At 65.8% G+C, this 57,151-nt stretch carries 48 protein-coding genes and 1 pseudogene (2 of these 49 only partly in view); 26 read left to right on the top strand and 23 right to left on the bottom strand.

Annotated features, from left to right (window positions below):
• The 4 genes from ACTJI4_RS12270 to ACTJI4_RS12255 form a co-directional block, all read right to left on the bottom strand.
• Window positions 1–2,158, bottom strand: the 5' portion of a protein-coding gene (locus ACTJI4_RS12270) for a catecholate siderophore receptor Fiu (protein ID WP_440869570.1). The gene continues 173 nt to the left of window position 1, outside the view; 2,158 of the gene's 2,331 nt are visible here — the first part of the coding sequence; the start codon lies at window positions 2,156–2,158; the stop codon falls past the left edge of the window.
• Window positions 2,159–2,300: 142 nt separating this feature from the next.
• Window positions 2,301–2,699, bottom strand: coding sequence for a hypothetical protein (locus ACTJI4_RS12265; RefSeq protein WP_440869578.1), 399 nt, complete (start codon window positions 2,697–2,699; stop codon window positions 2,301–2,303).
• 139 nt (window positions 2,700–2,838) lie between these two features.
• Window positions 2,839–3,171: a non-heme iron oxygenase ferredoxin subunit gene (locus ACTJI4_RS12260; RefSeq protein WP_068849893.1), complete on the bottom strand. Its 333-nt coding sequence runs from the start codon at window positions 3,169–3,171 to the stop codon at window positions 2,839–2,841.
• On the bottom strand, window positions 3,168–3,704 hold the full coding sequence (locus ACTJI4_RS12255; protein WP_440869502.1) for a GNAT family N-acetyltransferase: 537 nt from the start codon (window positions 3,702–3,704) through the stop codon (window positions 3,168–3,170). Before ACTJI4_RS12255 ends, ACTJI4_RS12260 begins: the two co-directional genes overlap by 4 nt.
• Window positions 3,705–3,825: 121 nt before the next feature.
• On the opposite strand from ACTJI4_RS12255, the gene ACTJI4_RS12250 reads away from it, so the two are divergent.
• Complete coding sequence (locus ACTJI4_RS12250; protein ID WP_440869501.1) at window positions 3,826–4,251, top strand: hypothetical protein; 426 nt, start codon at window positions 3,826–3,828, stop codon at window positions 4,249–4,251.
• A gap of 17 nt (window positions 4,252–4,268) precedes the next feature.
• Here the strand turns inward: ACTJI4_RS12250 and ACTJI4_RS12245 are convergent, their stop codons facing one another.
• Complete coding sequence (locus ACTJI4_RS12245) at window positions 4,269–5,063, bottom strand: energy transducer TonB (RefSeq protein ID WP_440869500.1); 795 nt, start codon at window positions 5,061–5,063, stop codon at window positions 4,269–4,271.
• 312 nt (window positions 5,064–5,375) lie between these two features.
• Between ACTJI4_RS12245 and ACTJI4_RS12240 the strand changes: the two genes are divergently transcribed.
• From ACTJI4_RS12240 to ACTJI4_RS12220, 5 genes are all read left to right on the top strand, one after another.
• Window positions 5,376–6,029: a hypothetical protein gene (locus ACTJI4_RS12240; protein WP_440869499.1), complete on the top strand. Its 654-nt coding sequence runs from the start codon at window positions 5,376–5,378 to the stop codon at window positions 6,027–6,029.
• Window positions 6,030–6,099: 70 nt separating this feature from the next.
• Window positions 6,100–8,052, top strand: a complete 1,953-nt coding sequence (locus tag ACTJI4_RS12235; RefSeq protein ID WP_440869498.1) for an RHS repeat domain-containing protein — start codon at window positions 6,100–6,102, stop codon at window positions 8,050–8,052.
• Window positions 7,982–10,705 (top strand): hypothetical protein, encoded by a 2,724-nt coding sequence (locus ACTJI4_RS12230; protein ID WP_440869497.1) that lies wholly within the window; start codon window positions 7,982–7,984, stop codon window positions 10,703–10,705. The genes ACTJI4_RS12235 and ACTJI4_RS12230 overlap by 71 nt, the downstream gene beginning before the upstream one ends.
• Window positions 10,702–11,655, top strand: coding sequence for an RHS repeat domain-containing protein (locus ACTJI4_RS12225; RefSeq protein ID WP_440869496.1), 954 nt, complete (start codon window positions 10,702–10,704; stop codon window positions 11,653–11,655). The genes ACTJI4_RS12230 and ACTJI4_RS12225 overlap by 4 nt, the downstream gene beginning before the upstream one ends.
• On the top strand, window positions 11,655–12,002 hold the full coding sequence (locus tag ACTJI4_RS12220; protein ID WP_440869495.1) for a hypothetical protein: 348 nt from the start codon (window positions 11,655–11,657) through the stop codon (window positions 12,000–12,002). Before ACTJI4_RS12225 ends, ACTJI4_RS12220 begins: the two co-directional genes overlap by 1 nt.
• Window positions 12,003–12,598: 596 nt before the next feature.
• Here the strand turns inward: ACTJI4_RS12220 and ACTJI4_RS12215 are convergent.
• The 6 genes and pseudogenes from ACTJI4_RS12215 to ACTJI4_RS12190 all read right to left on the bottom strand — a co-directional run.
• Window positions 12,599–12,766, bottom strand: a pseudogene (locus ACTJI4_RS12215) (aminotransferase class V-fold PLP-dependent enzyme); the annotation flags it as partial.
• A gap of 184 nt (window positions 12,767–12,950) precedes the next feature.
• Complete coding sequence (locus ACTJI4_RS12210; protein ID WP_440869494.1) at window positions 12,951–14,207, bottom strand: cysteine desulfurase; 1,257 nt, start codon at window positions 14,205–14,207, stop codon at window positions 12,951–12,953.
• Complete coding sequence (sufD, locus tag ACTJI4_RS12205; RefSeq protein WP_440869493.1) at window positions 14,204–15,466, bottom strand: Fe-S cluster assembly protein SufD; 1,263 nt, start codon at window positions 15,464–15,466, stop codon at window positions 14,204–14,206. The genes ACTJI4_RS12210 and sufD overlap by 4 nt, the downstream gene beginning before the upstream one ends.
• Window positions 15,466–16,230 (bottom strand): Fe-S cluster assembly ATPase SufC, encoded by a 765-nt coding sequence (sufC, locus tag ACTJI4_RS12200; protein WP_440869492.1) that lies wholly within the window; start codon window positions 16,228–16,230, stop codon window positions 15,466–15,468. Before sufC ends, sufD begins: the two co-directional genes overlap by 1 nt.
• 61 nt (window positions 16,231–16,291) lie before the next feature.
• Window positions 16,292–17,767, bottom strand: a complete 1,476-nt coding sequence (sufB, locus tag ACTJI4_RS12195) for a Fe-S cluster assembly protein SufB (RefSeq protein ID WP_440869491.1) — start codon at window positions 17,765–17,767, stop codon at window positions 16,292–16,294.
• Between the two features lie 16 nt (window positions 17,768–17,783).
• Window positions 17,784–18,236, bottom strand: a complete 453-nt coding sequence (locus tag ACTJI4_RS12190) for an SUF system Fe-S cluster assembly regulator (protein ID WP_282246891.1) — start codon at window positions 18,234–18,236, stop codon at window positions 17,784–17,786.
• Window positions 18,237–18,409: 173 nt separating this feature from the next.
• Here ACTJI4_RS12190 and ACTJI4_RS12185 point away from each other — a divergent pair, with 173 nt between their 5' ends.
• Together ACTJI4_RS12185 and ACTJI4_RS12180 are read left to right on the top strand one after the other, a co-directional pair.
• Window positions 18,410–18,877, top strand: coding sequence for an SET domain-containing protein (locus tag ACTJI4_RS12185; protein WP_440869490.1), 468 nt, complete (start codon window positions 18,410–18,412; stop codon window positions 18,875–18,877).
• Window positions 18,878–18,965: 88 nt separating this feature from the next.
• Window positions 18,966–19,508 carry a type 1 glutamine amidotransferase domain-containing protein gene (locus ACTJI4_RS12180; RefSeq protein WP_440869489.1) on the top strand — a complete coding sequence of 181 codons (543 nt, stop codon included), beginning with the start codon at window positions 18,966–18,968 and terminating at the stop codon, window positions 19,506–19,508.
• Between the two features lie 43 nt (window positions 19,509–19,551).
• Here the strand turns inward: ACTJI4_RS12180 and ACTJI4_RS12175 are convergent, their stop codons facing one another.
• From ACTJI4_RS12175 to ACTJI4_RS12160, 4 genes are all read right to left on the bottom strand, one after another.
• Entirely contained in the window at window positions 19,552–20,148 is a 597-nt protein-coding gene (locus ACTJI4_RS12175) for a DUF1439 domain-containing protein (RefSeq protein ID WP_440869488.1), read from the bottom strand.
• Window positions 20,149–20,294: 146 nt separating this feature from the next.
• Complete coding sequence (locus tag ACTJI4_RS12170) at window positions 20,295–20,828, bottom strand: hypothetical protein (protein ID WP_440869487.1); 534 nt, start codon at window positions 20,826–20,828, stop codon at window positions 20,295–20,297.
• A 40-nt stretch (window positions 20,829–20,868) separates the two neighbouring features.
• Window positions 20,869–21,177, bottom strand: a complete 309-nt coding sequence (locus ACTJI4_RS12165) for a DUF3861 family protein (protein WP_392915488.1) — start codon at window positions 21,175–21,177, stop codon at window positions 20,869–20,871.
• Between the two features lie 260 nt (window positions 21,178–21,437).
• Window positions 21,438–21,836 carry an HU family DNA-binding protein gene (locus ACTJI4_RS12160; RefSeq protein WP_392915491.1) on the bottom strand — a complete coding sequence of 133 codons (399 nt, stop codon included), beginning with the start codon at window positions 21,834–21,836 and terminating at the stop codon, window positions 21,438–21,440.
• A 382-nt stretch (window positions 21,837–22,218) separates the two neighbouring features.
• Between ACTJI4_RS12160 and ACTJI4_RS12155 the strand changes: the two genes are divergently transcribed.
• Window positions 22,219–22,656: an OsmC family protein gene (locus ACTJI4_RS12155; protein ID WP_392915494.1), complete on the top strand. Its 438-nt coding sequence runs from the start codon at window positions 22,219–22,221 to the stop codon at window positions 22,654–22,656.
• 108 nt (window positions 22,657–22,764) lie between these two features.
• Here ACTJI4_RS12155 and ACTJI4_RS12150 read toward each other — a convergent pair whose 3' ends face one another.
• Window positions 22,765–23,640 (bottom strand): PhzF family phenazine biosynthesis protein, encoded by an 876-nt coding sequence (locus tag ACTJI4_RS12150; protein ID WP_392915496.1) that lies wholly within the window; start codon window positions 23,638–23,640, stop codon window positions 22,765–22,767.
• Window positions 23,641–23,768: 128 nt separating this feature from the next.
• Here ACTJI4_RS12150 and ACTJI4_RS12145 point away from each other — a divergent pair, with 128 nt between their 5' ends.
• From ACTJI4_RS12145 to ACTJI4_RS12130, 4 genes are all read left to right on the top strand, one after another.
• A complete protein-coding gene (locus ACTJI4_RS12145; RefSeq protein WP_440869486.1) occupies window positions 23,769–26,372 on the top strand; it encodes a bifunctional aspartate kinase/diaminopimelate decarboxylase in 2,604 nt (867 codons plus the stop codon).
• Between the two features lie 42 nt (window positions 26,373–26,414).
• Entirely contained in the window at window positions 26,415–27,767 is a 1,353-nt protein-coding gene (gene murL, locus ACTJI4_RS12140) for a UDP-N-acetyl-alpha-D-muramoyl-L-alanyl-L-glutamate epimerase (RefSeq protein WP_392915502.1), read from the top strand.
• A complete protein-coding gene (gene murD / locus ACTJI4_RS12135) occupies window positions 27,748–29,157 on the top strand; it encodes a UDP-N-acetylmuramoyl-L-alanine--D-glutamate ligase (RefSeq protein WP_392915504.1) in 1,410 nt (469 codons plus the stop codon). The genes murL and murD overlap by 20 nt, the downstream gene beginning before the upstream one ends.
• A 125-nt stretch (window positions 29,158–29,282) precedes the next feature.
• Entirely contained in the window at window positions 29,283–30,077 is a 795-nt protein-coding gene (locus ACTJI4_RS12130; RefSeq protein ID WP_392915507.1) for a dienelactone hydrolase family protein, read from the top strand.
• 163 nt (window positions 30,078–30,240) lie between these two features.
• Here ACTJI4_RS12130 and ACTJI4_RS12125 read toward each other — a convergent pair whose 3' ends face one another.
• Window positions 30,241–31,239 carry a polyprenyl synthetase family protein gene (locus ACTJI4_RS12125; RefSeq protein ID WP_440869485.1) on the bottom strand — a complete coding sequence of 333 codons (999 nt, stop codon included), beginning with the start codon at window positions 31,237–31,239 and terminating at the stop codon, window positions 30,241–30,243.
• Window positions 31,240–31,432: 193 nt separating this feature from the next.
• Here ACTJI4_RS12125 and ACTJI4_RS12120 point away from each other — a divergent pair, with 193 nt between their 5' ends.
• Entirely contained in the window at window positions 31,433–33,046 is a 1,614-nt protein-coding gene (locus ACTJI4_RS12120) for an alpha-amylase family glycosyl hydrolase (RefSeq protein ID WP_440869484.1), read from the top strand.
• A gap of 382 nt (window positions 33,047–33,428) precedes the next feature.
• On the opposite strand, the gene ACTJI4_RS12115 is transcribed toward ACTJI4_RS12120, so the two are convergent.
• Complete coding sequence (locus ACTJI4_RS12115) at window positions 33,429–36,182, bottom strand: TonB-dependent receptor (protein ID WP_392915516.1); 2,754 nt, start codon at window positions 36,180–36,182, stop codon at window positions 33,429–33,431.
• 251 nt (window positions 36,183–36,433) lie between these two features.
• Entirely contained in the window at window positions 36,434–38,500 is a 2,067-nt protein-coding gene (locus tag ACTJI4_RS12110) for a glycoside hydrolase family 97 protein (RefSeq protein ID WP_440869483.1), read from the bottom strand.
• Between the two features lie 256 nt (window positions 38,501–38,756).
• Here ACTJI4_RS12110 and ACTJI4_RS12105 point away from each other — a divergent pair, with 256 nt between their 5' ends.
• The 7 genes from ACTJI4_RS12105 (at window position 38,757) to ACTJI4_RS12075 (ending at window position 49,461) form a co-directional block, all read left to right on the top strand.
• Window positions 38,757–40,958: a Six-hairpin glycosidase-like protein gene (locus ACTJI4_RS12105; RefSeq protein WP_440869482.1), complete on the top strand. Its 2,202-nt coding sequence runs from the start codon at window positions 38,757–38,759 to the stop codon at window positions 40,956–40,958.
• Window positions 40,955–42,442, top strand: a complete 1,488-nt coding sequence (locus tag ACTJI4_RS12100; RefSeq protein ID WP_440869481.1) for an MFS transporter — start codon at window positions 40,955–40,957, stop codon at window positions 42,440–42,442. The genes ACTJI4_RS12105 and ACTJI4_RS12100 overlap by 4 nt, the downstream gene beginning before the upstream one ends.
• Window positions 42,442–44,163, top strand: coding sequence for an alpha-amylase family glycosyl hydrolase (locus ACTJI4_RS12095; protein WP_440869480.1), 1,722 nt, complete (start codon window positions 42,442–42,444; stop codon window positions 44,161–44,163). The genes ACTJI4_RS12100 and ACTJI4_RS12095 overlap by 1 nt, the downstream gene beginning before the upstream one ends.
• 73 nt (window positions 44,164–44,236) lie before the next feature.
• The gene (locus ACTJI4_RS12090) at window positions 44,237–44,617 is read left to right on the top strand and encodes an SseB family protein (RefSeq protein WP_392915529.1); all 381 of its coding nucleotides are present in this window, start codon (window positions 44,237–44,239) and stop codon (window positions 44,615–44,617) included.
• Between the two features lie 140 nt (window positions 44,618–44,757).
• A complete protein-coding gene (locus tag ACTJI4_RS12085; RefSeq protein ID WP_392915531.1) occupies window positions 44,758–46,257 on the top strand; it encodes an ATPase domain-containing protein in 1,500 nt (499 codons plus the stop codon).
• Entirely contained in the window at window positions 46,247–48,316 is a 2,070-nt protein-coding gene (locus tag ACTJI4_RS12080) for a PAS domain-containing protein (protein WP_440869479.1), read from the top strand. Before ACTJI4_RS12085 ends, ACTJI4_RS12080 begins: the two co-directional genes overlap by 11 nt.
• A 92-nt stretch (window positions 48,317–48,408) precedes the next feature.
• Window positions 48,409–49,461, top strand: a complete 1,053-nt coding sequence (locus ACTJI4_RS12075) for a DUF5694 domain-containing protein (protein ID WP_440869478.1) — start codon at window positions 48,409–48,411, stop codon at window positions 49,459–49,461.
• Between the two features lie 96 nt (window positions 49,462–49,557).
• Here the strand turns inward: ACTJI4_RS12075 and ACTJI4_RS12070 are convergent, their stop codons facing one another.
• Both ACTJI4_RS12070 and ACTJI4_RS12065 read right to left on the bottom strand, forming a co-directional pair.
• Entirely contained in the window at window positions 49,558–50,592 is a 1,035-nt protein-coding gene (locus ACTJI4_RS12070) for a LacI family DNA-binding transcriptional regulator (protein WP_392915540.1), read from the bottom strand.
• A gap of 57 nt (window positions 50,593–50,649) precedes the next feature.
• A complete protein-coding gene (locus ACTJI4_RS12065) occupies window positions 50,650–51,207 on the bottom strand; it encodes a hypothetical protein (RefSeq protein ID WP_440869477.1) in 558 nt (185 codons plus the stop codon).
• Between the two features lie 240 nt (window positions 51,208–51,447).
• Between ACTJI4_RS12065 and ACTJI4_RS12060 the strand changes: the two genes are divergently transcribed.
• The 5 genes from ACTJI4_RS12060 to ACTJI4_RS12040 all read left to right on the top strand — a co-directional run bounded on the left by ACTJI4_RS12060 (window position 51,448) and on the right by ACTJI4_RS12040 (window position 56,295).
• On the top strand, window positions 51,448–52,002 hold the full coding sequence (locus tag ACTJI4_RS12060; protein ID WP_440869476.1) for a single-stranded DNA-binding protein: 555 nt from the start codon (window positions 51,448–51,450) through the stop codon (window positions 52,000–52,002).
• Between the two features lie 352 nt (window positions 52,003–52,354).
• The gene (locus tag ACTJI4_RS12055; RefSeq protein WP_440869475.1) at window positions 52,355–53,251 is read left to right on the top strand and encodes a hydroxypyruvate isomerase family protein; all 897 of its coding nucleotides are present in this window, start codon (window positions 52,355–52,357) and stop codon (window positions 53,249–53,251) included.
• Between the two features lie 31 nt (window positions 53,252–53,282).
• Window positions 53,283–54,968, top strand: coding sequence for a GMC oxidoreductase (locus ACTJI4_RS12050; RefSeq protein ID WP_440869474.1), 1,686 nt, complete (start codon window positions 53,283–53,285; stop codon window positions 54,966–54,968).
• Window positions 54,968–55,543 carry a gluconate 2-dehydrogenase subunit 3 family protein gene (locus ACTJI4_RS12045; protein WP_440869473.1) on the top strand — a complete coding sequence of 192 codons (576 nt, stop codon included), beginning with the start codon at window positions 54,968–54,970 and terminating at the stop codon, window positions 55,541–55,543. The genes ACTJI4_RS12050 and ACTJI4_RS12045 overlap by 1 nt, the downstream gene beginning before the upstream one ends.
• A gap of 11 nt (window positions 55,544–55,554) precedes the next feature.
• Entirely contained in the window at window positions 55,555–56,295 is a 741-nt protein-coding gene (locus ACTJI4_RS12040) for a 3-keto-disaccharide hydrolase (RefSeq protein WP_440869472.1), read from the top strand.
• A 7-nt stretch (window positions 56,296–56,302) separates the two neighbouring features.
• Here ACTJI4_RS12040 and ACTJI4_RS12035 read toward each other — a convergent pair whose 3' ends face one another.
• The gene (locus ACTJI4_RS12035; protein ID WP_440869471.1) at window positions 56,303–56,599 is read right to left on the bottom strand and encodes a c-type cytochrome; all 297 of its coding nucleotides are present in this window, start codon (window positions 56,597–56,599) and stop codon (window positions 56,303–56,305) included.
• An 18-nt stretch (window positions 56,600–56,617) separates the two neighbouring features.
• Window positions 56,618–57,151: the 3' portion of a sugar phosphate isomerase/epimerase family protein gene (locus ACTJI4_RS12030; RefSeq protein ID WP_392915563.1), read on the bottom strand. It continues 321 nt past the right edge of the window; only the last 534 of its 855 coding nucleotides appear in the window; its start codon lies off the right edge, out of view — the gene reads right to left on this strand; its stop codon occupies window positions 56,618–56,620.

The raw sequence follows: 57,151 nt of genomic DNA, 5'->3' as shown, positions 1-57,151 counted from the left end.
ACGACTTGGTGAACGCCGGCGTGCCCACCGCGCCATCGGTACCGCGGTGCATGCGGCCGGCGTAACGCACGCCACCGCCCACGGTCAGGCCGAACGGGAAGGTGTAGCTGGTCCAGCTGGTGAAGGTCGCGCCCGGGGTGTAGGTCAGGTTGCGGGTGCCGTCGGCGGCCACGTTGGCGCCTTCCTCGACTTCGGTATCCAGGTGGCTGTAGCCGGCCGACACCGACCAGTTGTCGGTGATGCGGCCCACCGTGGACACCTCGATGCCCTGCACCGACTTCTTGCCGGTCTGGGTCGGGTTGCCGGCATCGTCGAGCACCTGGGTGTTGATCTCGTTGCTGACTTCGGTCTTGAACAGCGCGACGTTGAAGGCCAGTGCATCGTCGAGGAAGGCCCACTTGGTGCCCACTTCAAGCGTCTTGGCCTTCTGCGGGTCCAGGCTGGGGTTGTCGGCGCTGCTGGCCGAGCTGCTCAGCTGGAAGTTGCTGCCGCCCGGGGGCTGCTGGGACAGCGCGTAGTTGCCGTACAGGCTGACGATGTCGCCGACCTTGTACACCGCGCCCAGTTTCCAGTTGAGCAGGGTGTCGGAATGCTCCAGCGACGGGTTGGGAATCACCGTGCCCACCGGGTTGCTGCCGCACGCCGGGCCGCGCCCGCCGCACACCACCGCGCTCTGGTACTCGGTCTTGTAATGGTCCGCACGCAGGCCGGCGGTGACCAGGAAGCTGTCGGTGAAGTTCAGCGTATCGAACAGGTACACCGACGAGGTGGTGGTCTTGCCACGGCTGTCGGCACCGTTGTGTGCCCAGGTCAGGCCGGTGGCGTTCCAGTCCGGGTTGTACAGGTTGGCCGGCGACCAGGTGGTGCCGTTGGTGGCGGCCTGGCCGAAGCTCTTGAGTTCTTCGCGGGTGAACTCCACGCCGGTGCTCAGGTTGTGCACGATGGCACCGGTGCTGACGTCCGCGCGCAGGTTGAGCTGGTCGGTGAGGATGGTGTTCTGCTGGTCCTTGAAGGTCGGCAGGCTGCGCGCGATGGTGTAGGTGTCCAGGTTGTTGCGGTCGGTGTAGCGGATGTTGCCGGTCGGCGCACCGTTGGCGCCGCGCGTGCCGGTGCCCATGAAGGCGGTGAGCATGTAGTCCTGGTCGGTACGGCCCCAGCGGGCCGTGTTGGTCAGGCGCACGCCGTCGCTGAAGTCATGTTCGATGCGGAAGGTGGCCATCTTCGCGGTGACGTCGTCATGGTCGGCGCGGGTGCCGTAGAAGTTCTCCGGGTTCACCGGATGGCCAGCCAGCGGTTCCAGCGTGGGCTGCGGCGCCCAGCCGGGCAGGCCCAGGGTCGGCACGCCGCCGTCGGGCACGTTCTGCTGGTCCACATAGAGCAGGTTGAGGATGTAGCGGGTGTTGGTGCCCAGACCAAACGCCAGCGACGGCGCGATGCCCCAGCGCGAGTTGTTCACGTGGTCGCGGCCGGGCTGGTCGCTGTCCTGCCACATGGCATTCAGGCGAAGTGCGCTGGTGGCGCCGAGGGACTGGTTCCAGTCGGCCGACGCGCGCTGCTGGCTGTCGCTGCCGACCGACACGGTGCCGCTCACCGCGTCATGCAGGTTGGCCTGCTTGCTCACCATGTTGATCGAACCGGTGGGCGCGGAGCGGCCGTTGTCGGTGCCGGCCGGGCCCTTGGACACCTCCACCTGCTCGGTATTGAACACATCGCGCGAGATCGAGCCGACATCGCGCACGCCGTCCACGAAGATGCTGCTGGAGGTATCGAACCCGCGCATGAAGATGCTGTCGCCGGTGTTGGTGTTGCCGTTCTCGCCGACATAGAACGTACCCACGCCCGGGCTGTTGCGCAGCGCATCGGTCAGCGTGGTCGCGCCCTGCTGGGTGAACAGGTCGCGGCTGATGATCTGGATGGTCTGCGGGGTGTCCTGCAGGGACTGGGTGAACTTGGGCGAGGCGACCTTGTCGACTTTGAAGCCGCGGGCGGCCTGCACCTGCACCTGGTCCAGCGTGCGCGGGGAGTCACTGGCCGACTCGGCCTGGGCGGCCACCGGCAGCATGGCCAGGCTGAGGCCGGTGACGAGGCTGGCGGTGGCCAGGCTGGCGGCACTGCGGGCGGGGGAGGAATGCTTGCGGCTCTTGATCATGGTGGTGATGGACCTGGAAACGGGAAGAGGAATGCCATCGAGCGCGCACGGGTGGGGCGCGCACGCAGGGGCATGGACGGTCGAGCGAAAGAGATGCGATGTGCAGGGGGCGTTGGGCGCCCTGCGTGGCGAGGTGCCTGGGCAGCAGCGGTCAGGCGCGCGCGGGCGGCGCCTGCGACAGATGCGAACGCAGTGGGCGCGATCGGATGGCCGGCATGGCCCATGCGGCGGGTGACGCTGCGGTGCGCGTGCCTGCCATGCACGACGGAAGCGACGTGGAACGTTCGGCAGGGTCGGGGCGGCCGTTCTCGGCTTCCTTTTCCGCTGCGGCGCAGGCGTGGACGGCGACCGGGGCGCGGTCTGGTGCAGGTATGCCGGACACCTGCAGCGATTCGCCAGCGGCCATCGCGGCCACCGTGCCCGCACGATCCATCGAACCCGGCGAAGTGCCCAGTCCAGCCACGACGGCCAGCAGGCAGAACAGCACCGCCGCGATCAGCAGCAATGGGGTCGAGCAGCGGTTGGCGGTAGCATCACTGGCGGCAGCCATGAGGCGGTAGTCGGTCAGGCCTAGAAGGCGAATACCGATAAATTAACAGAAACGATAATGATTCGCATCCACCGCCCTGCGGCGGGCATCACAGAACCGGCCAGGCGCCGATTCAAGTTTTCTATCAACTCGCTGAGACTCAGTCGCGGTCGTCGCGGGTCCAGACCCCGTCGAACTCGCGCTTTACCGGAAACTTCGGCACCGCCGTATAGGCCGGGGCACACAGGGCACGGCCATCGCGCACGTCAAAACGCGCACTGTGCAGCACGCACTCGATGCTGCCTTCCTCGGTATCGAACGTGCCCGAGGACAGCTCGAATTCCTCGTGGGTGCACTGGTCTTCCAGGGCGAACAGCTCCCCGTCCAGGTTGAACACCACGATCGGCGTGCCGGTGACCTCGTCGAAGGTGCTCTTCATCTCGCCCGGCAGCAGTTCGGCCGTGGCGCAGACGAAGGTCCAGGTCTCGCTCATGCGTGGGCCGCCAGCGGCTTTTCCAGGATCTCGAAGCGCAGGTCGTCGCGCTTGGGGATGCCGAAGCGCTCGTCCCCGTACGGGAACGGCTTCTTGATGCCGGTGCGCTGGTAGCCACGGCGCTCGTAGAAGGCGATCAGCTCATCGCGTATGTCGATCACCGTCATCTGCATCACCTGCACGCCCCATTCGCGCGCGGCGTGGGCTTCGGCCGCGTCCATCACCTGCTTGCCGATGCCGCCGCCCTGCTGGGCCGGGTCCACCGAAAACATGCCGAAGTAACCCTTGCCGTGCTCATCGGCCACATGCGCGCAGGCCAGCAGTTGGCCGTCGCGTTCGGCCAGCAGGACGGTGCTGCGCGGGCGCTCGATATCGGCTTGCAGGCCGGTTGCGTCAATGCGCGCGCCGTCCAGCATGTCCGCTTCGGTGGTCCAGCCGGCGCGGCTGGCGTCGCCACGGTAGGCCGAGGTGACCAGGGTGATGAGGGCGGGAATGTCGGCCAGCGTGGCCGCACGGAAGGTCAGGGTGCTCATGCCGTCATTCTAGAGCGGGGCGCCGGTGGCGGGTAGCAGTGACGTTGCCTATGTAATGCCGCTTTTTGATAGGAACGGTGCGTTGGCCGTGCGGATCGGGCACTGGCAGGATCGTGCGGCTATGAAGTCCACTTTCCTGTCCTGCGTGTTTCTGTTGGCGCTGCCCGGCTGCGGCGAAGGGCCCCCGACGGACGACCGTTACCTGTCGCCCCGCCAGTTGGCCGTGGTGACCGCCGCCGCCAAGGATGACGACCTCGTGGCGATCAAGCGGCTGATCGCGCACTACGAAGCCACCCCCGGCAATGACGTGTCGGCCGCGCGCTGGCGGCAGCGCGCGCGCGACCTGGGCGATGTCCAGGAGCTCTACTACCAGGCGGCGTCGCGTTTCGCTTCCGCGCGGGTGGCGGAGAGTGCCGAGGTGCGCTTCCGTCTGCTGGCCGAAGCCCAGGACGCGGCCAAGCGCGCCTACGAGCGCGCGCCGGAGCATGGCAACCTGCTGCTGGTCGAACAGATCGAGCGCGAGATGCGCACGGCGTTGACCGAATAGCACGCCTGCGCGGGCGCTCAGCGGATGAAGAACTCCACCGGGAACGACAGTTCCACCGGTGCCGGCCGTTCGTCGGGCACGGCCGGCAACGGCGCGGCCCGGCGGAAGGTATCCAGCGCGGCCTGGTCCAGCATCGCGTAGCCCGAACTCTGCTCCACCGCCAGCGCAAGCAGCTGGCCATCGCGGGCCAGGCTCACCCGCACCTGCACGACGCCCTCATGGCGGCGCGCCCGCGCGGCGTGGGGGTAACGACGGAAGCGTTCCAGCCGCGCGATGACCCGGCCTTCCCAGCTGTCGCGGCCGGGCGTGGTCTCGCTGGGGCCGGGTGGCAGCGGTGGGCTGGGCGGCGAGGCGGCAACCGAGGCCTGCTGCTGCAGCGGCGCCGGCGAATCCGGCTTGGGCTGCGGCGGGGTCGGTGGCGGAATCACCCAGTGGGCCGTCTCGCGGGGCGGCGTCCTGGGCAGGTCGCGCGGTGGTTCCGGTTTTTGCTGTTGGTGCGTGGCGGCCGTGCTGGGGGTGGGCGCGACGATGTCTTCCAGCGGTACTTCCGGCGCGCGCGGCGGCAGCAGTACCAGCTGGGTGCGGTCGGCTTGCGGGGGCGGCAGCACCGGCGTGCTGGCAACGTGGGTCCAGAGCAGCAGCGTGATGACGGCGCCGTGGGCCAGCACGGTCAGGCTGCCAGCGAGCGTGCGCGCATGGCGTTCGGTGAACGAGGCGCGTACCCGCGCACGGCCCGGGGCACCCTGGTGAGGGCCCTGCAGGTAAACGTGCAGCGGTGGGGTGCTCGCGGCACTCGTGGCGACCGACGACATCCAGTGGCATTAATGAGAAGGGTTCTCATTATGGCACAGGTAAGGAAAATCCTCTTTGTGATCGACATCAACGTTTGTGCCGTTCCCTCTGCCAGACACTCGATACTGATGCCAAAACCCTATTGACCTCCGGTTGACGCTGCCTCATAACGGATGCCTGCAAGACGTGTCGGCGCTTCGGGGGATTCGAAGGCGCGATGCTCCGGAATCCATAACGCTTTCCTGCACATGCGGCAGGCCGGAGTTGCGCGCTCGCGTCAGCCATTTGTATCTGCGTTGCGCGTCAGCGTATCGACAACAGGGAACCTGGGGATGCAATTGACTGCGAGCGATCGTTCTTGTCTGCGTGGGTCCATGCGGCGTCTGGCGCATCTGATAGTGATGACAAGCGTGCTGATGCCGCTGGCCGGACACGCACAGATTGTTCCTACATGGCGCGAGGAGTACGGGAAGCGCCTGAAGTACGGCGATCTGGTTGAGCCGATGAAGGGAGAGATCTTCGGCGAGAAGGTCAACCTGTACGACGGGTCCATGAGCCTCAGCGCCACTGACATTTCCGTGCCCGGTAACAACAGCCTGGAGGTGTCGATCAGTCGCAGCTACGGCGATATGTCCGGCGCATCCAGCGACAACGAGTTCGGCAACTGGTCACTCGATCTGCCTTCGCTATCGGGTACCTACGGTGATCAGCCTGAGACTGAAGCGGAAGGATACTGGAGTCCAGCCGCGCGCTGTTCGACGGTGACGGCACCGCCGACGCTGGAGGTCTGGAACTACCTGCACACACAGAAGATCAATTTCGACGCTCATACCTATTGGGATGGCGTGCGCCTCACCCTGCCCGGTGGCCGGGGCGAAACAGTGCTCGCTGGTAGCGGCGACTCGCGCCAGCCGGTGCCGCAGGTGGGACAGCCAACACCTTGGAATACCAAAAGCGGCTGGTTCTTCTCATGCCTCCGCACTTAAGAGTGGGCAGCCAGGGCAGGGCTTCCTCGGACATTCGCCGGATGGCACAAAGTACTACTTCGACTGGATGGTGGCGCGTGTCAATGAGTCTGCCACGCTTCAGCCATACGACACCGTAACCCACGCCACGCTCAAGCGTAAGAAGGTCTTTCTCTATCCGTCGCAGGTGGTCGACCGATTCGGAAACTGGGTGCGCTACGAATGGAGTGGCGCGCGGCTGGATCGAATCATCGCCAGCGATGGCCGCAGCATCACACTCTCGTATGATGCGCAGGGGCGGGTATCGACCGCCGCAACCTCGGGGAGGACGTGGACATACACTTACTCGCCGGCAGGACCTCTTCAGTCCGTGACGCTGCCGGACGGAACCAGTTGGGGTTACAACCTTCCTTCGGTGTCCGTGACCAAGAAGTATCCGGACTACACCGGGCAGGCACCCGCCGAGTACATGGACAACCCAGCGGTGTGTGCCAAGACGAACAAGATCGTCCAGACCGAAGTGGTTGCGACTATCTCCCATCCTTCCGGTGCGGTCGGCAACTTCGCATTTCGTCCGTTCCGTCATGGACGCAAGAACGTTCCCTTCAACTGCCAGACCTCGGGCGATGAGCAGCTGATCGCGGATGGCTGGAATCTGACGCCCATCTACCGCGACGCGATGTCGCTAGTGACCAAAACCATCAGCGGTCCTGGAATGCCAACCGCGCAGTGGACCTATCAATACACCAACCTGGCAGGGCAGTACGACAGGAATGTAAACGCGGCGGGCTCACCGATGTACCCGGTAGGCCAGTCCGAACCCAAGATCACAATCGAGACCATGCCGGACGGCGTGATCAGGACGTACGAATTCGGCAAGGAAGTAGCCTATAACGACGGTCTGTTGCTGGGCACCTCCACGAGCATTGGCGGCACAGTTGTGAGGACCGATCGAAACAACTACTACCCGGACGCGCTGCTGGCGTCGGCGCCCTTCCCGCGCGAGGCGGGGCAAAACCTGAAATACGGCGCTACCGAGCTGGGTGAGCACCTCAACCGGCCGGTGCAGAACATTGTCATCTATCAGGATGGGGTGCAGTTCACCCGCCAAGTGCAGAACTTCGATGCATCGGTGCGCGAGGTCGATGTGGTTGAGTCCAACTCGGCCGGGCAGAGCCGAAGCACCACCCAGGAGTACTACGACAATCCCCAGCTGTGGGTGCGAGGGCAGGCTGCCCGAAACGTGCTTAATGGGATCGAGCAGTCCCGAACGGAGTTCGACGGCACCACCGCGCTGCCGCTGCGCGCGTATGCCTTTGGGCGGCTGGCCCAGCAGGTCACCTATGCCGCCGATGGCACCGTGGCAACGGCAACGGACGGCCGCGGAAACACCAGCCACTTGTCCAGCTGGAAGCGTGGCGTGCCACAACTGCTGCGCTCACCGCCCACCCAGGAAGCGCCGAATGGTGCCACACGGCAGGTAGAGGTGGATGACAACGGCTGGATCACCGCACTGACCGACGAGGCAGGAGCTACTACCCGCTATGGCTATGACAGCATGGGGCGGCTTCTGTCACAGCAGTTCCCCACAGGCGACAACGTGGCATGGAACTCGGTGGCCCTGAGCCTGGAGCGAATGGGCGCGGCTCAGTTTGGCATCCCCGCTGGTGCCTGGAAGCACTCGCGCACGATAGGGGGGGCAACGCACCGATACCTATCTGGACGCCATGTTCCGGCCCGTCCTGGTCACCCAGAACCTCAATGGCGTGCTCAACAGTGCTGTGGTGACGCGGTACGACAGTTCGGGTCGTGCGGTCTTTGCCTCTTACCCAACGCGGCAGGTGTCGGACGTTGCGCAATCGCTTGGGGGTACGAGCACGCAGTACGATGCGCTCAGTCGGCCGCAGATTGTGCGTCAAACCTCAGAGCTTGGGGACCTGGCAAGTTCGACCGACTACATCGGCAACCTTTCGGTGCGCACTACCAATCCGCGCGGCCTTGCAACAGTGACCCGGCATCTCGCGTACGACCAACCGACCTATGAGATTCCGCTCACCATCCAGCATCCCGAAGGCGTGGTCACGGAGATTCAGCGCGATGCGCTCGGCAAACCGCTTGCGATCACCCGGCGCAACGCTGATGGAAGCCAGACGCTGACCCGGCGGTACGTGTACGACGCGTTCCAGCAGTTGTGCAAGACCATTGAGCCGGAAACTGGCGCCAGCGTTCAGGACTACGACGCGGCAGGGAATCTCGCATGGTCTGCCGCCGGAACGGGGCTGACCAGCGCTGCAGACTGCAATCGCGCAGAAGCGCTGGCGAGCGGCCGGGTGGTCTCCCGTGGTTATGACGCAGCCAACCGTCTGTCTGCCCTGACCTTCCCCGACGGACGCGGCAACCAGAACTGGTACTACGCGCCTGACGGCCTCCCTGTGGAGATATACACCAGGAATGACCCCAACGAGTTGCCTGTGATCAATCGCTACTACTATAACCAGCGACGCTTGCTGGTTGCAGAGAGCATGCAGCATTCCAGCCTTGGAGCGCTCACCCTTCACCACGGGTACGATGCAAACGGAAACATGGCATGGCAGATCTACCCGAGCGGCCGTAGCATTGACTACGCTCCCGATGCCCTCGGCCGAACCACCCAGGTTGGCAGCTACGCGCAACAGGCCAGCTATTACGCCAATGGTGCGCTGGCCGGATTCGTGTACGGAAATGGCATTGTCCACGCCATGGTACAGAACGCTCGTGGGCTCCCCGAACGTAGCCGTGACGCCAATGCGTCGGTCGTCGTCCACGATGACAGCTACGATTACGATGCCGCGGGCAATGTGTTGGCCATCTCCGACGGGCTGCCCGGCGCGCCTGGCAACCGTGACATGGCATACGACGGCTTGGACAGGCTCCGTACCGTAACCGCACCGAGCTTTGGCAATGCGTTATACGAATACGACGCATTGGACAACCTGCGCAGGGCCAAGGTCGGCAGCCGCGATAGAACCCATTACTTCGATCCGGCCAACCGTCTCGTCAACGTGATGGAAACAGCAACCGGCGCAACCGTCACTGGCCTGAGCTATGACTTGCAGGGCAATCTTTCCTTACGCAACGGGCAAGCCTTCGCGTTCGACTACGGCAACCGCCTGCGCAGTGTGAGCGGGGCCGAGAGCTACGAGTACGACGCACACGGCCGTCGGGTCAGATCTCTTTCGGCTGCAAGTGGCGCCATTTACTCGTTCTACGACAACGGTGGAGTGCTTCGCTTCCAGCGCAACGAGCGTACGGGCAAGCAGACCGATTACCTGTACCTTTCCGGGAGCCTGGTCGCCCAGGTGAGCGGCGCGGCAGCGCCGAGTGTTCCCGCGCTCAGCGCCCCCGGTTACATCACGCAGGGCGGCGTGACGTTGACCTGGACCCAAGCGGGTGGCGCGAACCGCTACGAGCTGCAACAGTCAGTGGGTGGCAACTGGTCCGCGCTGTATGGCGGCGCGGCGCTCACGTACGCCGCCAGCGGGTTGCAGACCGGCACCTATCAGTACCGGGTCCGCGGGTGTAGGGATGTGTGTGGCGACTGGAGCAACGTCGCTAATGTGGCGGTGGAGCTACCGCCCGCAGCCGTGCCCGCGCTGAGCCTGCCAGCAGTCGCCTACAACGGCAGCTATTCGGTGAGCTGGTCCGGCTCGGCCGGTGCCACTGCATACCAGCTGGAAGAAACCGCCAATGGTGGGTCCTGGACGTTGATCCATAACGCGGCCCCATTGTCTCTCGGCATTGGCGGCAAGCCTGCGGGCCAGTACACCTACCGCGTGCGCGCCTGCAATCCCATCGGTTGCACGGGCTACAGCGGCAACGCCTCGGTCACGGTGGTGTATCCACCGGGCGCAGCACCTGGCCTGAACGCGCCTTCCCGTAGCGGCCCAGGAAGTATTGGCATTGGCTGGAGTGGGGTTGGTGGGGCCGATCGCTACACGCTTCAGGAAAGCGCCAACGGTGCGGGCTGGGTCACGCTGCTGGACGCCAACGCGACATCCTACGCGACCCCATGGCGCGGGCCTGGCAACTATGCCTACCGGGTCGCCGCCTGCAACGGCGCGGGGTGCTCTGGTTGGTCCGGCACCGCGAGCGTTTCGGTCATTGCGCCGCCCAGCCTGGAGCCGGTGATCAGCGCGCCCGGGCTGGTGAACGTTACCGACTACGCCTTCAGCTGGAGCACGCCGGCCAACACCGAGTACTTCGTCTTGCAGGAAAGTGCCAATGGTGGTGGGTGGACTACGTTGCTGGCGGATGCCCGCACGTCCGTGGGCGTCAGTCGAGGCAACGGCAGCTATGGCTACCGGGTGCAGGCCTGCAACTTTGTTGGTTGCGGGCCCTGGTCTGGCATCGCCACGGTCACGGTCTCGCTGCCACCCCCGATGCCCACTATAACCATGGCCAATTGGCTCTCCACGACGACGGCTCCCTACCGCATCTGGTGCGATGCCGACTGGACCCCGGTGGCGACTGCCACCGAATACCAGTTGGAAACCAGTATCGGTGGCAAACACCTGTACACCGGGCCGAAGACCTACGTGAGCGCAGCAGGCAATGCGTATTGCGGGTCACCGATCCGGGTGCGGGCCTGCAACGCGGGCGGGTGTTCCGCGTGGTCGCCGTTGTTCACCCCCGCGCGCGGCGTGTACGAGACTGAATGATGAACACGATCATGATGACGAACGTGGTGTTGCGCGGATTGGTCACGCTGTTGCTTGCGACTGCGATGCTAGGTGCCGCCAGCGCCCAGGAGGCGGTGGAATACATCCATACCGACGCCTTGGGTTCGCCAGTGGCGATCTCGGATGCCAGTGGTCATACGATCAAACGAACCGTATACGAGCCTTACGGGGCGGTGATGGGCGGAGAGGTCGACGGCGAGCCGGGCTATACGGGGCATGTGTCTGACTCGGCCACCGGGTTGATTTATATGCAGCAGCGGTACTATGACCCTTCAGTCGGAAGATTCCTTAGTAGCGATCCGGTTCTTGCCGTAGGCGGTGGGAGTGAGCTATTCAACCGCTATCGATATGCGATGAACAATCCGTACAGGTATTTGGATCCAGATGGCAGGGTGGATTGGGGAATGGTAGGGGACTCTTTCAAGATCGAGGCAGGGTTCTCGCTTGGGATCAGTGCAAAGTTCAAGCTCGGTCCAGTGAAGTTATCCATTGGATTGGGCGAAGCCACGTGGGGTGGCGGAGGCACACTCGCGGCAGATGGGTACGCGTTTCAGGAGGTGGCTGGACCTAGTTTCGCTGTCGAAGCTGGAAGCTATGGCTTTGGGTTCAAGGGCGAAGCGGAGCGCTCGTACCAAGGGCGCCATGATCTTCTGTACAGTGAAGAATATTCAAAGGGCGGATTCATCTTCGGAAGGAAGAGCGCTGAAATGAGTGTAGATGGCGACGGATCTAATGCCGAGTTATCTGGAAACGCGAGCATCTTCCCAGCAAAGCTTGCTGTCTCAGCAGATTTGGGCAAAGCATTGGAGGGTCTACAGAGTCCCTCCAAGTCGGCGCTGACCGGGGCGCAGGGTTTCAAAGGTACCTTCAGGGTTGAGGGAAGGCTTGATACGAAAGCGTTGACGCGCACACTTAAGGGTGGCAAGTAATGGAGAAGACTGTCGATGTTTTAATGGCGGAATACCGGTGGTCTGCACGGCTGTCCGCCGCGTCTCTGATTTCCTTTTGTGCCAGCCTTGCAGTTATTGCGCTAGTGGGGGGCGATACTGGGAGGGACGGGCTGGAGTTCCTGATAGGCTGCTTGTTGGGCTTGACGCTCATAAGCTCTTTCCTTGCGATGCTACTTTCAACTTTTGGGGTGGTTCGAAACAGGGGGAGACTGGCGGACTGGGGCATGTTTTTGATTTTCATATGGTTCATTCCGTACTTGGGTATCGCGCTCTATCTCGGCACTTCATACTTGCTGCAAGTGCTACGGACCAATCGAGAAGAATGATCTGCTGATTGATCGCTCCCGTCGGCGCCAGTGTCCTGTGCTTGGATGTTTGTCCTCTGCTAGCCATCTAAGCTTCGATCGGTTTGATGAAGAAGCTTCACTGGGACTCTGAGGTGGGACGAACGCGGCCGTCGATCAAGTGAAGGAAGGACTCTGCGAGCTGCTTGGAATTTACTCGCGTTAATCGGAGCTCTCAGAGGGATGGATCGCGCAATGCTCGGATACACCTTCCCGGCGTTCGAGCTCGAGCTTGAGCCGATTGATGAAAAATCCGAGGCTTATGTTGGAAGCGCTTGTGTCTGCGGCGTTGCGCGGCGCTATCGACCTTGCGAGATTGGAACTGGCGCTGGTGGAGCGCTTTGTTGGCTGTGACTTTTCCAGTCAGCGGGCTTAAGCAGCAGGACGTATTTTTCGGCAAGGCGATGCTGGTTGCTCATTCGGCCGACCAGCAGGCCAATGGGTGTGGAGCATCCAGATCCAGGAAAAGGCTTCATCCCGACTTCAAGCGCGCCTTTCGCTTGCTGGAGGCGGGGCCGGCCGTCCAAGCGCTGACGCTTGCAGAGGAGCTGTTCAGATCCGAGGAGAACATGGGCCCAGCCGAGGAGTTTGCGCACTTTAGTGGGCGCTGCGCTGAAGCACTCGATTTCGGCGTGGGTGTTGTAGAACGCCAGGGAGGCGCGGCAGGTTGCCGCTAGGCCGGAGTGCGGAAGCAGCGGGTGTGCGCAGTGCTGGCCGAAGCGGATGGCCACGCCTTCGAGGTTCAGCCGATGCTGAGGCCCGGCGGTTGAAGCGGGAGAGTACTTGGTAGATCTTGGCTGGACAATTGCCGGCTGGGCAGGCGTCTGGAGGGCCGGCCAACGGCCGGCGCTACCCCGCGTCGGTTGGTGATGGTGTCGGGCTTGCGGTTAGTTTGCACACGACCAACGGTCGTGCGCTACCGCGCGGTGCTCAGCCGAGGAGCTTGCGAACCTTGTTCAGCGCTGCGACGAACCGCTCGATCTCCGCATGCGTGTTGTAGAACGCCATCGATGCCCGGCACGTTGCCGCGACGCCGTAGTACTGCAGCAGCGGGTGCGCGCAGTGCTGGCCGGAGCGGATGGCGACGCCTTCCAGATCCAGCAGGGTGGCCAGGTCGTGCGCATGCGCGCCTTCGATCAGGAAAGAAACCACTGCCGCCTTGTCCGGGGTGGTGCCGAAGATACGCAGGCCGTCGATCTTGTTCAGTTCTTCGGTGAAGTGCGCCAGCAGCTCGCTTTCACGCGCTTCCACGTGTTCCAGACCGAGTGATTCGAGGTAGTCCACCGCCACGCCGAGGCCGATGAAGCCAGCGATGTTGGGGGTGCCGGCCTCGAACTTGTGCGGGGCGTCGTTGAACACGGTGCCTTCGAAGCTCACTTCCTTGATCATCTCGCCGCCACCGAGGAACGGCGGCATGGCATCGAGATGCTCGCGCTTCGCCCACAGTGCGCCGGTGCCGGTAGGACCGCACATCTTGTGGCCGGTGATGGCGTAGAAGTCGCAGCCAATGGTTGCGATGTCGACCTTGCGGTGCGGCACGGCCTGCGAGCCATCCACCACGGTGATGATGCCGCGCTTGCGTGCTTCACGGCAGATTTCGCGCACCGGGTTGACCGTGCCCAGCACGTTGGAGACGTGGGCCACGGCAAGCAGCTTGACCTCGGGGGTCATGGCCTTGCGCAGGGCATCCAGGTCGAGTGCGCCGTCCGGGGTGATTTCGGCCACGCGGATGGTCGCACCGGTGCGCTGGGCCACCAGCTGCCACGGCACAATGTTGGCGTGGTGCTCCATGCGCGAGACCAGGATGACATCGCCGGCCTTCAGCCGCGGCAGGGCCCACGAATAGGCCACCAGGTTGATGGCGAAGGTGGTGCCGCTGCACAGGATGAGTTCGTTGGCGCGTACGTTGAGGAAGCGCGCCAGCTTGCTGCGCGCGCCCTCGTAGGCGTCGGTGGCCTCGGTGCCCAGCGCGTGCACGGCACGGCTGACGTTGGCGTTGTAGCGGCGGTAGAACTCATCCACCGCGCCAATCACCTGCACCGGCTTCTGGCCGGTGTTGGCGTTGTCGAAGTACACCAGCGGCTTGCCGTGCACTTCCCGCATCAGCAGCGGGAAGTCCAGGCGCACGCGGTCCCAGTCGGGGGCATCGACGGTGTCGGCCACCGGGCGCGGGGTGGACAGGTTCATGCCACGCCCGCCTTGGCCAGGGCGAGGTCCAGCTGGCGGCGCAGCTGCTCGGTCAGGCGGGCGTCGAGCACGTTCAGCGGTTCGTGGCAGAACGCGGCGCTGAGCAGCTGCTGCGCCTGCTGGGCCGGCAGGCCGCGCGAACGCAGGTAGAACAGCGCGTTGGCGTCGAGCTGGCCGACGGTGGCGCCGTGTGCGGCCTTCACTTCGTCTGCGTCGATCACCAGCGTGGGCTGGGTATCGATTTCGGCGTCGGCGGAAAGGAGCAGGTTCTTGTTGGAGAGGTTGGCGTCGGTGCCATCGGCGCCGGCCCGGATGTGGATGCCGCCGTGGAAGACCACGCGGCTGCGGTTGGCGGCCACGCCGCGCCACACCATTTCCGAAGCAGTATCGCGCGCGATGTGCTCGATGCCCAGGCGGGTATCCACATGCCGGCGGCCATTGCCGAGCAGTACGCCGTTGGCGGTCAGCTGGGCGTTGTCGCCTTCCAGGCGCACGTTGAGTTCGTGGCGGCTGAGCGCGGCGCCCAGTTCCAGGTCCACGCGGCGGTACTGCGCGTTGCGGGCCAGCACGGCGTCGGTGCGCAGCAGTGCGGTGGCGCGGCTGCCATCGGCCTGCACGCGGGCGTGCGAGAGCACCGCATCCTGCGCCAGGTGCACGTGCACCAGGGTGTTGCCCAGGTGTGCGGCATCGCCCAGGTCCAAGTGATGTTCGACCACGCCCAGCGCAGCGCCGCTGCGCAGTTCGATCAGGTGGCGGTGGTGCCAGGCCAGGTCGGTGCCGCCGGCGGCGCTGATGAAGACCAGGTGCAGCGGGGTTTCAACCTGCACGGCGTCGTCCACGCGCACCAGCACGCCTTCATCGGCGAGGGCGGCGTTGAGGCGGGCGAAGACTTCTTCGCTGCGCTCGAAGCGGCGGCCGAGGAAGCGCAGGGCTTCTTCACCGGCGGCCAGTGCCGAGGACAGGGTCTGCACCTGCACGCCGGCCGGCAGCGCCGACACATCGCTGTGCGCGGCGGACGGGCGGCCGTTGACGAACACCAGCCGCGGCGATGGAATGTCGGCCAGCAGGGCAGGGTCGATCTCGGGCGCGGCCAGTGGCGCGGGCTGGAAGGTGCGGCGCTCGAGCTGGCGCAGCGAGGTGTACTTCCAGGCTTCGCTGCGCGGGCCGGGCAGGCCGGCCTGCAAAGCGGCATCGAGCTCGGCGCGGCGGGCGTCGCTGCCGCAGAAGCCGGCGGCCAGGGAATCGAGCAGGGCGCTCATCAGACCGCTGCCTCCGGCACTACGCGGTCCTTCAGGAAGTGGTAGCCGTGGGCTTCCAGTTCCAGGGCCAGTTCGGGGCCGCCGCTCTGTACGATCTTGCCGTCAGCCAGCACGTGAACCACGTCCGGCTTGATGTAATCGAGCAGGCGCTGGTAGTGGGTGATGACCAGGAACGAACGGTCCGGCGAGCGCAGCGCGTTCACGCCGTCGGCCACGCTCTTGAGCGCGTCGATGTCCAGGCCGCTGTCGGTCTCGTCCAGGATCGCCAGCTTCGGCTCGAGCACGGCCAGCTGGAAGATCTCGTTGCGCTTCTTCTCGCCACCGGAGAAGCCTTCGTTGACGCCACGGTGCAGCAGCTCATCCTTCAGGTGCAGCACGGCCAGCTTCTGGCGCACCAGCTTGAGGAACTGCATGGAATCGAGTTCTTCCTCGCCACGCGCCTTGCGCTGGGCGTTGAGCGCGGCGCGCAGGAAGTAGGTGTTGTTCACGCCGGGGATTTCCACCGGGTACTGGAAGGCCAGGAACAGGCCGGCGGCGGCGCGTTCTTCCGGCGCCAGCTCCAGCAGGTCGCGGCCTTCGAACTGCACGCCGCCTTCGCTGACCTCATAGCCGTCGCGGCCGGCCAGCACGTTGCCCAGCGTGGACTTGCCCGCGCCGTTGGGGCCCATGATGGCGTGAACCTGGCCCGGCTTCACGTCCAGCGACAGGCCCTTGAGGATTTCCTTGTCGCCGATGCGGGCGTGGAGGTTGTCAATCTTCAGCATGATACGAATCCAGTAGTGCCACGCCCTGCGTGGCAAAAAAATCAAACGAAGGCGCGATCGCTCAGCCCACGGAACCTTCAAGGGAGACTTCCAGCAGCTTCTTGGCTTCCACCGCAAACTCCATCGGCAGCTCGCGGAACACCTGCTTGCAGAAGCCATCCACGATCATCGAAACCGCGTTTTCCTGGTCAATGCCGCGCGCGCGGCAATAGAACAGCTGGTCATCGGAAATCTTCGACGTGGTGGCTTCGTGCTCCACCGTAGCGCTCGGGTTCTTCACCTCGATGTACGGGAAGGTGTGCGCGCCGGAGGTCTTGCCGATCAGCAGCGAATCGCACTGGGTGTAGTTGCGCGCGCCATCGGCATTGCGGTCCACCTTGACCAGGCCGCGGTAGGTGTTCTGGCCACGACCGGCGCTGATGCCCTTGCTGACGATCTTGCTCTTGGTGCGCTTGCCGATGTGGATCATCTTGGTGCCGGTGTCGGCCTGCTGGCGGTGGTGGGTCAGCGCCACGGAGTGGAACTCGCCCACCGAGTCGTCGCCCAGCAGCACGCAGGACGGGTACTTCCAGGTGATCGCCGAACCGGTTTCAACCTGGGTCCAGGTGACCTTGCTGCGCGCGCCACGGCATTCGGCACGCTTGGTGACGAAGTTGTAGATGCCGCCCACGCCGTTCTCGTCACCGGGGTACCAGTTCTGCACCGTGGAATACTTGATCTCGGCATCTTCCAGCGCCACCAGCTCGACCACCGCGGCGTGCAGCTGGTTCTCATCGCGCATCGGCGCGGTGCAGCCTTCCAGGTAGGACACGTACGCCTTGTCCTCGCAGATGATCAGGGTGCGCTCGAACTGGCCGGTGTGGCCGGCGTTGATGCGGAAGTAGGTGCTCAGTTCCATCGGGCAGCGCACGCCCTTGGGGATGAACACGAAGCTGCCGTCGGAGAACACCGCCGAATTCAGCGCGGCGAAGTAGTTGTCGCCCACCGGCACCACGCTGCCCAGGTACTGCCTGACCAGTTCGGGGTGTTCCTTGATGGCTTCGGACATGGAGCAGAAGATCACGCCCTTTTCGGCCAGTTCCTTGCGGAAGGTGGTACCGACCGAGACCGAATCGAACACCGCGTCCACCGCCACGCCGGCCAGCTTGGCGCGCTCGTGCAGCGGCACGCCCAGCTTGTCGTAGGTATCCAGCAGTTCCTTGGGGACATCATCCAGCGAAGCGTACTTCGGGCCCTTGGGCGCGGAGTAGTAGCTGAGTGCCTGCAGGTCGATCGCGGCGATCTGCAGCTTGGCCCACTTCGGCATCGGCATGGTCAGGAAGTGGCGGTAGGCGTCCAGGCGCCACTGCGTCATCCATTCCGGCTCGTCCTTCTTGGCCGACAGGGCACGGATGGTGTCCTCGTCCAGGCCGGGCGGCAGCGAATCCGATTCGATGTCCGTGATGAAGCCGGCCGAATACTTGCGGCCGAGCTGCTCGTGGATCTCGCGGTTGGGGGTGTCGCCGGGGGCGACGGTGTCGAGGGTATCGGTGGCCATGGGGGCTGCCTGTGGATCAGGAGACGACATCCGCCGCGATCACGCGGCGGGGAGCGTCAACAAGGGGAAGAGGGGGCAGGATCTGCGCCAGGGTGACCTTGCGCAGTGCGTCGGACACCACGTCGTTGATCATCCGCCAGCTGCTGCGCGCGCCGCACTGCAGCTCGCGTCCGCACTGGCTGTGGTCGTGCGCGCACTCGGTCAGGCCCAGCGGGCCCTCCATGGCTTCGACGATCTCGAACAGGCTGATCTGGTCCGGGCGGCGGGTCAGCCGGTAGCCGCCGCGCACGCCGCGCAGCCCTTCCACCAGCCCGGCCTGGGCCAGCGGCTTGAGCAGCTTGCTCACGGTGGGCGGCTCGAGGCTGGCAAATTCGGCCAGTTCGGTCGCGCTGAGCACCTCGCCCGGTCGGGCGGCAAGGACGGTCAGGACGACGGTAGCGTAGTCGGTAAGCTTGGTGACGCGGAGCATGGGGAGGGCAGAGCCATAAAGCGGACTGAAATTGTACGCTTTTATGCCCGGGCATCCAACCCGTCCCGTTCAGCTGCTTCAGGCGCAGGTCCCGGCAAGCCGGCTTGCCGCCGTGGTTGGGCAATCACAAAGATTAAGCGAGAATCGACCATCCCACTGCAATGGTCACTCAGATGCCCAAGAAGATCCAAGCCCGCAAGTCGACCATCCACGGCAACGGTGTGTTCGCGCTGGCGCCCCTAAAGAAGGGTGAGCGGGTGATCCAGTACAAGGGCCTGCTGCGCAGCCATGCCGACGTGGATGCTGATGATACCGGGGACGTCGAAAGCGGTCACACCTTCCTGTTCACCCTGAACGACGATTACGTCATTGATGCCAATTACAAAGGCAACGATGCGCGCTGGCTGAATCACAGCTGTGACCCCAACTGCGAGGCTGTCATCGAGGAAGCAGAGGGCGACAACCGCCGTGAGGACAAGGTGTTCATCGAGGCGATCAAGGACATCAAGCCGGGTGAAGAGCTGACGTACAACTACGGCATCACCCTCGCCGAGCGCCATACCCCCCGATTGAAGAAGATCTGGGAATGCCGTTGCGGCTCGAAAAAGTGCACCGGGACGATGTTGCAGCCGAAGCGGTAACGCCGATTACGCTGCCTGCACATTGTGGTCACCCTGCGCCAATGGGCGCATCTGCATGGTGGCGGTTCCCCCATTGAAGGAGCCGCCCATGGCACATGATCTCAACGGCAAACGCGTCGCCATCCTCGCCAGCGATGGTTTTGAGCAATCCGAACTGCAGGAGCCAAAACGGCTGCTGGAATCCTGGGGTGCCACGGTGACCGTGGTCGCGCCGGGCGACGCGGGCAAGATCCGCGGCTGGAAGGAGAAGGACTGGGGTGACAGCGTAACTGTGGACCAGCCGCTTTCCGGTGCCAGCGCCGACAACTATGACGCGCTGGTGTTGCCCGGCGGCGTGATCAACCCCGACACGCTTCGCACCCAGGCCCCCGCGCTGGCCTTCATCACCGCGTTCGCCTCGGCCGGCAAGCCGGTCGCGGCAATCTGCCATGCGCCCTGGCTGCTGGTGGAAACCGGACTGGCCAAGGGACGGAAGGTGACGTCGTGGCCGTCGCTCAAGAGCGACCTTTCCAACGCCGGTGGACAGTGGACCGACCAGGAGGTCGTGGTCGATAACGGCGTGATCACCAGCCGCAAGCCTGACGACATTCCGGCGTTCTCCGACGCCGTGGCCAAGGCACTGGCTGCGTGACTGACGACGCGGTGACGCCGCCAGGCGCCACCGCAGATGGCGCCTACCTGCCCAGAACCCCGGACGGCATCATCGCGCCGAGATCCTGGTTGAAGGTGACGACAAGCTTGCCATTCTGTACCTGCGCCGACTGCACCTGGAGATTGCCAAGCAGCGCCGCGATGGTCGGGTCGATCCTGTAGATCGGCTCGCGACGCGCGTAGTCGACGAGGAACGCGTTGAGCAGTTCGCGTGTACGTGAGTCGAGCCTGCCCCCGTTGTTGGCCGGGGTGAAGTCGTCAACGGTGGGCTGGTCGAGGTGGAAACCCTGGGTCTGCGCGTCATAGCGCAGGCCGCTGCTCAGCCTGACCTTGCCCAGCGGCGACGGTGGGCTCCCGGCGGTGGCCAGCGCGACGTCAAGATCCATGTCCAGCCGGTTGCCCTGCGGCAGGGTGAGCCTGGGGTGGCTCATGGTCATCGCGATCAGGCCACCGAGGGCGTCCTGGGTACGCGGGAAACTGCCGTCCAGGTAATGCTGGACATCACTGGCGCCGACCGACAGGCTGCGGCCGGAAACGCTCGGCGCGGCCTGTGCGCCGACCGCGGCGGCAATCAGGACCGCACAGGCGGCAATGCGGGTGAACACGGGGCGTAGCTTCATGGTGGCCAGGCGCTGGTAGGAGACCCCGACACGATAGCGCGTTGGCCTGAATCGGCGCTTCATGGGCGCAGCCACGCAGGGCGTGGCTCTACCAGGAATTGCGCCGTCAGGTCCGTAGAACCACGCCCTGCGTGGCTGCACCGCAGTCAATCGAGCGCCGGCTGCAGCGAGGCGCTGAGAATTTCCCAGCCGCTGCCGTCCGGGCGCGGTTGCAGGCGGTACCAGCCGGTGTAACGGAATGTACCCTCGGCGGTGATCGCGCGGATGCGTACCGGGACCTCGCGCAGCCGCGACGGCTGGGCGGTGTCGCGGGCGATGGGGCTTTCCGTGTCCAAGCGCAGGTTGCGCAGCTGCGGGATGCTGCGCAGCACGGCGTCGTCCGGGCGTGCGCTGGTGTGGCCGCCGCTCCAGAACGCATCGGAGCTTTTGCGATCGCTGCCCAGCAGAGCGTAGATGTAGTTGCGGACGGTGATGGTTTCGCTCGGCGCATCCGGTGCTACCGCGCTCAATACCGGCGGGGCCATGGCGGCCACGCCTTCGCCCTGCGCCGGAGCCGGCGCGGCGGATGCGGCGGCAGCATCGGTCGCCGCCGTGCCCGCAGGCGTTTCGGTCGGCGCCGGATCTGGCTGGCACGAACACCCGGCAAACAGCAGCGGCAACAGGAACATGACTCGACGCATGGCACACCCTCCCCGGTGGAGGGAAGAGTGTAGCGGGGGTTCAGGGCGTGCGCTGGATCGCATCCAAGGCGGTGAGCACCTCGTCCAGTTTCGGCTGCAGTGCGGTCAGCGGGTGCGTGGGTTCGTCGGCATGGCGCTGGGCAAGGTCCTGCAGCAGCTGGGTGGCGACGATGGCCGCGGCGCGCTCGTCGCCGCTCAGGCCGGCCGGGCGGCGCGCCGCTTCCAGCAGCCGCATCCAGTCCTGCTGGGCGCGGTGTTCCAGTTCGATCGTGCAGCGTCCGCTGCACTGCAGCCCGTCCTTTTCGATCGGAGTAACGGTGATGCGATAGCGTTGCGAGGGGCTGGCCATGGCGGTGCACTGTGGGGGGATGGGCCCACCTTAGGCGTGGCGACGGGGCCGGGCGACAGGCGCGGCCGCACGCAGTGTTCCACCTTGTACGTTCCGGGTTTGCGCGTATCGGCCGCGAGGGCCGTGGCAGCTGGGTCTGCGCGGGCGTACCCGGCGCAGGCAGGGTTTGGCAACGCTGTGTTTCGCTGCGCGTGCACTGCCCCAAAAGAGAACGGGACGGCAATGGCCGTCCCGTCCGGGTGCTGCAGGATGCGCGCTGATCAGAGCGCAGCGTCCTTGAGCTTCTTGAGCGGACGCACCTTCAGCTTGGTGGTGGCCGGCTTGGCGGCGAACCACTGCTCTTCCTTGGTGAACGGGTTGATGCCCTTGCGCTTCGGCTTGGCCGCGACGCTGACGGTGGTGATCTTCAGCAGGCCCGGCAGGGTGAAGCTGCCCGCGCCCTTCTTGTGGACCGAGGAGGCCACTGCGGTTTCCAGCGAGGCCAGCACAGCGCGGACGTCCTTGGCGACAACGCCAGAGGCTTCGGCGATGTGTGCAACCAGGCCGGACTTGGTCAGCACTTCCTTGATCGGCTTCGGAGCGGCCGGCTTTGCGGCGGTCTTCGTAGCGACTTTCTTCGCTGCCTTCTTCGGGGCAGCCTTCTTAGCGGTCTTTGCCATGGTTTCCTGTTCCGTGATCGGTTGGTTGGGTGGTCGCGCCGAACCCATCGGCAAGCGAAATGTAGGGCAACAACGCGGCGCCGCCAATAGGCAAACGCATAAAAATTCGGCTTTTCTGCGTTTGCGGTTACTGCGGTGCATCAGGACATGCCCAGAAAAGCGGTCCGTGCGGTGCGGCTGCAGCGGAGGGTCAGGCCGGGGCGACGACCAGGGATTGCGCGGAAACTCCTTGAAAACAGCACTTTGCAACAGGTCGAGCGTCATGCGTGGCAGGCAGGGGGAGCCTGGGTGCGGCCGCACGCCGCAGGTGGGCAGGCCAGACACGGTGCTAACGCCTGGCGGTCTACGCTGGTGCTGCCATTCACCCAATGAGGAACAAACGATGGGCATTTCGCGTCACGCCACTGCGCACTGGGAAGGTGACCTCAAGACAGGCAAGGGACAACTGAGCACGCCGCAGAGTGGCCTGCTGGACAAGACCCGCTATGCCTTCAGCAGCCGCTTCGGCGACGAAAAGGGCACCAATCCGGAAGAACTGATCGCCGCCGCGCATGCCGGCTGCTTCACCATGGCGCTGTCGGCCAAGCTCACCGAGGCCGGCTTCGTTCCCACCTCGCTGGACACTGAAGCCAAGGTCGACCTGTCGATGGAAGGTGGCCCACAGCTGTCGCAGATCACACTCACGGTCAAAGCAGTCGTCCCCAACATCGACGCGACCCAGTTCCGCGCCATCGCCGATGATGCCAAGCAGAACTGCCCGGTATCCAAGGCGCTGAGTGCGGTGCCGATCAGCCTGGAGGCAGAGCTGGTTGCCGGTTGAGTTGATGCGGGTGCCGACGCCACGTCGGCACCCGCAGCGACCCCGTCGAGACACGCCATGCGTGTCCCACGTGAACCCGATACCGCACAGGACACGCGTGGCGTGTCTCTACCAGGTGATCGTGCCCTGGATCACCGTCTGCACCTGGCCGCCGGACCATACGTCACCTTGGGAGTCCACATGCAGGGTCAGTCGTGCGTCGTGGCCGACCTCGCGGCCCTGGCTGACCACGTAACTCCCGTCCACGCCGGGCAGGGCACTGCGGCTGTCCAGCCACGCGGCCAGCACCGCATTGGCCGCGCCTGACGCGGCATCCTCGAACCGGCGGCCGTTACCCACGAACGCGCGTACGGCGAGCTGGTACGCGGCGCCCGTGCTGCGGGCATAGGCGAACACGCCCATGCTGTCGGTGCTTTCGGCCAGCGCGGCGACCGCGTCCCAGTCCGGTGACAGGGCGCGCAACGCCGCTTCATCCGCCAGCTCCACCACCCACCAGCTGCGGCCGCCGGACATGCGTGCCGGCGGCAACGGGCCCAGCGCCCAGCCGGCCAGCGCGGCGCGCAGTCGCAGATCGTCTGCCGTGGTCACTTCGGCCACCGCCGCGCGCGGGGTGCGGATGGCGATGCTGCGGGTGGCGCCTTCGCCCACCACCCGCAGGGGCAGCGCGCCGGCGATGCCGTCCTGGACCAGCACGCCTTCCACCGGCGCGGCCAGGCCTGCGTCCAGCACCGCATGCGCTGTGCCCACACTGGGGTGGCCGGCGAAAGGCACTTCCTTCTGCGGGCTGAACATGCGGATGCGATAGCTGGCGCCCGGGGCCTGCGGAGCGAAAACGAAGGTGGTTTCCGGCAGGCGGGTCCAGCGGGCGATGGCCTGCATGTGCGCGTCGTCCAGGCCCTCCGCATCCAGGACCACGGCCAGCGGATTGCCCGCGCCGGGATAAGGGGAAAATACGTCAAGCTGCAGGAAACGGCGGGCGGTCATGGCGGGTCGGTGTGGCGGAACGGTCCGGCAGCTTAACAAGCCCTGCCGGGCCGTGGCTTGGCATAGAATCAGAGGTTCGGCCCGGCGTGCCGGGTCGATCCCCCCACTACCTACCCATTCCTACCTCCATGTCAGCTTCCCCCCTTGTCGATCGCTGGATCGTACTGAAGTTCGGCGGCACCTCCGTGTCGCGTCGTCACCGCTGGGACACGATCGGGAAGCTGGCGAAAAAACGTGCGGAAGAAACTGGTGCGCGCGTGCTGGTGGTGGTGTCGGCCCTGTCCGGGGTGACCAATGAACTGACCGCGATCGCCGATGGCGCCGCCGACAGCCGCGCCCGCGTGGATGCGCTGGTGGCCCGCCACCGTGAGTTCCTGGCCGAGCTCGAGCTCGACCCCAGCGCGCTGGATGTGCGCCTGGCCGCACTGCAGGCCCTGCTGGACGAGCCGCGCGCGGCCGCGCGCCCGTTGGAATGGCAGGCCGACGTGCTGGGCCAGGGCGAACTGCTGTCCTCCACCATCGGCGCGGCCTACCTGCGCGCCAGCGGCCTGGATTTCGGCTGGATGGACGCCCGTGAATGGCTGCAGGCGCTGCCGCCCCAGCCCAACCAGAGCGACTGGTCGCAACGCCTGTCGGTGAATTGCCAGTGGCGTTCGGACGCTGAGTGGGCGGCCGGCTTCCGCGCCCAGCCGACCCGCATGCTGATCACCCAGGGGTTCATCTCGCGCCACGCCGATGGCGGCACCGCCATCCTTGGCCGCGGCGGTTCGGATACCTCGGCCGCATATTTCGGCGCGCTGCTGGGCGCCAGCCGCGTGGAAATCTGGACCGACGTGCCGGGCATGTTCAGCGCCAACCCGAAGGACGTGCCCGATGCCCGCCTGCTGACCCGCCTGGATTATTACGAGGCCCAGGAAATCGCCACCACCGGCGCCAAGGTGCTGCACCCGCGTTCGATCAAGCCGTGCCGCGATGCCGGCGTGCCGATGGCGATCCTGGACACCGAACGCCCGGAGCTGCCGGGCACCAGCATCGACGGCAACGCTGCACCGGTGCCGGGGGTGAAGGCGATCAGCCGCCGCAACGGCATCGTGCTGGTGTCGATGGAAGGCATCGGCATGTGGCAGCAGGTCGGCTTCCTGGCCGACGTGTTCGGGCTGTTCAAGAAGCACGGGCTGTCGGTGGACCTGATCGGTTCGGCCGAAACCAACGTCACCGTGTCGCTGGATCCGTCCGAAAACCTGGTCAATACCGATGTGCTGGCCGCGCTGTCGGCTGACCTGTCGCAGATCTGCAAGGTCAAGATCATCGTGCCGTGCGCGGCGATCACCCTGGTCGGCCGCGGCATGCGGTCGCTGCTGCACAAGCTGTCGGACGTGTGGGCGACCTTCGGGCGCGAGCGCGTGCACATGATTTCGCAGTCGTCCAACGACCTCAACCTGACCTTCGTCATCGACGAGGCCGACGCCGACGGCCTGCTGCCGATCCTGCACGCTGAGCTGATCGACAGCGGTGCCATGCCGGTGGAAGAAGGCGAGGTGTTCGGCCCGCGCTGGCGTGAGATCGCCGGCACCATCCGCCCGCGCGAAACCGCCTGGTGGCGGGGCCAGCGCGAGCACCTGCTGCACCTGGCCCAGGCCGGTACGCCGCGCTACGTGTACAACCTGGGCACGGTGCGCGCGCGCGCCCGTGCGCTGGCTGCGATCAAGCCGATCGACCAGCGTTACTACGCGATCAAGGCCAACAGCCACCCGGCCGTCCTGGAGCTGCTGGAGCAGGAAGGCTTCGGCCTGGAATGCGTATCGCATGGCGAACTCAAGCACGTGTTCAACGTGCTGCCGACGCTGTCGCCGCGCCGGGTGCTGTTCACCCCGAGCTTCGCGCCGCGCACCGAATACGAAGCGGCGTTCGCGCTGGGCGTGACGGTCACTGTGGACAACGTGGAAGCGCTGCAGCGCTGGCCGGACCTGTTCCGCAACCGCGAGCTGTGGCTGCGCGTGGACCTGGGCCGTGGCGAAGGCCATCACGCCAAGGTCCGCACCGGTGGCAAGGATTCCAAGTTTGGCCTGCCGATCGCCCGCGTGGACGAGTTCGTGCGCCTGGCCGAAGACCTCGGCACCCGCGTGGTCGGCCTGCACGCGCACTTGGGCAGCGGCGTGGAAACGGCGCAGCACTGGCGCCTGATGTGCGACGAACTGGCCGGGTTCGCGCGCCGGATCGGCAGCGTGGAAACCATCGATATCGGCGGCGGGCTGCCCATTCCATACAGCGATGACGACGAGCCCTTCGACCTCGACGCCTGGGCCGCCGGTCTTGCCGAGGTCAAGGCGGTGCACCCCGCGTTCCGCCTGGCGATCGAACCGGGTCGCTACCTGGTGGCCGAATCGGGCGTTCTGCTCACTACTGCCACCCAGGTGGTGGAGAAGGACGGCATCCGGCGCGTAGGCCTGGATGCGGGCATGAACACGCTGATGCGCCCGGCGCTGTACGACGCCTGGCACGACATCGAGAACCTCAGCCGCCTGGGTGGGTATGCCGAGGCATTGTTCGACGTGGTCGGCCCTATCTGCGAATCCAGCGATGTATTCGGCAAGCGCCGCCGGCTGCCGGTCTCCACCGCGCCGGACGATGTGATGCTGATCGCCGATGCCGGCGCCTACGGGTACGTCATGGCCAACACCTACAACCAGCGCGAGCTGCCGCGCGAGGACATCATCGACGATGTGCCTTGAGCGCCTCCCGCTGGTTTCCCTTAATGCCTCACCGGATACGCCATGACTGCTTTCGATAAACACCAGGTTGCCTGTTTCCGCTTCGTCCGTTGCGACTTCGCCGCGGATACCGGTGTGGCACAGCTGGTCTATGCCTTCGACGACGGCCCGGAGCTGGTCGAGACGGTCAGCATTCCCGGTGCGCCGTTCGTGCTGGACGGCGCTCGTGCCGAGGCCGTGCAGCGGGCGCTGCGCCTGCTGCACCTGTTCGCAGGCGTCAGCTATTACAAGGCCGCGGTACCCGAGCAGGTCCGGATCGACAGCTACAGCATCGATGCCGATACCGCCGCGCTGGTGGAAACGGTGTACCTCAACGGGCTGGGCGAGTTCGCCTACCGCAACGGGCTGAACCTGCGCGGGCGGTTCCGCCTGCCGGTGGACGGCCCGGCGTTCAACGCGCCGGCCGTGGGCCTGCGCGGGCACGCACTGGTGGCCATTGGCGGCGGCAAGGATTCGCTGGTCAGCATTGAAGCGCTGCGCACGCTGGGCATTCCCGAAACGGTGACCTGGATCGGCGGTTCGCAGCTGATCCGCGCCTGCGCCGAACGCACCGGCCTGCCGATGCTCAACATCGGCCGCACGCTGGCCCCGGAGCTGTTCGAACTCAACCGCCAGGGCGCCTGGAACGGGCATATCCCGGTCACCGCAGTGAACTCGGCGATCATGGTGCTGGCCTCGCTGCTGCAGGGCGTGGACCAGGTGGTGTTTTCCAACGAACGTTCGGCCAGCTACGGCAGCCAGATTCCGGGAACCGGTGAAGTGAACCACCAGTGGTCCAAGGGCTGGGCCTTCGAGCAGGCTTTTGGCGAACACCTTGAGAAGCACGTGGCGGCTGACCTGCATTACTACTCGCTGCTGCGCCCGCTGTCGGAGCTGGCGGTGGCGCGCCAGTTCGCGAAGACCGACTTCTACGACGCGCACTTCTCCAGCTGCAACCGCAACTTCCATATCCTGGGCGAGCGTCCGGTGAACCGCTGGTGCGGTGTCTGCCCGAAATGCCATTTCGTGTTCCTGGCGCTTGCCCCGTTCATGCCCAAGACCCGGCTGGTGCGCATCTTCGGCCGTAACCTGCTGGACGACATGGAACAGGCTGGCGGCTTCGATGCGCTGCTGGAATTCCAGGACCACAAGCCGTTCGAATGCGTGGGCGAAGGCCGCGAATCGCGTGCGGCGATGGCCACCTTGGCAGCGCGCCCGGAATGGAACGAGGACGCGCTGGTGAAGCGTTTCATCCAGGAGATCCAGCCGCAGCTGGACGGCGCCGAACTGCGGATCGAACCGTTGCTGGTGCTGGAAGGCGAGCACCGGATCCCAGCGGCGATCTGGGAGCGCCTGCGTGCGAATTTCGCAGCTTGAAGGCAAGCGCGTAGCGCTGTGGGGCTGGGGGCGTGAGGGGCGTGCGGCATTCGCCGTGCTGCGCCAGCGCCTGCCAGGCCTGGCGCTCACCTTGTTCTGCCCTGAGTCCGAAGCCGCTGCCGCGCGCGCCGAGGCCGGCGATGCACTGCAGGTGCGTTCGGATGTCAGCAGTGCGTCACTGGCCGGGTTCGAGGTGGTGATCAAGTCGCCGGGGATCAGCCCCTATGGCGAGGCTGCGGTCGCGGCGGCTGCGCAGGGCACGCAGTTCATCGGGGGTACGTCGCTGTGGTTTGCCGAGCACGCCGATGCCGAAGGCACCGTGCGCGACACCGTGTGCGTGACCGGCACCAAGGGCAAGAGCACCACCACCTCGCTGCTGGCGCACCTGCTGCGCGCATCGGGTGCGCGGACCGGGCTGGTGGGCAACATCGGCCTGCCGCTGCTGGAGGTGCTGGACCCGCAGCCGGCACCGGATTACTGGGCGGTGGAACTGTCCAGTTACCAGACCGCCGAAGTGGCGCGCAGCGGGGCGCACCCGCAGGTGGCGGTGGTGCTGAACCTGTTCCCCGAGCACCTGGACTGGCACGGCAGCGAAGCACGCTACATCCAGGACAAGCTGGCGCTGGTGACCGGCGCGGCACCCCGCATCGCCGTGCTCAACGCGGCGGATCCGCACTTGGCCGCGCTGTCGCTGCCGGACAGCGAGGTGGTGTGGTTCAACCAGCCGCAGGGCTGGCACATGCGCGGCGAGTGGGTGTATCGCGGTGGGCAGCAGGTGTTCGATACCGCGAACACCCCGCTGCCCGGCCGGCATAACCGCGGCAACCTGTGCGCGGTGCTGGCGGCGATCGAGGCGCTGGGTCTGGATGCGGTGGCGCTTGCGCCGGCGGTGCAGGATTTCCGGCCGCTGCCCAACCGCCTGCAGACCATCGGCAACCGCGAGGGCCTGCGCTTCGTCAACGATTCCATCAGCACCACCCCGCACGCCAGCCTGGCGGCGCTGGAATGCTTTACCGGCCAGCGCATCGCGCTGCTGGTGGGCGGGCATGACCGGGGGCTGGACTGGCACGATTTCGTGGGCCACATGGCGCACGACGTGCCACCGGTGGAGATCGTCACCATGGGCGCCAACGGCCCGCGTATCCATGCGCTGCTGCAGCCGCTGGCCGATGCCGGGCGGTTCGGCCTGCATGCGGCGGGGGACCTGGATGAAGCGGTCCGTCTGGCGCAGGCCGCGCTGGGTGGGCAGGGCGGGGTGGTGTTGATGTCGCCGGGCGCGCCGAGCTACGGCGTGTACCGCGATTACGTCGCCCGCGGCCGCCATTTCGCCGAGCTGGCCGGGTTCGACCCGGACCAGATCACCGCCATCCCGGGGATTGGGATCGCCTGACCGGTCGCAGCTACGCAGGTCGGTTCGCGACCGCGCCGGGCCTGGCTGTGACACGCATGGCGTGTCACTACGATCCTTGGTCGAGCGACCCGGTACAGTGTGCCTTTCCCCGAAGGAGCAGGCGCATGAAGCAGCAATGGCAGTGGGGTGCGGCACTGGTGCTTGGCATGACGGCGTTGCCGGCGATGGCGGCGATGCAGGCCAAGCCGGTGGAGTGGAAGCACGAAGGCACCACCTTCAGCGGGGTGCTGGTGTACGACGACGAAGACAACGACAAGCGCCCCGGCCTGGTGATGGTGCCGAACTGGAAGGGCGTGAACGAGTCGGCCATCGCCAAGGCCAAGCAGTTGGCCGGTGATGACTACGTGGTGCTGGTGGCCGACGTGTACGGCAAGGGCGTGCGCCCGAAGACCGACGCCGAGGCCGGCCCGGTGGCGACCCAGCTGCGCAATGACCGCCCGGTGCTGCGTGCCCGCGCGCTCAAGGCGCTGGAGGTGCTCAAGGCCCAGGCCGGCAATGCGCCGCTGGATGCCACCAGGATCGGCGCGGTCGGATTCTGCTTCGGCGGCACCACGGTGCTGGAGCTGGCCCGTGCCGGTGCGCCGCTGGCTGGCGTGGTCAGCCTGCATGGTGGGCTGGGTTCGCCGTTGCCGGCCAAGGCCGGTGGCACGCATCCGTCAGTGCTGGTGCTCAATGGCGCCGACGACAAGGGCATCAGCAAGGAGGACATCGCCAGCTTCGAGCAGGAGATGAACGCAGCCAAGGTCGATTGGGAGTTCACCAACTACAGCGGGGCGGTGCACTGCTTTGCCGAAGCCGATGCCAACAACCCGCCGGGCTGCCTGTACAACGAGCGGGCGGCGAAGCGGGCGTGGAAGAGCCTGGATACGTTCTTTGAAGGGTTGTTCGAGCGGCGGTGATTTCGCTGCGGTCGGGGGTCACGACCAGCGGTCGTGACCTGCCGTCGTAACCCTCGGTAGCCGACGAAAAGAACGGCAGGAGCCGTTCGCAACGATGCGAAGCGACGGCCCGAAGGGTGCCCAACAGGATGGCGGGCATACCGTTGGTCGTCGCGCGAATGCCTCAATGCGAGCGCTGCACCGCGTAGCGGGCCAGGCCGCGCAGCGCGGCCACGGCATCGTTGTCGGCCAGGCCATCGAGCGCGCGCTCGGCGGCGTCGGCATATTCCTCGGCGCGGCGGCGGCTGTATTCCAGCCCGCCGGTGGCGTGGATGGCGGCCAGCACTTCCGGCATCGCATCGGCGTCGCCGTTCTGCACGATCCCGCGCAGGCGCTCGCGGGTGGTGGCATCGGAATGGGCCATGGCGTGGATCAGCGGCAGGGTCGCCTTGCCTTCGGCCAGGTCGTCGCCCAGGTTCTTGCCCAGCTCGTCGGCGTTGGCCGAGTAGTCCAGCACGTCGTCGGCGATCTGGAACGCGTAGCCCAGGTGCATGCCGTAATCGTACAGGGCCTGCTGGGTGGCCGCGTCCACGCCGCTGGCCAGTGCGCCCAGGCGGGTGCCGGCGGCGAACAGCACGGCTGTCTTGCGTTCGATCACGCGCAGGTAGGCGGCTTCATCGGTGTCGGGGTTGTGTACGTGGAGCAGCTGCAGGACTTCGCCTTCGGCGATGCGGTTGGTGGTATCGGCCAGGATCTGCATGACCGGCATGCGGTCCAGTTCGACCATCAGCTGGAAGCTGCGCGAGTACAGGAAATCGCCGACCAGAACGCTGGGCGCATTGCCCCACAGCGCGTTGGCGGTGCTGCGGCCGCGCCGCAGGCTGGATTCGTCCACCACGTCGTCGTGCAGCAGGGTCGAGGTGTGGATGAACTCGATGATCGCCGCCAGCTGGTGGTGCTCCGGGCCGGCCTGGCCGACCGCGTGGCCGGCGAGCATGACCAGCATCGGCCGCAGGCGTTTGCCGCCGGCGGAGATGATGTGGTCGGCGATCTGGTTGATCAGCACGACATCCGAGGACAGTCGGCGGCGAATCAGCGCATCCACGGCGGCCATGTCGGGCGCGGCGAGCGACTGGATCTGGGGCAGGCCCAGCGCGGGGCGGGTGTCTTCGGTGATGGTCATGCGGTCTGACTTTCAGGCTTGGGCGGAATTATAGGCGGTGCGGACGTATTCCGCCCGCGAAGGCCTTCCAGCAGCCGGGCAGGGCGTGAATACGTATGCAAGCGCCGCCACCGCCGGGGGTGCGCCGCTAAGCTTGTCGGGTACGTTCTGGCGCCCTGGGAGGGCGCCCTGGAAGCCCGGAGGGGGGCCCTCGATGACGCAGACTCCATGGTGGCGCGGTGCCGTCATCTATCAGATTTACCCGCGCAGTTTCCTGGATGCCAACGGTGATGGCGTGGGCGACCTGCCCGGCATCATTGAGCGCCTGGACTACGTGGCCTCGCTGGGGGTGGACGCGATCTGGATTTCGCCGTTCTTCACCTCGCCCATGGCCGACTTCGGCTACGACATCGCCGACCACCGCGATGTGGACCCGCTGTTCGGCACTCTGGCAGATTTCGACCGGTTGCTGGCCAAGGCGCATGCGCTGGGTCTGAAGGTGATGATCGACCAGGTGTTCAGCCACACCTCGATCGAGCACGCCTGGTTCCGCGAGAGCCGCCAGGACCGCACCAATCCCAAGGCGGACTGGTACGTGTGGGCCGACCCGCGCGAGGACGGCACCCCGCCCAACAACTGGATGTCCATCTTCGGCGGCGTGGCCTGGCAGTGGGAGCCGCGCCGCGAGCAGTACTTCCTGCACAACTTCCTGGCCGACCAGCCGGACCTGGATTTCCACAATCCGGCCGTGCAGCAGGCCACCCTGGACTACGTACGGTTCTGGCTGGACCGCGGCGTGGATGGCTTCCGCCTGGATTCGATCAACTTCTGCTTCCACGACAAGCAGCTGCGCGACAACCCGGCCAAGCCGCTGGAAAAGCGCCTGGGCCGGGGCTTCAGCACCGACAACCCGTACGCCTACCAGTACCACTATTACAACAACACCCAGCCGGAGAACCTGCCGTTCATCGAGCGCCTGCGCGCGCTGCTGGACGAGTACCCGGGCGCGGTCAGCCTGGGCGAGATCTCCGCCGAGGACTCGTTGGCGACCACGGCCGAATACACCGCGCCGGGCCGCCTGCACATGGGCTACAGCTTTGAACTGCTGGTCAAGGATTACAGCGCTGCGTACATCCGCGACACCGTGTCGCGCCTGGAAGCGACCATGACCGAAGGCTGGCCGTGCTGGGCGATCTCCAACCACGACGTGGAGCGGGCAGTGACCCGCTGGGGCGGGCACCCGGCGCAGCCGCGGCTGGCGCGCCTGCTGGTGGCGGTGCTGTGTTCGCTGCGCGGTTCGATCTGCCTGTACCAGGGTGAAGAGCTGGGCCTGGGCGAAGCCGATGTGCCGTTCGAAGCGCTGCAGGACCCGTATGGCATCACCTTCTGGCCGAACTTCAAGGGCCGCGACGGGTGCCGCACGCCGATGCCGTGGGTGGACGCGCCGCTGGCCGGATTCACCACGGGTGAGCCGTGGCTGCCGATTCCGCAGGAGCACCAGGCCAGCGCGGTCGCCGTGCAGGAGCACGATCCGCATTCGGTGTTGAACGCGTTCCGCCAGTTCCTGGCCTGGCGCCGCACGATGCCGACCTTGCTGCTGGGCGACATCCGGTTCCTGGACACGGCCGAGCCGGTGCTGATGTTCGAACGCGTGCACGCGGGCGAGACGCTGCTGCTGGCGTTCAACCTGTCGGGCGAGGCGACCCAGGTGACGTTGCCGGAAGGGCAGTGGCACGCATTGCATGTGCCAGGCCCGGATGCAGGGCAGGCCGATGGGGCAACGCTGCACCTGCCGGCACAGGCGATGTATTGCGCACGCCGCGCCTGATACACGATTTCCGGTGGTATTGATGGGCGGGGCCGCAAGGCTCCGCCCTTTTTTCTTCGATCAGGTTCATCGCGAGCGTTGAGGGCCCCGCCGCGGCCGGCAGGCCCCTGTGCAAATGTCCCCCGGCGGTCGCCCTGCGGCGACGGCCTCCTCCTTTACTTTGCCAGGACCCTGCCGGCCGCGACGGGGCAAGGCTTGCGGTTAGCGATGGAAAAGCAGAAGGCGGGGTGCAACGCCGGTGGATCGAGTGCCGGGTCGCCATACCCTTGGAGGCGAACCGGCGCTCGATTCACCGGCAGCCGCGTTTGATTCACCACTGATCCATAACAAAAAAACCCGCTGCTCGCGCAGCGGGTTCTTCGTTCCTGCTTCTACACAGGGATCAGAACTTGTAGTTCACACCCAGCATGTAGGTACGGCCCCACTCGATGTATTCCAGCGGGCGATCCTTGGTGCCGGCGTAGGTGCGGTACGGCTCGTTGGTCAGGTTGCTTCCCTGCAGCAGCAGGGTCAGGCCGTGCAGCGCGCTGTCGTCGGCGAAGGTGTAGCTCACCTGCGCGTCGGTCACGTTCTCGCCCACCACGTAACGCAGGGTGCGGTTGCCGTTGAAGTTGCCGATTTCACCGATGAAGTCCGAACGTCGACGCTGGCTCACGCGCGCTTCAAACCCGTTGCGCTCGTAATAGGCGGTGAAGTTGTACACGCGCTTGGACAGGCCCGGCAGGCTGATCGGATCGGTGCCGACGCTGGAGGCGCTTTCCGGGTCCAGGATCTTGATGTCACTGTCGTTGAAGGTCGCGCTGGCCTGAACGCCAAACCCAAGCAGCGGGTCGGCCAGCATCTCCAGCGGGAACGAGGCGGTCAGCTCCAGGCCACGCAGGGTGCCACCTTCGCCGTTCTGCGGCGCCGAGAAGGTCCCGATGGTCTGCACCGGCGCGATCATGCCCGGCGGCGGCACGTAGTTGGCCAGCAGGTTGCTGAAGTCGTAGTCGTCCACCGACTGGGTGTACACGTAGCTCTTCAGGTCCTTGTAGAACACTGCCGCTGCCACATAAGCCTTCTCACCGAAGTACTTTTCGTACGACAGGTCGATGGCGTTGGCGCGCCACGGATCCAGCAGCGGGTTGCCGCCACTGCCGCCCGGCTTGCCGGTGGCCGTATCGACGCCGAATTCCAGGCCCGCGCGCATCTGATCGACACGCGGGCGCGCGACCTGCTTGGCCACCGCGAAGCGCAGGGTCTGCTGGTGCGGGAACAGGAACGCCAGGTTCAGGCTTGGCAGCCAGTCGGTGTACTTCTTGCCTTCATCGATCGGCAGGACTTCCTGGCCGGCCGGACGCGAGCGGTCGAAGTAGTTCGACTGCGAGCTCTGGTCGGTGGTGATCATCTGCACGCCGATGTTGCCGCGCACGCCTACGTCACCGATGTCGGTATTGATGTTGGCGCGCACCCAGGCCGTAGTGGTCTTTTCCTGCACCACCCAGGACTTGGGAATCAGGTAGTCCAGGTTGGTGACCGGGTTGAACGTCATGTAGCGATCGACCGCGGCCGGTACGTTCCAGGCCGGGATGTAGCCGATGCCGGCAAAGCCCAGGTTGACCGGTGCGTACTGCAGGTCGCCGCCGACGTTGGCGTCGCCCTGGGCGCCGAGCAGGATGTTGCCTTCGGCCTGGGTCTTTTCCTTGCGGCGGTCGGCATAGTTCACGCCCACGTCCACATCCTGGAACCACGACAGCGATTCGGGCATGTTGAACGTGCCCTGCAGGCGCCCGCCCTTGAGGCGATCCTCGACCTGCGGCACCTTGCCATAGCCCGAGCCGTAGATGGTGTTGGTCAGGTACAGCGCTTCGGGATTGGAATAATCCAGGCCCGGGCGGATCTGCGAGAAGCCGTCCGGGTTGACGGTCAGCCCGATGGTGTCCAGCTGCGGCATCGGGGTGAGCTGGAGGTTGTTTTCCAGGTTCAGCTCATCGCGGGTGGCCTTCGAGTAGTTCACATCGGCGGTGAGCTTGAAGCTGTCGAAGGTCAGCTCGTTGTTCCAGCCGAACGCGTCGATCTTGTCTTCGCGCTTGTTGTACATGCCGCGCACCAGCGGGTACACGCCGCTGGCGGTGCCGCCGGTGAAGGTGCCGTTGCCGTTCACCTGTGGATTGCTGATCAGCAGGCCTGGGGTGTAGCCGCCGTTGTAGTTGCTGAGGTTGACCTCGAACTGGTTGGCGGTGTCGATCTGCTCGGCTTCGGTATGGAACATGTCCAGCGTGCTGGTCCACACGTTGGACGGGCGGAACTGCACGGTGGCCATGTAGCCGTCACGCTTGGCGTTGCCGGTGCGGCGCAGCGCCTTGATGCCGTCGGAGAACGCGGTGCCTGGTGCCACGCCGGGGCGGTTGCCCTGGTCGGTCTGCTCGGTGGTCCACGGCTCGTACAGGCCGACCTGGTTTTCCTGGATCGGGTTGTCGCTGTGCGCGTAGCCCAGCGCGATGCCCCAGGTGTTATCGGCAAACTGGTCGATATAGCTGGCGCTGAAGCGGTTGCCGAACGCATCCACGTTGGCGGCCTTGCCCAGTGAGTTCTTCGAATAGCGGCCGCTGAGCGCGATCACGCGCTCGCCGAACGCCAGCGGGCGCACGGTCTGCATGTCGATGGTGCCCGACAGGCCCTGGCCGACCAGCGCCGCATCCGGGGTCTTGTACACGGTCACGCCGTTGACCAGTTCGGACGGGTACTGGTCGAACTCCACGCTGCGGTTGTCGCCGGTGCTGACCACTTCACGCCCGTTGAGCAGGGTGGTGGCGAAATCGGGCGACAGGCCGCGCACGCTGATCACCTGGGCACGGCCGGCCACGCGCTGTGCGGCCAGGCCGGGCAGGCGGGCCAGTGATTCGGCGATGCTCACATCCGGCAGCTTGCCGATGTCTTCGGCCGAGATCACCTCGACCACCGAAGTGGCGTCCTGCTTGATCGCAATGGCGTTTTCAATGCCGCGGCGGATGCCGGTGACCTGCACGGTGTCCAGGTCGGTGGCGGCGGTACCGGCGGGCGGCGCGGTGGTGGTGGTGGACTGCGCCAACGCCAATGACGGCGTCAGGGCGACGGCCAGCGCGATACTCAGCGCGCTGCGCTTGCGATTCAACATTTTCCCCTCCCAGGCAATGTTGCCAAACTGAATTGTGGTGGCCCGGAAGATCCGGGCGCGTCTCGGCGCGGTGGCTGTCGACTGCGTGGCTATGGTAGGCAGCGCGTTCGCGCGGCGAATCACCCTGCATACGTATTCAATGCAGATGCCTTGCATGGAATCGGTTACATCGGACAATCGGACGCACGACCAACGGTCGTGCGCTACCAGCCATTCGGGGCGGCAGGTGACGACCGTTGGTCGTTACGCACTTACATGGGAACAAACCGGATCGCCTGCCCGCCGCCTGGTGCCAGCACGATGTTCAAGGTGTCGGCACTGCTGACCTCGCGGATTTCGCGCTTGAACGCGAACGGGTTGCGCTGGTAATCGGCGCCGTCGCCGTCGCGGTAGATCTCGGCGCGGTAACGCACGCCCGGCTCGAGGAACGGCAGCGGCACCGGCAGCGAACGCCCATGCTCATCGGTGATGCTGCCCAGGAACCAGTCGCGGCTGTTGCGGTCTTTGCGCGCAATGGTGACGTAGTCGCCCACTTCGCCATCGAGCACGCGGGTGTCGTCCCAGTCCACGGCCACGTCCTCGATGAAGCGGAACGCCTCGCGGTGCTGTTCATAATGCTCGGGCAGGTCGGCGGCCATCTGGATCGGGCTGTAGATCACCACGTACAGCGCCAGCTGGCGGGCCAGCGTGCTGGGGATGGCCTGGCCGTGGCGACCCTTCAGGCTGAGAATGCCCGGGGTGTAGTCCATCGGTCCGGACAGCAGCCGGGTGAACACCAGGTTGACCTCGTGTTCGGGCGGGTTCGGCGGCTGGCCCCAGGCGTTGTACTCCATGCCGCGCGCACCTTCGCGCGAGATCCAGTTCGGGTAGGTGCGGCGCAGCCCGGTGTCCTTGATCGGCTCGTGTGGGTTCACCGCGATGTGGCGCTTGGCTGCCTCCTGCACCACCTTCAGGTGATGGCGGGCCATGAACTGGCCGTCGTGCCACTCGCGCCACAGCGGGCCGCCGGCCGGATTGCGCCGGTCCACCTGGCCGTCGTCGCAGACATAGCCGCTCTTGAACGAATCCACGCCCAGCCGCGCATACAGGTCCAGGGCCGCGCCCAGCTGGTCTTCATAGTGCTCGATCGCACAGCCGGTTTCGTGGTGCCCGATCAGGTGCACGCCCTTTCTGGCGCCGTACGCCGACAGCGCCTCGATGTCGAAGTCCGGGGTGGCGCGGGTGAAATCGAAGGCGTAGCCGTTGCCGACCCAGTTGCCATCCCAGCCCGGGTTCCAGCCTTCCACCAGCACGCCGCGGAAGCCATGCCTGGCGGCGAAGTCGATCACCTTCTGCGTCTTTGCCGTGGTCGCCGCATGCTTCGGGCCGGTGGCCCAGCTTTCTTGATCCAGGTGCATCGACCACCACACGCCCAGGTACTTGGACGGCTTGACCCAACTCACGTCACCCAGCGCGTTGGGTTCGTTGAGGTTGAGGATCAGGTTCGATTCCACCAGTCCGCCGGCGGTGTCGCTGATCTGCAGCGTGCGCCAGGGCGTATCGAAGGGCAGGGTGCGGCGCACCTTCCAGCCTTCGGCCGACGGCGACAGCTGCGCGCGCAGGCGCTGGCCCTCGGTGCGCCGCAGCCACATGCCGGCGTAATCGACCAGCGCCGCCTCGTGAATCGCCACGTGCAGCCCGTCGCGGCTGCGCAGGGTGAGCGGGGTATGTGCCAGCGGCACCTGGTCCAATGGCGTGCGCTGGTACAGGTATTCGTAATGTATCGGCTCGCCAGCGGGAATCCACCAGGCGGTGGATTGCGGGGCAATGGCGAATTCGGTCAGCTCATCATCGATGATCGCTTCGCGCAGGCCCGGCTGCTGCGGGAAGTGGTAGCGGAAGCCCAGGCCGTCGTCGTAGAGGCGGAACACCACGTCCAGCCGGCGCTTGGCTCCGCTGCGCTCGCCCAGGTGCACGGTGATCTCGTTGTAGTGGTTGCGCACGCTGCGGCGCTCGCCCCACGGCTGCTCCCAGGAGTCATCGACGCTGCGCGTGTCCTGCCCGAGCACCGCCAGGTCCCGGTCCAGGCGGCCGTCGCGCAGCTGGAAGCCCAGCCTGGAGTCGGCCACCACGGTCTGACCCAGGCGCTCGACCCGGTAACTCGGGGTGCCGCCATCCAGCTGCAGCGAGACCTTCAGTATGTCGCCGGGTGAGCTGGCGCTGGCCACCGTGACCGGTTCAGCGTGTGCGGCGGTGATCCAGACCAGCAACGACAGTGCCAGCCAGGCCAGCGGGCGGGGCGCGGCAAGCGCGCGCAACAACGGCAAATCCAGGGGCATTTCCCCTCCCAGGGCAGTGCATATCCGCCCCGGACTATAGCCACGCGTGCCACGGCCTCACCGCGCCACGCCATGAATACGTATGCAAGCGGGCACCGATGTCATCTGTGCAGTGCGGCGGGCGACGGTCGTCGCCTACCATGCAGGCAGGCACCCTGGGAGGGGGCCGCGACGACAGCGCTCCGGCGCTGGCGAACCATACCGCGTGCAAGAAGGGAGGAAGGCCGACGGGCGCAAGCCGGTCCGCCGCTTTTCGATGCTGAAAACGATCTGCCTGACCGCTGCCCTTTGGGCGGCGCTGGTGTCCACCGCTACCGCGGCGGACCTCACATTCGATGGCCGCACCGCGCGTGCCACCGCCGCCGCCGATGGCAGCTTCCAGCTGCTGGCCGATGGCAGGCAACTGGCGATCACCGCCCAGCCGATGCACAGCCGCACCGGCAGCCTGATGTTCGATGCGCTGTTTGCGCTGGCCCAGGAGGAGCTGTCCGCCGACCGTGTCGATGCGATCCGCGACCCGGCGTTCAATTTTGGCAACCCGGTGGACTGCGAGTGCTTCCAGACCGGCGAGCGCTGGCCCTACGTGTGGACGCGCGATGTGAGCTTTGCCGCCGACCTGGCATTGAGCCGCCTGGAGCCGATCCGCGTCCGCAACTCGCTGCAGTTCAAGCTGTCCAAGGCCCGCGACGGGATTACCCCCGGTCTGTTCGTGGCGCAGGACACCGGTTCCGGTGGCAGCTGGCCGATCAGCAGCGACCGGGTGGTCTGGTTCCTGGCTGCGCGCAGCGTGCACGACAGTTCCAGTTTCATGACCGGGACCTGGCAGGCGCTGCAAGCCACCCTGGCACAGGACCGTGCGATGGTGTTCGACCCGCGCACTGGCCTGTATCGCGGTGAGACCTCGTTCCTGGACTGGCGCGAGCAGACCTACCCGGACTGGACCCGCCAGGACGTGCGTTTCATCGGCGAGTCCTTCGCGCTGTCCACCAACGTGCTGCACTACCAGGCGCTGCGGCTGGCCGAAACCTACGCGCGCGAGCTGCGCGATCCGCGCGCCGACCAGTACGCGGGCTGGGCCGAGGCACTGGCCAGGCAGATCGACGCGCGCTTCTGGCGCGAAGACGCCGGCATGTACATGAGTTACATCGGCGAAGCGGCCCACCCGGTGCCCTATGCCAAGTACGACCTGCTGGGCATCTCGCTGGGCGTGCTGGCCGACGTGTTCCCGGCCGAGCGCGCGCGCCGGTCGCTGGCCAACTACCCGTATGTGGAAGGCGGCAGCCCGGTGGTGTGGCCGCAGGAAGCGCAGCAGCCGATCTACCACAACCGCGCGGTGTGGCCGTTCGTCAGCGCTTACTCGCTGCGGGCGGCACGCAAGGTGGATGATGTCACGCGCATCCAGCGCGAGATCGAATCGCTGATGCGCGGCAGCGCGCTGGCCGGCTCGAACATGGAGAACTACGAGATGCGCACACTGGCCGTGCATGTCGACGAAGGCTCCTTGAGCGGCCCGGTGGTGAACTCGCCCCGCCAGCTGTGGTCGGTTGCCGGCTACCTCTCGATGGTGCTTGAAGGCGTGTTCGGGGTCGAAGCCAACGGCACCGTCGCGCCCAAGCTGCCGGTGGCGCTGGTCCCGCAGCTGTTCGGCAAGCGCGACAGCATCGAGCTCGACGACGGCACCAACCGCTACATCCTCAAGCGCCCGCGCACGCTCGAAGGCGACCTGCTCGTAGCAGGAACGATCAAGCGCAAGGGCAGCACCGTAACCGTCCAGCTCGAGCCGCGCAGGGACACGCCACGCGTGTCTGCCTTCCACGCAGACCCGGCAAACCCCAGCGCCTTCGCCCCGGCCACCCCCGTCGCCCCGGCACCAAAGAAGCGCGGCAACACCTGGACGATCGCCATCCCCGCCAACCACCAGCTCTGGCAGGACGGTAGCCCGGTGGGCAGCTCCGCCCCCCACACGGTCACCAACGACGGCCACCAGCACTGCTTCAGCCTCACCCGTCGCGAAGGCGCCCTCGAATCCCTGCACAGCCCGATGACCTGCATCGGCCCGCAGCAGCGCCTGCCGGGCGCAACCCAGTGGGCCTGGACTGCTGCCAAGCCGACCCGCGTGCGCATCCGCTTGGACTACGACAACCCGAACGGTCCGATCAACACCGGCGTCACCGCTGCCGTGAAGCAGCTGGCCGTCCAATGTGCAGGCCAGCCAGTCCAGCGCGCCACCATCGTGATGCCGCACAGCGTCGGCCCGCAGGATTCCACCGCCGCCGAATTCGATCTGCCCAAGGGCAGCTGCCGTTTCACCTTGGAACCTGGCTTCAACATGAGCGCACTGGAACACTTCGCCCAGTACAACGGTGGCAAGGGCGGCCGCGACGGCGTGCTCAACGCGGCCAACGTCCGCGCGCTGCTGCTCGCGCCGGTGGCCGGCGGCGCGGAGGCCACCCGATGAGCCGCACCGCCAAGCCGACCCTGTCGTTCTGGCAGATCTGGAACATGTGCTTCGGCTTCCTCGGGATCCAGTTCGGGTTTGCCCTGCAGAACGCCAACGCCAGCCGCATCTTCGAAACACTGGGCGCGCCGATGGACGCCGTGCCCGGGTTATGGATCGCGGCACCGTTGACCGGGTTGCTGGTGCAGCCCATCATCGGCTATCTGTCCGACCGCACCTGGACCCGCTGGGGCCGCCGCCGCCCGTACTTCATGATCGGCGCGGTGTTCACCACGCTGGCCCTGCTGGTGATGCCGAACTCGCCCACGTTGTGGATCGCGGCGGGCACGCTGTGGGTGCTGGATGCCTCGATCAACGTCTCGATGGAGCCGTTCCGCGCATTTGTCGGCGACAAGCTGGCCCCGCGCCAGCGGCCGACCGGCTATGCGATGCAGAGTTTCTTCATCGGCGTGGGCGCCATCGTGGCCAGCTTCCTGCCGTTCATCCTGGCGCACTTCGGCGTGGCCAATACCGCTGCCGCCGGCGAGGTGCCGCCGACCGTGCGCTACGCGTTCTACTTCGGCGCGGTGGTGCTGCTGGCCTCGATTGCCTGGACCGTGTTCAGCACCCGCGAGTACTCGCCGGCCGAGCTGGCCAGCTTCGACGACGCCGAGCCGCCTGCCGTGCACCAGGCCGCGCCTGTCGCCGGGCCGCCGCCGATGCTGCGGATCGGCGGCTGGATCGCGATCGGCCTGGCGCTGGCTGCGGCCATCGCCTGGCGCAATGGCGACAAGATGCTCTACGTGCTGGCCGGGCTGTGCATCGCCTACGGCCTGCTGCTCGGCGTGGCGCGGGTGCTGCCGGGCCCGCACATGCTGGCCACCATCGTCGATGACCTGCGCAGCATGCCGCGCACCATGCGCCGCCTGGCGTGGGTGCAGTTCTTCTCGTGGTTCGCGCTGTTCGCGATGTGGATATACACCACCGCCGCCGTGGCCGGTACCCACTTCGGCTCCACCGATCCGGCGTCGGCCGCCTACAACGAGGGCGCCAACTGGGTGGGCGTGCTCTTCGGCGCGTACAACGGCTTTGCCGCACTCGCCGCGCTGTTGATTCCGCTGATGGTGCGGCTGCTTGGCCTGCGCCTGAGCCACCTGGTCAACCTGTGGCTGGGCGGCCTCGGGTTGATCTCGCTGATGCTGATCGACGACCCGAAGTGGCTGCTGCTGTCGATGGTCGGGGTCGGTTTCGCCTGGGCCTCGATCCTGTCGCTGCCGTATGCGCTGCTGTCCGACAGCGTGCCGGCGGCCAAGATGGGCGTGTACATGGGCCTGTTCAATTTCTTCATCGTCATTCCGCAGCTGGTCGCGGCCAGCGCGCTCGGTTTCATGTTGCGCCTGTGGCTGGGCGGCAACCCGATGCACGTGCTGGCGCTGGGGGGCGTCAGCCTGTTGATCGCCGGGTTGTGCGTGCTGCGGGTACCGTCCCACCAGGAGGTTGTCTGATGCTGTCTCGTTCGCGTTTGTGGCTGGGCCTTTCGTTCGCACTGCTGGCCGGCAATGCCGTTGCCGCGCCGCGCCCCGAGTACGTGGGCACGCTGGAGCCGTTCGCCAGCGATGCGGTGTACTTCGTGGTCACCGACCGCTTCGTCAACGGTGACCCGTCCAACGACCACCGCGACCAGGGCGGCAAGCACCGCACCTTCGATATTCCGGTGCCGTGCCCGGACAAGGTCGACGGCAACATCGGCTACCTGGGCGGCGACTTCAAGGGCGTGCTCGACAATGCCGACTACATCCGCAACCTCGGTTTCGGCGCGGTGTGGATCACCCCGATCATCGACAACCCGGATGAAGCCTTCACCGGCAGCAAGCCGATCAGCTGCACCAGCACCCTGACCGACCGCGGCAAGACCGGGTACCACGGCTACTGGGGCATCAACTTCTACAAACTCGACGAGCACCTGCCCAGCGCGGACCTGGATTTCGCCGGGCTCACCCGCGGCCTGCACGATGCCAGACTGAAGGTGGTGCTGGACATCGTCGGCAACCACGGTTCGCCGGCCTGGACCATGCCGGTGAAGCAGCCGCAGTTCGGCCAGATCTTCGACAAGGACGGCACACTCATCGCCGACCACCAGAACCTGCCGCCGCAGCGGCTGGACCCGAAGCGCAACCCGCTGCATGCGTTCTACAACACCATCGGCCCGGTCGATGCGGACAAGGGCTCGATCTTCGACGGCAACCTGGCCGAGCTGGGCGACTTCAACCAGGACAATCCGGCGGTGATGGACTACCTGGTGGGCGCCTACCTGCAGTGGACCGCGCAGGGCGTGGATGCGCTGCGCATCGATACCATCGGCTGGCTGCCGCACCCGTGGTGGCATGCGTTCGTCAACCGGATCCGCGCCGAGCATCCGGACATGTTCATGTTCGGCGAGGCGTTCGACTATGACGCCAGCAAGATCGCCGAGCACACCTGGCCGAGCAACGCCAACGTGAGCGTGCTCGATTTCCCGCTGCGTGGCGCGATGTCCAGCGTGTTCGGCAAGGAGCAGAAGGGCTTCGAAGCGCTGGCCGAGCCGCTGCACCTGGTGGGTGGGCCATACGCCAATCCGTACGAGCTGATGAGCTTCTACGACAACCACGACATGGCGCGGCTGGATGCCACCGACAACGGCTTCATCGACGCGCACAACTGGCTGTTCACCGCGCGTGGCATTCCGGTGCTTTATTACGGCTCGGAAACCGGCTTCATGCGCAGCCGCGCCGAGCACGCGGGCAACCGCGCCTACTTCGGCCAGCCGCGCGTGGATGCCGCCCCACAGAGCCCGATCTTCGGGCCGCTGCAGCGGATCGCCAAGCTGCGCGAGGCGACCCCGGCCCTGCAGCGCGGGCTGCAGGTCAACGAGCGGCTGCAGGGCGACCAGGCTGTGTTCTACCGGGTACTGCAGCACGGCGACACCGCGCAGACCGCGCTGGTGCTGCTCAACAAGGGCGACACCGCCAGCACGTTCGAGGTGAGCCGCTACCTGCAGCCGGGCACCTGGCGTGATGCGCTGGGCGGCGGCAGCCTGGCGGTCAAGCAGAGCCTGAAGGCTGACGTCCCCGCGCATGGGGTGAAGGTGTACCTGCTGGATGCGGCGGTGAACCAGAAGGCGCTGGAAGCTGAGCTGGCCAAGGCAGTGGTGGATCAGCAGACAAGGACGGAACGTCTTTCCCGATAGGTACCGACCGTTGGTCGGTACACACCGGCCACCGACCAACGGTCGGTGGCTACCGGAAGGGTAGAATGGCCCCATGACCGAGCTCGCCCCCCTGACCCCGATCGAAATCCTTCTCCAATCCGCCATGGACGGGAGCACCCCGATCGGCGCCTTCATGAAGGCTTTCGTCGCCTCGGACGTGGTGCTGCTTACCGGCAGCCTGGTCACCCCCGACGGCAGCGGCTTCGATCCGCTGCTGTTCGACAAGCAGGGCACCCTGCACATAGCGGTGTTCACCCACATGGAGCGCGTGGGGTTCCACAACCAGCAGGCACCGCACACACTCCGCATGCAGATGCTGGAGGTGCTGAAACGCGTGCCGGGCGGCTACGGCGTCGTTGTCAACCCAGGAACGTCGCTGGGGCTTGAGCTGTCTCCAGCAGGCATTGGCGAGATCCTGAAAGACTTCGCCTGACACTGCCGCAGCGCGCCTCTCGACGCCACCGTGATCTCCGTGAACGCGTCCCCAGCGTGACGCGACCTGCAGATCTCGATCACACAATCCCTACACAGCGTCGATTGCTAGACTCGCCTCCGTCAAAACGGCGGACCTCTATGCAGACACAGTCTTCCCGCGTCACCATGGGTGTGCAGGGCCTGGACACCATCCTCAGCGGCGGCCTGCCTCAGGGCCGGCTGTATCTGCTGGAAGGCCCGCCCGGGTCGGGCAAGACCACGTTGTCCCTGCAGTTTCTGCTCCAGGGCCTGAAGCAGGGAGAGCGCTGCCTGTATGTCACCCTTTCCGAGACAGCCGAGGAGCTGCGCGAAGTCGCTGCCGCGCACGGGTGGTCGCTGGATGGGTTGCACCTGTTCGAGCTGGGCTCGGCCGAGGACGCGCTGGGCAATGGTCGCCTGCAGTCGGTTCTGCATTCGTGGGAAGTGGAGCTGGATGAAACAGTCAACCTGATCCTGGGCGAAGTGGATCGCATACGCCCCAACCGCGTGGTATTTGACTCGCTGTCGGAGCTTCGTCTGCTGGCTCAGGATTCGTTGCGCTATCGGCGCCAGATCCTGGCACTGAAACAGTACTTCGCGCCGCAGAGTGCCACCGTCATCCTGGTCGACGACCTGACCTCGGGCGCGGACGACCGCGACGGCCAGCTGCACAGCCTGTGCCACGGCGTGATCTCGCTGGAACGCCTGACCCTGGACTTCGGCCCGGCCCGGCGCAGGCTGCAGGTCCAGAAGCTGCGGGGCGTCAACTTCGTGGCCGGATACCACGACATGGTCATTCGTTCCGGCGGATTGGAGGTATTCCCGCGCCTGATCGCCTCGCAGCACCACGAGCCGTTCGGAGAAGACACCATCGGCAGCGGCGTGCCGGAAATCGACAACCTGCTCGGCGGCGGTCCGCTGCGTGGCACCTGCACGCTGTTGACCGGGCCGGCCGGCAGCGGCAAGACCAACGTGGCCCTGCAGTATGTATGGGCGGCCTGCGAGCGTGGCGAGACCTGCTGCATCTTCGAGTTCGACGAACGCGTTGGCACGCTGCTCAGCCGCGCAAAGGCGCTGGATATCGAGCTCGAGTCGCATATCGAGGCCGGCAGGCTGGAGATCATCCAGGTCGATCCGGCCGAGATCTCGCCTGGCGAGTTTTCCTGGAATGTGCAGAGGGCCGTCGAACAGCGGGGCTGCAGCGTACTTGTCATCGACAGCCTCAACGGCTACGTGGCGGCCATGCCACAGGAAAAGCAGCTGATGCTGCAGCTCCACGAAATGCTGTCCTACCTCAACCACAAGGGTGTGGCGACCTTCGTGGTCAACCCACAGCACGGGCTCGTCGGCACGATGTCCACTGGCAACCTCAATGTCTCCTACATTGCCGATGCGGTCGTCCTGTTCCGGTTCTTCGAGGCGCAGGGGCGGATCCGCAAGGCCATTTCCGTGATCAAAAACCGCGGCGGCGCGCACGAAGACACCATCCGTGAGCTAAAGATCAACGGCAGGGGCCTGACGGTCGGTGCGCCACTGAGGGAGTTCAAGGGCATCCTGACCGGTACCCCGGAGTTCGTAGGCGACTCGGCATCGTTGCTCAGCCATCCCTATGCAGGCTGAAGCGTGCGGCGGCGTGGCGCATATCGTCGCGCCGTTCGGACGCGATGCGGCCAGCATGGCATCGGTACTGGCCACGGCCGGCCTGAGCACCCGGGTTGCATCCACGCTGGTCGAGCTTTCGCGCGTACTGGATGACCAGGCCGGTGTGTTGCTCATCACCGAGGAGGCCGTGGCCAGCGGTACCGAGCCATTGCTCGCAGCCCTGGGCGATCAGCCCACCTGGTCGGACCTGCCGGTGATCCTGCTGCGCTCCCCGCGCGCACACCGTCGCTCCCCGTTCGACAGCCTGTTGCCCCGCACCGTCAACGTAGTCGAGCTTGATCGGCCACTGGGCAGCATCTCGTTGCTCAGTGCCGTACAGGGGGCGTTGCGCGCGCGCGAGAAACAATTCGTGGTGCGCGACCAGATGCGCGCGCTCGCCGAAAGCCGCAGCGCGCTGGAACGCAGCGAAGCCGAGCTGCGCCTGATCGCCGATGCGATGCCGGTGCTGATCGCCTTCGTCGACCGTTCGATGCATTACCGCTTTGCCAACAAGGCCTATGAGGCCTGGTTCGACCTGCCGGTGGGAGAGGTGATCGGCCGGCACATCCGCGACGTGGTAGGGGCCCGTGTCTGGGAGGAACGGTTGCCGATCATGCAGCAGGTACTGGAAGGGCAGGAGCATGTATTCGAAGTCAGTTGGCCTACCCGTGAGGGCCAGCGCCGTGACTGCGAGGTGCGCTACTCGCCACGGCGCGCAGTGGATGGCACGGTCGATGGTTTCCATGTCTTCGTCACCGACATCACGGTAGCCAGGCAGGCGTTGGAAGCCAGCCGGCAACACGCGCAGGAGCTGGAAACCGTGGTGGCCGAACGCACCTTGGAGCTGCAGGCGCAGATGGAGGCGCGCGAAGCCAGCGAGGCGGCGCTGCGCCAGTCGCAGAAGATGGAAGCCATCGGCCAGCTCACAGGTGGCATCGCGCACGATTTCAACAACATGCTTACCGGTATCCTGTCAGCCCTGGATATCGTGCGGCTGCGCCTGGAGATGGGGCGGGTGGACGACCTGGAGCGTTTCCTGGATACCGCCACCGCGTCCAGCCAGCGCGCCGCCGCCCTGACCCAGCGGCTGCTCGCGTTCTCGCGGCGACAGTCGTTGGACGCGAGGCCGGTCGAGATCAACGCACTGGTGGGGGCGATGCAGCAACTGCTGCGCAGCACGCTGGGCGAGACCATCCAGATCCGCGCGGAAGTGTCCGATACCCCGTTGCATGCGGCGCTCGACACCAACCAGTTCGAAAGTGCGCTGCTCAACCTGGCCATCAACGCCCGCGATGCCATGCCCAACGGCGGTGAGCTGGCACTGCGCGCGTTCCCGCTGACGCTTTCCGACGGCGAGCGTGCGACCGTACCGGCAGGCGACTACGCGGTGGTCGCGGTCTCCGATACCGGCGCCGGCATGCCGCCGGAGGTGGTGGAGCGCGCGTTCGAGCCGTTCTTCACCACCAAGCCGATCGGCAAGGGTACCGGCCTGGGCATGTCGATGGTATATGGCTTCATGCAGCAGTCCGGCGGGCACATTGCGATCGATTCCCAGCCGGGGCAGGGCACCACCATCTCGTTGTTCATCCCGCTCGTGGATGCCGTTGCCGGGCCGGAACCCTCGGCAGACCCGGCACCCGTGGCGTTGGGCGCGGGACAGTCGATCCTGGTAGTCGAAGACGATCCGCAGGTGCGGATGCTGGTGACCGTGGTGCTGGAAGACCTGGGCTACACGGTCGAGGTGGTGGGCGATGCCGACGGCGCACTGCCGGTGCTGGCGTCAACGCGGCGACTGGACCTGCTGGTGACCGACGTAGGCCTGCCGGGCATGAACGGCCGCCAGCTGGCCGAGATTGCCCGCCAGACCCGCCCCGAGCTGCCGGTGCTGTTCATGACCGGCTATGCGGAAAAGGCACAGGAGCGCTCGGCGTTCCTCGAACCCGGCATGAGCATGATCGCCAAGCCGTTCCCGCTGGAGGCCTTCAGCGACGCGGTACGCAGCGCCCTGGCCGATGCCGTCAGCGACGCCAGCGCCTGAGGCCCTGACCAACGGCACCCTGACCACCGTCACGCGTCGGCGGGGGCCATCGTGACCCACACTGTCTGCATCGACGGATTGAGGGTGCTGGCATGCAACGCAGGTTATGGATCGCAACGCTGTTGGCTTGCGCCTTCCCATCGCTGGCCGCCGTGCCGGTCGATCTGGCCACGCTCGACCGGGAAATGACCGGCCCGCGCACCCAGGTACTGGTGCTGGGCAGTGTTCATCTGAGCGAAGTGGAAGGCGGCATCCAACCCGGTGCGCTCGATCCCCTGCTGGACAAGCTGGCCGCCTACACGCCGGACATCATCACCGTGGAAGCCATCAGCGGTGAGCAGTGCGATCTTGCCGAGCGCCATGCCAGCGTCTACGGGCCGGACTACTGCGCCAGCACTGACGTCGCGCGCACGGCCACCGGCCTGCAGATCCCGGCCGCGATAGAGAAGATCAACGCCGCCCTGGACACGTGGCCGAAGGCACCCACGCCAGCCCAGCGCCGCCAGTTGGCCGCATGGATGCTGGCCGCCAACGAGCGGGCCTCGGCCTACACCCAATGGCTGCAGCTGCCCCCGGCGGAGCGCCGCGCCGGTGATGGATTGGATGCCACCCTGGTTGCCCTGCTGAACACCATTGCTACCCGCCAGAACGAGAACTACCTGATCGCCGCGCAGCTGGCCGCGCGACTGGGCCTGCCGCGCGTGTACGCCATCGACGACCACACCGGCGACAACATCCAGGTCAAGGATCGCAAGGCGTTCGGCACCTCGCTGGAACAGGCGTGGAACGCTGGCAAGGCAGAGCTGGACAAGAACACCGCCATCGAAGACACGATGGCGAAAGCGCGCGACCTGCTGCCGCTGTACCGCTTCATCAATGCGCCCGAACGGCTCAACGTACTGACCGATGTCAACGTCGGCGCGACCCTGCGTGCGACATCAGCCGAGCATTACCCGCAGATCTGGGTCAGTGGCTGGGAGATCCGCAACCTGCGCATGGTGGCCAACATCCAGCAGACGTTCCGCGAACGCCCGGGCGTGCGCGTGCTGTCGGTGGTCGGTGTCTCGCACAAGCCGTGGTTCGACCAGTGGCTGGGCCAGATGCAGGGAGTGGACATCGTGGACGCGGAGCAGGCACTCAGATAATGCGGTCTCTGCTCCCACGACCAACGGTCGTGGGCTACCTCTTTGGTCGGTAAGACTTCTTTGGTAGGTACCGACCGTTGGTCGGTACGACGCGCCTCAGCGCCGGGCCAGCGACGATTCCCGCAGCACCAGCTTCACCGGAATGGTCTGGCTTTCCACCGGCTCGCCCTGGATCAGCGCGAGCAGGCGTTCCACCAACAGCTGGCCGGCCTGCTTGGTGTCCTGCTGCACGGTGGACAGGGTAGGCGACACCGACGCCGCGAGCGGGATATCGTCGAACCCGGCCAGCGCCACATCATGCGGAATGCGCAGGCCGTGCTCGCGCAGCGCACGCATCGCACCGATGGCGATCAGGTCGCTGGCCGCGAACACCGCATCGATGGCCTGCCCATCGGCCAGCAGCGCCTGGCAGGCGTCGTAGCCGGACAGCTCGGTGGTGATCGCATCGAACTGCACTGCCGGGTCGACGGGTACGCCGCGTTCGGCCATCGCGGCCACATAGCCGCGGTAGCGTTCCTCGAACTCCGGGTAATGGCTGGACGCATGACCAACGAAGGCGATGCGCCGGCAGCCCTGGTCGAGCAGGTGGGAGGTGATGTCGAAGCCGCCCTGGAAATTGTCGCAGCCGATCGATACCCCGGGCTGGTCCGGCAGGGCCGCGCCCCAGCGCACGAAATGGGTGCCTTGCTCCACCAGCCGCTGCAGCCGCTCGCGTGACTCGTGGTAGTCGCCATAGCCAAGCAGGATGATGCCGTCGGCCTTGTTGCTGTCTTCGTAATCGGCCTGCCAGTCGGTGGACAGCTGCTGGAACGACACCAGCAGGTCGTAACCGCGCAGCGCGCAGGCGCGGGTGATGGAACCCAGCATGGCGTGGAAGAACGGGTTGATCAGCGAATCGTCGTTGGTGGGGTCTTCGAAGAACAGCAGGGCCAGCGTGCCGGCATTGCGCAGGCGCAGGCTCGAGGCGTTCTTGTCCACCTTGTAGTTCAACTCCCGGGCGATCTTCAGGATCCGCTCGCGGGTTTCCGGGTTCACCATCGGGCTGCCACGCAGCGCCCGCGACACCGTGGGCTGGGAAACCCCGGCCAGGTGGGCGATATCCAGGGAGGTGGCTTTGCCGCGGATGGTCATGGAAGGCAGGGCTGTGACGACGGAAGCCATGATGCCATGGGACGCGGGGCCGTGGTTTTACCCCCGGTTTTCCGCCAGCATGTTGCAGAACAACGCACCCTGTTCAATCGCATCATCCAGCGCCACGTGGGTATGCGGCAGCCGATCAAACCAGCGCTTGGGCATGCTCCGCTTGGTAACGCTGCGGTAGTCGGTCTTCAGCATCGCCATGGCAAAGGACTTGATATCCAGCGCTGAATGCGAAAACGGGCTCTCCCCGGCGAAGCGCATCAGGTACCAGTACACGAACAGGAAGTCGTACCCGGCCGGATACCCCACGAACACCGGCTTGCCCGGCAGCGCCTTCAGCCAGGCGAGGTAGCGGCGCATTGCCGCCTCCGGCGCCTCGCAATCGCGCCGGCAGGCCGCCCACGCCACCGGTTGGGTCGCCCACCACGCCATGGTGCCGGGATGGCCCTGCGCGCCGGGGAGCGTATCCAGATTGGCCGAAAAGGTCGCGACCAGGGTCTTGTCGACCAGATACGCCGCCGAGCCGAAGCTCAGCATGGAATGCGGGCCGGGAATGGGGCCGTCAGCCTCCACATCGGTACTGACGTAGATTTCGGGATTCGACATGGAACGGAGTCTAGCGTGGGTCAGTGCCGGGACGTAGGGCGGGAGCCCTTGTCCCGCAAAGGTCCAGCCAAAATCCGAAGGCGGCCGGGGACATCCCCGACAAGGGCAGGGCAGGCGGGGATGATAGAATTGGGCGTTCTGTCATCCCACCCAGATTTCCCGCAGGGCGGCCGGTGTATCCGCACCTCCAAGAGTGTGTAATCTCTCAGGCCTGCCCTCGGACAACGGAAGAGCAACCCTATGGCGCGCGGCATCAATAAAGTCATCCTGGTCGGCAACCTCGGCAACGACCCGGACGTGAAGTACACCCAAGGCGGCATGGCGATCACCCGCATCAGCCTGGCCACCACCAGCGTCCGCAAGGACAAGGATGGCAACCAGCAGGAGCGCACCGAATGGCACCGCGTGGTGTTCTTCGGCAAGCTCGGCGAAATTGCCGGCGAATACCTGCGCAAGGGCAGCTCGGTCTACGTCGAAGGCAGCCTGCGCTACGACAAGTACACCGGCCAGGATGGCGTGGAGAAGTACTCCACCGACATCATCGCCGACGAAATGCAGATGCTGGGCGGCCGCGGTGAAGGCGGTGGCGGTGGTGGCGGTGGCGGTGGCAATTACGGCGGCGGCGAGCGTCCGCAGCGCCAGCAGGCCCCGCGCCAGGAATACGGCGGTGGTGGTGGTGGCGGTCAGCGCGGTGGTGGCGGCGGTGGCTACGGCCAGCAGCAGCGCCCGCAGCAGCAGCCGCAGCAGTCGGCTCCGCCGATGGACGACTTCGCGGACGACGATATTCCGTTCTGAGTCGCACTGCACCTCGTTGGATCAGAAAGGCCCGCTTTTCAGCGGGCCTTTTTTTGTTTCTGAGGCCACATGCGATCTGTTGCTCATCAGGCAACAGTTGTCGCCTGATGAGCAACACTTCGCCGGTAATGTGCACTGGGTTCCGACCACCGCGATCGATGACGGCTGGCATCGCAAATGCGGTACGGCAGCGGCGGAGCGAGGCACCGAAGTGCGTCGGTTTTTTTGTGCCCTGCAGCATTAATTTTCGTGCAGTGCGTCTTGCAAAAAAACGAAGTACTCCTCTATGGTGCAATCGATTGCATTGCAGTGAATAGTTGCGTTTGATACCGGTTGGGAGGCCGGAAAGCGGATGCCCGACCATTCCATTGGATCGATCCAAGGCGCACGCCTTACGCGGCGCGATGCGCTGCGCATGGCGGCCGCCGCAAGCATTGGCCTGGGCGCCGCAGGCGTGCTGCCCGCGATGGCCGCCACCGCGCCGCTCAAGGGCAACCTGAAGCATTCCGTCGCCCGCTGGACCTTCCCGCAGTTATCGGTAGCCCAGCTCTGCCAGACGGTAAAGGGCATCGGCTTCGCCGCCATCGACCTGGTAGGGCCGGAGGACTGGCCCACGCTGAAGGCCCATGGCGTGCACAGCTCGATGTGCAATGGCGCGGAGTTGGGCCTGACCAAGGGCTTTGCCGGCCGAGAGTTCCACGACCAACTGGTGGAGCGCTACACCCGGCACATCGATCTGGTCGCCGACGCCGGCTACCGCAATCTCATCTGCTTCTCCGGCAACCGCAACGGCATGGACCCGCAGGAAGGCATCGCCAACGCCGAGGCCGGACTCAAACGCATCCTGGGGCATGCCGAGAAGCGCGGCGTGGTGCTGGTGATGGAGCTGCTCAACTCCCGGGTCGATCATCCCGACTACCTGTGCGACCACTCGGCGTGGGGCGTGGAGCTGTGCCAGCGGCTCGGATCGCCGCATTTCGGCCTGCTGTACGACATCTACCACATGCAGATCATGGAGGGCGACATCATCGCCACCATCGGCCGGCATCACGCGCATTTCAAGCATTACCACACCGCGGGCGTTCCGGGCCGCCACGAAATTGGAGACCAGCAGGAACTCCAGTATCCCGCCATCTGTCGCGCGATCCGCGACACCGGTTTCGATGGGTATCTGGCGCAGGAGTTCATGCCTGCAGCGCCGGATCCCATCGGTTCGCTGCGCGAGGCGATCCGCCTCTGCGACGTCTGAAATTGATATCCACCCAGGTGAAGTAGAACCCATGGCAGACAATCATTACGACGCAATCGTCGTCGGCTCCGGCATCAGTGGCGGCTGGGCGGCGAAGGAACTGACCGAGAAAGGCCTCAAGGTCCTCATGCTCGAACGCGGGCGCAACATCGAACACGTGAAGGACTACGTCAATGCGATGAAGGAACCGTGGGACTTCCCACACCGCAACCGCCCCACCCAGGCGATGAAGGCCGCGTTTCCGGTCCTGATGCGCGACTACGCGCTGGCCGAGAACCTCGAAGGAATGTGGGCCGACGAACAGGACTCGCCCTACATCGAGACCAAGCGCTTCGACTGGTTCCGTGGGTATCACGTCGGCGGCCGCTCGTTGATGTGGGGGCGTCAGAGCTATCGTTTTTCGGACCTGGATTTCCAGGCCAACCTCAAGGACGGCATCGCCACCGATTGGCCGATCCGCTACGCCGACATCGCCCCTTGGTATGACCACGTGGAGAAGTTCGCCGGCATCGCCGGCACGCGCGAGGGGCTGGACGTGCTCCCGGATGGCGAGTTCCTGCCGCCGGTCCCGTTGAACATCGTCGAAAAGGATGTGGCAGCGCGGATCAGGAAAGCCTTTGGTGGCACGCGGCACATGATCCATTCGCGCACCGCCAACATCACCCAGCCCAAGCCCGAGCAGGGCCGGGTCAACTGTCAGTACCGCAACAAGTGCATCCTGGGCTGTCCGTTCGGCGCCTACTTCTCGACCCAGTCGGCGACGCTGCCTGCGGCCATGAAGACCGGCAACCTCACCCTGCGGCCGTTCTCGATCGTCAAGGAAGTGCTCTACGACAAGGACCGCAAGCGCGCACGCGGCGTGGAGGTGATCGATGCAGAGACGGGGCAGACCTACACGTACACGGCCAAGGTCATCTTCCTCAACGCATCCTCGTTCAACTCGACCTGGCTGCTGATGAACTCGGCCACCGACGTGTGGGAAGGCGGGCTGGGGTCGTCGTCCGGCGAGCTGGGCCACAACGTGATGGACCATCATTTCGGCGCCGGTGCCTCGGGCCGGGTCGAAGGCTACGACGACAAGTACTACTTCGGCCGGCGTCCGTGCGGCTTCTACATTCCGCGTTTCCGCAACGTGGCCGCCGACAAACGTGGCTACCTGCGCGGTTTCGGCTACCAGGGCGGCGCCAGCCGCAACGGCTGGTCGCGCGAGATCGCCGAGCTGAACATCGGCGCCGACCTGAAGGAGGCGTTGACCGTGCCGGGCGACTGGCGAATCGGCATGACCGGCTTCGGCGAAATGCTGCCGCACCACGACAACACGATCCGCCTGGACCCTGACCGCAAGGACAAGTGGGGGCTGCCGGTGTTGGCGATGGACGTATCCATGCGCGCGAACGAGAAGGCCATGCGCAAGGACATGGCCGCCGATGCCGCCGAGATGCTGGAGGCCGCCGGGGTCAAGGACGTGGAGATGCATGACAACGACTACGCGCCAGGCAAGGGCATCCACGAAATGGGCACCGCACGCATGGGCCGTGACCGGAAGAACTCCGTGCTCAACCAGCACAACCAGGTCTGGGATGCGCCCAACGTGTACGTGACCGACGGTGCCTGCATGACCTCCAGCGCCTGCGTGAATCCCTCGCTGACCTACATGGCGCTGACCGCACGCGCGGCCGACCATGCCGTGCGCGAGCTGAAAGCGGGGAACCTGTAATGGAACGTCGCGACCTTCTGAAAATGATCTTTACTGCCACGGGCGCGGCCCTGGTCGGCCTGCCCGCACTCGCCAGCGGCCAGGTGCCGACGGCTGGGGCAAAGACCGCGTTCTCCGCCACCGATATCGGCACGCTGGACGAGATCGCGGAGACGATCCTGCCTCGTACGAAAACGCCGGGGGCGAAGGACGCCGGTACCGGTGCGTTCATGGCGCGGTTCGTCACCGACTGCTACACCGCCAAGCAGCAGGCGGCGTTCCATGCGGGCCTGGTGGATATCGACAAGCGCGCCGGCGGCCGCTTCGTGTCGCTCACTCCGCAGGCCCGCACCGAGCTGCTGCGTACGCTGGATGCGGAAGCCAGGAAGCGCGCCGTTGACGTGGGCGATACCGGAACCGCCGAAGGCACCCGCGCCACACCTCACTATTTCACGATGATCAAGCAGCTGGCCATCTTCGGCTTCTTCACCTCGAAGGTCGGCGCAACCGAAGTGCTGCAGTACGTCGCCGTACCCGGTCGCTACGACGGCGACCTGGCCTATGTCCCGGGTACCCCCGCGTGGGGCACCAGCTGATGAGGAACCCGATGAGCAAGCCCTTGCTGATGGCCGCCTGGGTGCTGGCTGCAACGCCCGCGTTCGCGCAGGCCGACGACCCCGCGCGAGATCCGACCAAGACCGAGGTGTGGAGGCCGGTACCCGCGACCGTGGCCACGCCCCCGAACGCCGCGCCATCCGACGCGATTGTGCTGTTCAGTGGCAAGGATGTCTCTGCGTGGGAGTCGGAGCAGGGTGGACCCGTGCGCTGGAGCGTTGCCAACGGCGCGCTGACCGTGGTGCCAGGCAGCAAGGGGATTCGTACCAAGCAGGACTTCTGTGACATCCAGCTGCATGTCGAGTGGCGCGCGCCCACCGCGACCAAGGGCTTCGACGGCCAGCACCGCGGCAACAGCGGCATCTTCCTGCAGGAACTGTATGAGCTGCAGGTGCTCGACAGTTACAACAACCCCACCTATGCCAACGGCCAGGCGGGCTCGCTTTACAAGCAGGCGGTTCCGCTGGTGAACGCCTCGCGCAAGCCAGGCGAATGGCAGGCCTACGACATCATCTGGAAGGCGCCGCGCTTCTCACCGGGCGGTGGGCTCACGTCACCGGCCCGCATCACCGTGCTGCACAACGGCGTGCTGGTGCAGGACGACACCGTGCTGTCGGGCAAGACCGAGTACATCGGCGCGCCCTCGTATGCACCGCATGGGTGCGCGCCGCTGTACCTGCAGGAGCATGATTCCAGGGTCAGCTACCGCAACATCTGGGTGCGGAAGCTGTAGGGGTCTCCTATTTCGCCAGGTAGCTGGCGAGATTGTCGATTTCCTGTGGCGACAGCTGGGAGAAGGGCGGCATCAGACCGCCGCCCTTGCTGATCTTTTCCTTGATCTGCGCAGGCTGCAGCCGCTTGGCGACATCGGTCAGCGCGGGGAACGTCGGCGGAACGCCGGCCCGGTTCGCGCCATGGCAGGCGACGCAGTGGGTTGCGTAGAGCTGTTCGCCGGCGGCAGGGTCGTCCTTCGACCACGCCGCAGTTGCAAACGTGGTTCCACACAGAACCACGGCCATTGTCAGAATCGTTTTCAAGCAGGTCTCCTTGGCGGGCTAGCGCTGTGCACTGGCGGGCAGGTGGTGGCGCAGGTAGTCCGCGCCTGTCGTGATGACGGTGGCCGGATCGCGCGGCTGGTCGTGTTCGACGATGTACCACTGCACCCCGGCAGCCGCTGCGGCAGGCAGGATCGCGTTCCAGTCCAGTACACCCTGTCCCACGGCAGCGAAGCCGCCCTCGTCTTCAGCCTGGCCCTTGGGGGCGTTGTCCTTGGCGTGCACCGCGAACACGTGGCCGCGGAACCTGCCCAGCATCACCACCGGGTCATGGCCTGCACGCGCCACCCAGGCCAGATCCAGCTCGGTCTTCAGGTCGGGGCCGGCCGCGGCGAACAGCAGTTCCAGGCCGGTTTTGCCGTCGAAGTCGACCAGCTCGAAGTCATGGTTGTGGTAGGCCAGGTGCATGCCCTGGGCCTTGGCCTGCGCCGCGATCCGGCCCAGTTCCTGGCCCAGTGCGGTCCAGCCGGCGGCATCGCTGGGCCGGTCCTTCTTGTCCAGGTACGGCACCACCAGCGTGGTGTTGCCGATCGA

The sequence above is a fragment of the Stenotrophomonas sp. 22385 genome, from assembly GCF_052045085.1.
Lineage (GTDB): Bacteria > Pseudomonadota > Gammaproteobacteria > Xanthomonadales > Xanthomonadaceae > Stenotrophomonas.
The sequence above is the reverse complement of the archived record's forward strand: the minus strand, read 5'-3'. Positions and strand labels throughout refer to the sequence as shown.

Bases quoted from the DNA above. Each gene is read 5' to 3' on its own strand.
- ACTJI4_RS12265 (WP_440869578.1), bottom strand. From the start codon at position 2,699: ATGGCTGCCGCCAGTGATGCTACCGCCAACCGCTGCTCGACCCCATTG.
- ACTJI4_RS12260 (WP_068849893.1), bottom strand. From the start codon at position 3,171: ATGAGCGAGACCTGGACCTTCGTCTGCGCCACGGCCGAACTGCTGCCG.
- ACTJI4_RS12255 (WP_440869502.1), bottom strand. From the start codon at position 3,704: ATGAGCACCCTGACCTTCCGTGCGGCCACGCTGGCCGACATTCCCGCC.
- ACTJI4_RS12250 (WP_440869501.1), top strand. From the start codon at position 3,826: ATGAAGTCCACTTTCCTGTCCTGCGTGTTTCTGTTGGCGCTGCCCGGC.
- ACTJI4_RS12245 (WP_440869500.1), bottom strand. From the start codon at position 5,063: ATGTCGTCGGTCGCCACGAGTGCCGCGAGCACCCCACCGCTGCACGTT.
- ACTJI4_RS12240 (WP_440869499.1), top strand. From the start codon at position 5,376: ATGCAATTGACTGCGAGCGATCGTTCTTGTCTGCGTGGGTCCATGCGG.
- ACTJI4_RS12225 (WP_440869496.1), top strand. From the start codon at position 10,702: ATGATGAACACGATCATGATGACGAACGTGGTGTTGCGCGGATTGGTC.
- ACTJI4_RS12220 (WP_440869495.1), top strand. From the start codon at position 11,655: ATGGAGAAGACTGTCGATGTTTTAATGGCGGAATACCGGTGGTCTGCA.
- ACTJI4_RS12210 (WP_440869494.1), bottom strand. From the start codon at position 14,207: ATGAACCTGTCCACCCCGCGCCCGGTGGCCGACACCGTCGATGCCCCC.
- sufD (WP_440869493.1), bottom strand. From the start codon at position 15,466: ATGAGCGCCCTGCTCGATTCCCTGGCCGCCGGCTTCTGCGGCAGCGAC.
- sufC (WP_440869492.1), bottom strand. From the start codon at position 16,230: ATGCTGAAGATTGACAACCTCCACGCCCGCATCGGCGACAAGGAAATC.
- sufB (WP_440869491.1), bottom strand. From the start codon at position 17,767: ATGGCCACCGATACCCTCGACACCGTCGCCCCCGGCGACACCCCCAAC.
- ACTJI4_RS12190 (WP_282246891.1), bottom strand. From the start codon at position 18,236: ATGCTCCGCGTCACCAAGCTTACCGACTACGCTACCGTCGTCCTGACC.
- ACTJI4_RS12185 (WP_440869490.1), top strand. From the start codon at position 18,410: ATGCCCAAGAAGATCCAAGCCCGCAAGTCGACCATCCACGGCAACGGT.
- ACTJI4_RS12180 (WP_440869489.1), top strand. From the start codon at position 18,966: ATGGCACATGATCTCAACGGCAAACGCGTCGCCATCCTCGCCAGCGAT.
- ACTJI4_RS12175 (WP_440869488.1), bottom strand. From the start codon at position 20,148: ATGAAGCTACGCCCCGTGTTCACCCGCATTGCCGCCTGTGCGGTCCTG.
- ACTJI4_RS12170 (WP_440869487.1), bottom strand. From the start codon at position 20,828: ATGCGTCGAGTCATGTTCCTGTTGCCGCTGCTGTTTGCCGGGTGTTCG.
- ACTJI4_RS12165 (WP_392915488.1), bottom strand. From the start codon at position 21,177: ATGGCCAGCCCCTCGCAACGCTATCGCATCACCGTTACTCCGATCGAA.
- ACTJI4_RS12160 (WP_392915491.1), bottom strand. From the start codon at position 21,836: ATGGCAAAGACCGCTAAGAAGGCTGCCCCGAAGAAGGCAGCGAAGAAA.
- ACTJI4_RS12155 (WP_392915494.1), top strand. From the start codon at position 22,219: ATGGGCATTTCGCGTCACGCCACTGCGCACTGGGAAGGTGACCTCAAG.
- ACTJI4_RS12150 (WP_392915496.1), bottom strand. From the start codon at position 23,640: ATGACCGCCCGCCGTTTCCTGCAGCTTGACGTATTTTCCCCTTATCCC.
- ACTJI4_RS12145 (WP_440869486.1), top strand. From the start codon at position 23,769: ATGTCAGCTTCCCCCCTTGTCGATCGCTGGATCGTACTGAAGTTCGGC.
- murL (WP_392915502.1), top strand. From the start codon at position 26,415: ATGACTGCTTTCGATAAACACCAGGTTGCCTGTTTCCGCTTCGTCCGT.
- ACTJI4_RS12130 (WP_392915507.1), top strand. From the start codon at position 29,283: ATGAAGCAGCAATGGCAGTGGGGTGCGGCACTGGTGCTTGGCATGACG.
- ACTJI4_RS12125 (WP_440869485.1), bottom strand. From the start codon at position 31,239: ATGACCATCACCGAAGACACCCGCCCCGCGCTGGGCCTGCCCCAGATC.
- ACTJI4_RS12120 (WP_440869484.1), top strand. From the start codon at position 31,433: ATGACGCAGACTCCATGGTGGCGCGGTGCCGTCATCTATCAGATTTAC.
- ACTJI4_RS12115 (WP_392915516.1), bottom strand. From the start codon at position 36,182: ATGTTGAATCGCAAGCGCAGCGCGCTGAGTATCGCGCTGGCCGTCGCC.
- ACTJI4_RS12110 (WP_440869483.1), bottom strand. From the start codon at position 38,500: ATGCCCCTGGATTTGCCGTTGTTGCGCGCGCTTGCCGCGCCCCGCCCG.
- ACTJI4_RS12105 (WP_440869482.1), top strand. From the start codon at position 38,757: ATGCTGAAAACGATCTGCCTGACCGCTGCCCTTTGGGCGGCGCTGGTG.
- ACTJI4_RS12100 (WP_440869481.1), top strand. From the start codon at position 40,955: ATGAGCCGCACCGCCAAGCCGACCCTGTCGTTCTGGCAGATCTGGAAC.
- ACTJI4_RS12095 (WP_440869480.1), top strand. From the start codon at position 42,442: ATGCTGTCTCGTTCGCGTTTGTGGCTGGGCCTTTCGTTCGCACTGCTG.
- ACTJI4_RS12090 (WP_392915529.1), top strand. From the start codon at position 44,237: ATGACCGAGCTCGCCCCCCTGACCCCGATCGAAATCCTTCTCCAATCC.
- ACTJI4_RS12085 (WP_392915531.1), top strand. From the start codon at position 44,758: ATGCAGACACAGTCTTCCCGCGTCACCATGGGTGTGCAGGGCCTGGAC.
- ACTJI4_RS12080 (WP_440869479.1), top strand. From the start codon at position 46,247: ATGCAGGCTGAAGCGTGCGGCGGCGTGGCGCATATCGTCGCGCCGTTC.
- ACTJI4_RS12075 (WP_440869478.1), top strand. From the start codon at position 48,409: ATGCAACGCAGGTTATGGATCGCAACGCTGTTGGCTTGCGCCTTCCCA.
- ACTJI4_RS12070 (WP_392915540.1), bottom strand. From the start codon at position 50,592: ATGACCATCCGCGGCAAAGCCACCTCCCTGGATATCGCCCACCTGGCC.
- ACTJI4_RS12065 (WP_440869477.1), bottom strand. From the start codon at position 51,207: ATGTCGAATCCCGAAATCTACGTCAGTACCGATGTGGAGGCTGACGGC.
- ACTJI4_RS12060 (WP_440869476.1), top strand. From the start codon at position 51,448: ATGGCGCGCGGCATCAATAAAGTCATCCTGGTCGGCAACCTCGGCAAC.
- ACTJI4_RS12055 (WP_440869475.1), top strand. From the start codon at position 52,355: ATGCCCGACCATTCCATTGGATCGATCCAAGGCGCACGCCTTACGCGG.
- ACTJI4_RS12050 (WP_440869474.1), top strand. From the start codon at position 53,283: ATGGCAGACAATCATTACGACGCAATCGTCGTCGGCTCCGGCATCAGT.
- ACTJI4_RS12045 (WP_440869473.1), top strand. From the start codon at position 54,968: ATGGAACGTCGCGACCTTCTGAAAATGATCTTTACTGCCACGGGCGCG.
- ACTJI4_RS12040 (WP_440869472.1), top strand. From the start codon at position 55,555: ATGAGCAAGCCCTTGCTGATGGCCGCCTGGGTGCTGGCTGCAACGCCC.